Raw genomic sequence first — 57,164 nt, forward strand, 5'->3', positions numbered from 1 at the left:
GCATCCACCCGCGCTACATGAGCTGGCCGCTGATCTCCACCGCGATCAAGTTCGGTGGCCCGTCGGTGGCCCTCGCGCTCGACAACCTGGAGCCGAACGCCTGGAAGTCCGACGCGATGAAGGCCGCCGCCGACGCGTGGCACCAGATCGTCAAGGACAAGTACATCCTGGAGGGCTCGCCCGGCCTGGACCACAAGCAGTCGCAGACGGCCTGGTGCCAGGGCAAGGCCGCCTTCATCTCCTGCGGTTCCTGGCTGGAGAGCGAGCAGAAGGACGTCACCCCGGCCGGGTTCAACATGACCATCGCGCCGACGCCGAGCCTGGGCAGCGGCGACAAGCTGCCGTTCGAGGCGATCCGGGGCACCGCCGGTGAGCCGTTCATGGTGCCGGCCAAGGCCCGCAACGTCGCCGGCGGCTTGGAGTACTTCCGCACGATGCTGTCGAAGAAGGGCGCCCAGGACTTCACCCGGAAGGTCGCCAGCCTCACCGTGGTCGCTGGCGCGACCGAGGGCGTCGAGTTGCCGTACGGGCTGACCAGCGTGGTCAAGGCCCTCGACGCGTCCGGCCAACGGGTTCAACTGGGGTGTACAACAACTACTACCGCAAGCTGGAGCGCAACCTCGTCGACGCCGCGTGTGGCGAGTTCTTCAGCGGGCGGATCGGCCCGGCGGACTTCCTCGACCAGTGCCAGAAGGGCGCCGACTCGATCGCCCAGGACACCTCGGTCAAGAAGTACAAGCGGGGCTGCGTGACACCCCGGCCGGTGGGGGCGGACCGTCCCCACCGGCCGCACCACGGGAAGTAGGTCCTCATCGTGAGACATGGCAAGTGGCCGCTGATCGTCACCTTCCTGGTGCCGCCGGTGCTGCTGTACGTCGTCTTCGTCGTGTCGCCGTACCTGCAGGCGTTTCCAGATCTCCACCACCGACTGGCTCGGCTACTCGGCCGACGCCAACTCGGTGGGCCTGGCGAACTTCAAGGCCCTGTGGCACGACGGGTACGTCTGGAACGCGTTGCAGAACAACGCGGTCCTGCTGGCCCTGGTGCCCGTGCTGACCATCGTGCTCGGGCTCTTCTTCGCCACCATGCTCGCCATGGGCGGGCGCAAGGGCCGCGCCGGGGTGACCGGGGTACGCGGCGGCGCGCTCTACCGCACGGTGTACTTCTTCCCGCAGGTGCTCTCCGTGGTGATCATCGCGCTGCTCTGGAAGGAGGTCTACCACCCGAACCAGGGCCTGCTCACCAGCGCCCTGCACGCCCTCGGCCTACCCGCGCCGACCTGGCTCGGCGACCGGCGACCGCCTTCTGGTGTGTGCTGGCGGTGCATGGTCTGGAGCAACGTCGGTTTCTACGTGGTGCTGTTCGGCGCGGCGATGTCGGCGGTGCCGAAGGAGATCTACGAGGCGGTGCTGCTCGACGGCGCGTCCCGGTTCACCACGCTGCGCCGGGTCACGCTGCCGCTGCTCTGGGACACCGTCCAGGTCGCCTGGGTCTACCTGGCCATCTTCGCCCTGGACGGGTTCATCCTCGTGCAGCTGATGACCAACGGCGGGCCGAACTTCTCCACGGACGTGATCGGCGTACGGATGTACGACACCGCCTTCGGCAGCGAGACCAAATTCGGCTATGCCTCGGCCATCGGCGTGGTGATGTTCTTCCTGACCCTCTCGGTGGCGGTGCTGTCGCTGCGGGTCGGCCGGCGCGAACGGATCGAGTTCTCGTGACCACACTGGACAAGCCCGCCCCCGCCGCCACCTCACCGACGCCGGTCGCCGGTCGGGACCGCCCCCTGCGCCGGGAACTCGGCGTGGCCAACGTCTTCTCGCACGGTTTCCTGCTGCTCTGGGGCCTGCTCACCGTTCTGCCGCTGCTGTGGATGTTCATCAGCTCGTTCAAGACCAACGGCGAGATCCTGGCCGACCCGTGGGGGCTGCCCGGGGCGCTGCACTGGGACAACTGGGAGCGGGCCTGGACCGGCGCGCACATCGGCGGTACTTCCTCAACAGCATGGTCGTGGTGGCCGGCTCGGTCAGCCTCACCATGCTGATGGGATCCACCGCCGCCTACGTCTTCGCCCGGTACGAGTTCCGCGGCCGGCAGTTCGCCTACTACCTCTTCGTCGGCGGCCTGATGTTCCCGGTGTTCCTCGCCCTGGTGCCGCTCTTCTTCGTGGTCCGCAACGCCGGCCTCTTCGGCACCTGGACCGGGTTGATCCTGGTGTACTCGGCCTACTCGCTGCCATTCACGGTGTTCTTCCTGACCGCGTTCTTCCGGACCCTGCCGACCTCGGTGGCCGAGGCCGCGATGGTCGACGGCTGCGGTCACTTCCGGCTGTTCTTTCGGGTGATGCTGCCGATGGCGCGTCCGGGACTGATCAGTGTGGCGATCTTCAACTTCCTCAGCCACTGGAACCAGTTCCTGTTACCGCAGGTGTTGATGCAGGGCGACGAGTCCAAGTGGGTGCTCGCCCAGGGGCTGTTCGCCCTCTCGGTCAGCCAGGGCTACGCCGGCGACTACGCCCGGCTCTTCGCCGGGCTGAGCATCGCCGTGCTGCCGGTGCTGGCCGTGTACGTGGGCTTCCAGCGGCAGGTGCAGACCGGGCTGACCGCGGGCCAGCTCAAGTAGGTCGCGCCGTTCTGGTCCGGCTTGACCGGTAGGAAATCTCCTACCTATTGTGGTCGGCATGACCGTGACCCACGTGCAACTCGTCTCCGTACCGGTCGCCGACCAGGACCGGGCCCGCGACTTCTACGTCGACGTTCTCGGGTTCGACCTGATCTGGGACAACCCGATGGGCCCCGACGGCGGGCGCTGGGTGCAGGTCGCGCCCCCCGGCGCCGCCACCGCCCTCACCCTGGTCACCTGGTTCCCGACCATGGCGCCCGGGTCGCTCAAGGGCCTGGTGCTGGAGACCGACGACCTGGACGCGGACGTCGCCCGACTCCGGGAACGAGGGGTGGACTTCGCCGACGGGGGCATCCGGTCCGCCCCCTGGGGCCGGTACGCCACCTTCGACGACCCGGACGGCAACGGCATCGTCCTCCAGGCGACCCGTGTCTGAGTCGGACGTCTTCGCGGCGCTGGCTAACCCGACCCGCCGCGAGCTGCTGCGGCTACTGCGCGACGGCGGCCAGCAGCCGGTGCAGCGACTCGCGGACCACTTCGACATGCGTCGGCCGAGCCTGTCCGAGCACCTCAAGGTGCTCAAGGAGGCCGGCCTCGTGGTCGAGCGGCCGGTCGGCCGGCAGCGGCTGTACGCACTGCGGCCGGAGCCGTTGCGCGAGGTCGCCGACTGGCTCAGCCCGTACGAGGCGTACTGGCGCGGTCGACTCGGTGCGCTGCGCGACGTCCTGGACGAGCTCGACGATGAGTGAGCGCGGCACCATCCGGGTGGATCAGTTCCTGCCCCACCCGCCAGCAAAGGTCTGGCGGGCGCTGACCGATCCTGATCTCATCGCGCGCTGGCTGATGCAGACCGACTTCGTGCCGGTCGTCGGCCACCGGTTCACCTTCCGCACCGACCCGCGCCCCGGATTCGACGGCATCGTGCGCTGCGAGGTGCTCGACCTGGACCCGCAACGCCTGCTGCGCTGGTCCTGGCGGGGCGGATCGCTGGACACGGTGGTGACCTGGACCCTCGCCGCCGAGGGCCGGGGCACCCGGCTCTTCCTGGAACACTCCGGCTTCGACCCGGACGACCCGCTCCAACAGCGCACCTATGCCCTGCTCGACGGCGGCTGGCGCTCGCACGTCTGGCGCCGCCTGACCAGGGTCCTCGGCGCCATCGAGTCCTAGCGCACCGCGCCTTCGCGCCGCGCGCTGCCACGGCGTCGCGTCTTGCAACCCCATGATCGTGCTCGATCCTGGAAAGAGTCCCCTCCTTGCGGCGGGAGGGGCATACATCCTGGTTCGAGCGCGATCATGCGCGGCGCCAGCGGCGCCTCGCGGCGGCGGGTGCCGCGGCGGGGCGCGGTGAAGGGGGCGCGGTGAAGGGCGGGGTCAGGGCGTGGTGGGGAAGAGGCGGGCGTGCAGGGCCGTCGGGTCGGTGACCTCGGGCAGTTCGCGGGCGGCGAGCCAGGCCGCGGCGGCGGCCCCGTCGCCGGCGGTACGCAGCGGCGCGGCCGGCCAGTGCCGGCCGACCTCGGCCCGGACGGCGGCGGCCAGCGGGGTGTCCCCGGTGAGCAGCCCGCCGCCGAGCACGACCGGTGTGACCGCCCCGGCCGGGCGGATCCGGCCCACGCTGTCGACCAGGTGCGCGGCGGCCTCGGCGACCAGCGCGGTGGCGACCGGTTCGCCGTCGGCAGCGGCGGTGACGACCAGCGGCGCCAGCCGGGCCAGCTCGATCGGGGGGCGGCGGGTCACCGTCTGGATCGTGGCGTCCACGGTGTCCCGTGGGCGGGCGGCGATCTCGGCGCTGCCCATCAGTTCGGTGAGCACCGCCGTGGCCAGCGCACCGGGGGTGCGGCCGGCGTCCAGGTCGGCGAGCAGCCGGCGGACCGACTCGCGGCCCAGCCAGAAGCCGGACCCGGCGTCGCCGAGCAGCCAGCCGTGTCCGTCGGCGACCCGGTCCAGCCGCAGGTCGCGGACCTGCGCCGTGATCGCCCCGGTGCCGGCGATGAGCACCGTGCCGTCCGGGGCGGCGGTGCCGGAGGCGTAGGCCACCAGGGCGTCGCCGTGCACGGCGTACGGGCAGCGCAGCCCGGCGTCCCGCCAGGCCCGGTCGAAGGCGGCCCGGCCGGCCGGGTCGGCGAGCAGCCGGGCCGCCCCGGCCAGCCCGATGGTGCCGGCCGCCACCCGGGTCGGGTCGACGTTGGCGAGCGCACCGCGCAGGGCCCTCAGCAGTTCTGCGGCGGCCCGTTCGGCGCCGTGGCTGGTGGGGTTGCCACCGCCGGCACGGCCGGTGCCGAGGCGCTCGCCGGTGAGGGTCAGGGCGGTCGCCCGGGTGGACGTACCCCCGACGTCGAGACCAACCACGACGGTGTCGGACATCGGCACGGCCTCCTTGCGCTGCGCGGCGATCGGGCCTGTTCATGCTGGGCGGCGCCGTCGCGCGGAGCAAGATGTGGCCGGCGCGGCGGGCTGTGCGCCAGGTAACAGTTTGAAAACTTCGCCCACAGTCTTGACATGGAGGGGCGTTCAGTAAGAAATTTTACCACTAACAGTTAACAAGCTTTTCGGAAAGGTCAGGCGTCGCATGGTTGATCACGAGGTGGACACCTCCGCGGGGACCGCGGTGGTCGACGCCGACGCGTTCGACCGGCGGGGCGCGCTCGGGTCCGCCTCCGACGGGGTGCTGGCCCGGGTCCGCAACGGGCTCGGTGAGCTGACCGGTGCGCTGCGCCGGGTCGCCGAGCACGTGCTGAGCGACCCGGAGGCCGCCGCCCGATCCACCATAGTGGAGCTGGCCGAGCGCAGCGGGACGTCCCCGGCGACCATCACCCGTTTCTGCCGGGCGATGGGCTTCGAGGGCTACGCCGACCTGCGGCTGGGCATCGCCTCCGAGACCGGCCGGGCACGCTCGGCCGGCTGGACCGTCGACATCGGTCGGGAGATCCAGCCCAGCGACCCGCTGGCCCGGGTGCTCGACCAGATCATGGCCGCCGACACCCGGGCCATGCACGACACCGCCGCGCTGCTCGACCTCGCCGAGGTGGAGCGGGCCGCGGTGGCGATCGCCGGTGCCAGCAGGGTGAACATCTTCGGCGCCAGCGGCAGCGCGCTGGTCGGCGAGGAGATGCAGTTCAGCCTGCACCGCATCGGGGTGGCCGCGTGGGCCTGGAACGACGTGCACGAGGGGCTGGCCAGCGCCGCGCTGCTGCGTACCGGAGACGTGGCGCTGGGCATCTCGCACACCGGCCAGACCCGGGAGACGATCGAGATGCTCGCCGAGGCGGGCAGCCGGGGCGCCACCACGATCGCCCTCACCGGCTTCCCCCGCTCACCTTTGGCCGAGCTGGCCGACATCGTGCTGCTCACCGCCAGCCAGGCGACCACCTTCCGGCCGGACGCGCTCTCTGCCCGCCACCCCCAGCTGGTGGTGCTCGACCTGCTCTACATCGCCGTCGCCCAGCGCACCCACGACCGCGCCCACGCGGCCTTCCGGCGTACCGCGCAGGCCGTCGACGGGCACAAGGCCGCGAAGGGAGCCCTCGCATGATCAGCGCCCAGGGGTACGCGGACGCGGTCCGCCCGGTGCTCGACCGGCTGCTCGACACCGAGGCCGACGGCATCACCCGGGCCGCCGACCTGATCGCCGGGAGCCTGCGCGCCGGCGGTGTGCTCCAGGCGTTCGGCGCCGGGCACTCCGAGGCGTTCGCCGCCGAACTGGTCGCCCGGGCCGGCGGGTTGGTCCCCACCAACCGGCTTTCGGTGCGTGACCTGGTGGTGCACGGCGACGCCCCGCCGGACGTGCTCGCCGACCCCAAGCTGGAACGCGACCCCTCCATCGCCCACCAGATCTACGCGCTCGCGGCGCCCCAGCCGCGCGACGTGTTCGTGGTGGCGTCCCAATCCGGCATCAACGGCTCGGTGGTCGAGCTGGCGGCGCTGGTCACCGAGCGCGGTCATCCGTTGATCGCGGTCACCTCGGTCGAGCACACTGCACGGGTCGCCCCGCGGCACCCGTCCGGTCGACGGCTCGCCGACCTCGCCGACGTCGTGCTGGACAACGGCGCGCCGTACGGTGATGCACTGCTGCCGCTCGAGGGCGGCGGCGCGGTCTGTGCGGTCTCCTCGGTCACCACTGCGCTGCTGGCGCAGCTGCTGACCGCGGAGGTCGTACGACGGTTCCATCAGGCCGGAGAGGTGCCCCCTATCTACCTCTCGGCCAACGTCCCCGGCGGGGACGAGCACAACATCGCCCTCGAGTCGCGGTACGCCGGGCGTCTCCGGCGCACCGCCTGACCCGAATTCCACAAGGAGAGACGACGATGTCGATTACCCCCGAGCACCCGGCCGAACTCGACCGCCGCACGGTGCTGCGTCGCGCCGCCGCCGTGGGCATGCTCGCCACGCCGGCCATCGGCCTGCTCAGCGCCTGCGCCACCAGCAGCGGTGACGAGAAGAACGAGCAGGTCTCCGGCGGCACGAAGAGCGCGGCCAACCCGCTGGGCGCCAAGGAGGACGCCCCGATCGAGGTGGTCATCTTCAACGGCGGTTACGGCGAGAAGTACGCCACCGACGTGCACGAGCCGCTCTACAAGAAGGCGTTCCCCAAGTCCGAGGTGAAGCACCAGGCGACCCAGGCGGTCTCCACGGTGCTGCAGCCGCGGTTCGCCGGCGGCAACCCGCCGGAGTTCGTCAACAACTCGGGCGAGAAGTTCCTCGACTTCGGTGCGCTCGTCAACGACGGCCAGCTGCAGGACCTCACCGAGCTGTGGGACGCGCCTTCGGTCGACGACCCGAGCAAGAAGGTCCGCGACACCGTCATCCCGGGCGTTGTCGAGCAGGGCATGTTCAACACCGCCGACGGGGGGCGCAAGCCGTTCGTCCTGTACTACGTCTCGACGGTCTACGGGATCTGGTACTCGGGCAAGCTCTTCAAGGACAACGGTTGGACCGCGCCCACCAACTGGGAGCAGTTCAAGGCGCTCTGCGAGCAGATCAAGGCCAAGGGCATCACCCCGTACGGCTACGCCGGGGCGAACGCGGCCTACTACCAGTGGAACGTGATCCTCACCCAGGCCGCGAAGATCGGCGGCACCGACGTTCTGAAGAACATCGACAACCTGGAGGACGGCGCCTGGAAGCAGGACGCTGTCAAGCAGGCCGCGGAGGCGTGGGCCGAGATCGGCGCGAAGTACTCGGACAAGAGCTTCGAGGGGCTCAAGCACACCGACGTGCAGCTGCGGCAGAACCAGGGCAAGGTCGCCTTCTACCCGTCCGGCGACTGGCTGGAGAACGAGCAGAAGAAGGACACGCCGGCGGGCTTCACCTACCAGCTCATGCCGGTGCCCAGCCTCACGGCGTCGGACAAGCTGCCGGCGGCCGCTATCCGGGCGGCCGGTGGCGAGGGATACTTCGTCTCGTCCAAGAGCAAGAACCCGCGTGGTGGCATGGAGTACATGCGCCAGATGCTCTCCAAGGCGGGCGCCCGGGGCTTCACCGAGACCGTCGGTGCGGCCACGGTCGTGCCGGCCGGCAGCGAGGGCTTCCAGTTCCCGCCGGGTGTGGCCAGCGCTCAGGCCGCGCTGAAGGCAGCCGGCAAGGACGTGTTCAACATGCTCTTCGACAACTGGTACAAGGAGCTCGACACGGAGGCGCGGACCGCCACCAACGAGCTGATGTTCGGTCGGATCAAGGCGGACGCGTTCGTGGAGCGGATCCAGAAGCGCGCCGACGCGATCAAGAAGGATTCCTCCGTCACCAAGTTCAAGCGCTGATCGGAGCGTAGGGGTCATGCGGCACGGCAAGTATCCGTTCGTGATCGGGTTCCTGTTCGCCCCGGTCACGCTGTACGTGGTCTTCGTCATCGCGCCGTACGCGCAGGCGTTCCAGATCTCGATGACCAACTGGCGGGGGCTGTCGGCCCCGCAGTGGGTGGGCTTCGACAACTACCGGAGGCTGTTCGACGACGGCAGCTTCTGGAAGGCGGTCCAGCACCACGGCGTACTGCTGCTTGCCCTGCCGCTGATCACCATCGCCATCGCCCTGTTCTTCTCGTTCCTGCTCAACGTGGGCGGCAAGAGCAGCGGCGGGCAACGCCAGGGGGTCTGGGGGGCGAAGTTCTACCGGGTGGTGTTCTTCTTCCCCCAGGTCCTGGCGGTGGCCATCATCGCGGTGCTGTTCCAGATGGTCTACCGGCCCAACGAGTCCGGTCTGATCAACGGCGTGCTGATGAAGCTCGGCTTCGATCCGGTGCTCTTCCTGATCCGGCCGAACCTGGCCCTCTGGTCGATCATCGCGGTGCTGGTCTGGCAGGCGGTCGGCTTCTACGTGGTGCTCTTCTCGGCGGGGATGGCCTCCATCCCGGGTGAGATCTACGAGGCCGCCGAGATGGACGGGGCGACCAAGGTGACGCTCTTCTTCCGGGTCACCCTGCCGCTGCTCTGGGACACCCTCCAGGTCGCCTGGGTCTACCTGGGCATCGCGGCGTTCGACGCGTTCGCCATCGTCGCGGTGCTCTCGGTGGACGGTGGCGGCCCGGACGGCGCCACGACGGTCCTGGCCATGGAGATCTACCGCAACGCCTTCGTCTACTCGAAGTACGGCTACGCCTCCGCGATGGGTGTGGCGCTCTTCTTCCTGACCCTCACGTTCGCGGCGCTGACGCTGCGGCTCACCAAGCGGGAAAGCGTGGAGTACTGATGACGCAGTCGACGCTGCCGCCGACGCCGGCGGCGCTACCGCCGAAGACCGGCGACCCGGGTGCCTCCGGCGGGCGGGGGCGGAAGAGCCCCCACTCGGAGGCGCGGCTCTTCGCCGGCCTGGGGCACATCGCGCTCGCCGTGTGGGCGGTGATCGTGATCGTGCCGATCCTCTGGACCTTCCTCGCCGCGTTCAAGAACACCACCGAGATCTTCAGCAGCCCGTGGACGCTCCCCGCGGAGCTGCGCTGGGAGAACTTCAGCCGGGCCTGGACCACCGCGCACGTCGGCCGGTACTTCATCAACAGCGTCATCGTGGTCGGATGCAGCACCTTCGGCACCATGCTGCTCGGCTCGATGGCGGCGTACGTGCTGGCCCGATACAAGTTCTGGGGCAACCGGGCGATCTACTACCTCTTCGTCTCCGGACTGGCCTTCCCGGTCTTCCTGGCCCTGGTGCCGCTCTTCTTCGTGGTGAAGAACCTGGGCCTGCTGGACACCCACACCGGGGTGGTGCTGGTCTACATCGCGTACTCGCTGCCGTTCACGATCTTCTTCCTGGCCGCGTTCTTCAAGACGCTGCCGTCGTCGGTGGCCGAGGCGGGGTTGATCGACGGCTGTGGGCACACCCGGCTGTTCTTCCAGGTCATGATGCCGATGGCGAAGCCGGGCCTGATCAGCGTCGCGATCTTCAACATCATCGGTCAGTGGGCGCAGTACCAACTTCCCCTGGTGCTGCTCAGCAACGCGAAGGACAAGTGGGTGCTCACCCAGGGCATCGCGGACATCTCAGTGAACGCCGGCTACGAGGCGGACTGGTCGGGCTTGTTCGCCGCGCTGACCATCGCCATCCTCCCGATGATCATCGTGTACGCGATCTTCCAGCGCCAGATCCAGGCCGGCCTCACCTCCGGCGCCGTGAAGTAAGGAAGGGCACCTTTAACAAGGTGCCCTTCCTTTCATCTCGGGCGCTCGTCAGCGTGGGCATGCCAGGAGTGCCACAGAGCGGCGTACGCCCCGTCAGCCGCCACGAGGTCGTCGTGGCTGCCGATCTCGGTGATCCGGCCGTCCACCAGGACGGCGACCCGGTCGGCGTCGTGGGCGGTGTTGAGCCGGTGCGCGATGGCGATGACGGTCCGCCCGACGAGCACGGCGGCCAGGGCCCGCTCGGTACGCCGGGCGGTCGTCGGATCGAGCGCGGCGGTCGCCTCGTCCAGGATCAGCGTGTGCGGGTCGGCGAGCACCAACCGGGCCAGCGCCAGTTGCTGCGCCTCGGCCGCGCCGAGCTGCCGGGCCCCGTCCCCGAGCGCGGTGTCCAGGCCGTCGGGCAGGTCGGCGTACCAGTCGGCGCCCACCGTGACCAGTGCGGAGCGCATCTGCTCGTCGGACGCGTCCGGGGCGGCGAAGGCGAGATTGTCGCGTAGCGAGCCGATGAAGACGTGGTGTTCCTGGGTGACCAGGGCGATCCGGCGACGACGCTCGGCCGGGTCGAGGTCGGTCACCGGGCAGCCACCGATGCTGACGACGCCGCGGCGCGGTGCGTCGATCCCGGCCAGCAGCCGGGCCAGGGTGGACTTGCCGGCCCCCGACGGGCCGACGACCGCCAGTCGCTCCCCGGGCCGTACCTCCAGGTCGATGCCGTGCAGCACGTCGCGCCCCCCGGCGTACGAGAACCGCGCCCCGCGCACGACGAGCCGCTCACCCCGGGAGGTGGCCACCGTGCCGGGCGGCTCCGGCGGGACCAGGCCGACGCCGAGCACCCGGGCGAACGACGCGAACCCGCGCTGCGCCTGCTCCGTCCACTGCAGCAGCCGGTCCAGCGGCTCGATCGCCTGCTGGAGGTAGAGCGCGGCGGCGACCACCGCGCCGAGCGACACCATGTCCTCAGCGAGCAGATATCCGCCGACGAGCAGGACCACGGCGACCGGCAGCGGATAGCTCGCCTCCACCACGCTGAAGAACACGGTGCGCAGCGCGAGGGTTGCCCGCCGGGCCCGCCACAGCCGGGTGATGCGGGTGGTGCCGTGCTGGATCCGGTCGTCGGCCAGCCGCAGCGCCTCGACGGTGCGGGCGCCCTCGGCGGTGGTGGTCAGCGTCTCGGTCAGCTCCGCGGCCGCCGCACCCTCGACGAGGTACGCGGAACTGGCTCGCCGCAGGTACCACCGGGTCACCGCCCAGATCGACGGCAGCCCGGCCAGCGCCGCCAGCCCGAGCAGCGGATGCAGCAGGAAGACCGCCCCGAACAGCAGCGCCAACTGCACCGCGGCGATGACGATGGTGGGCACCACGTCCCGGACCGTGGTGCCGACCGTCGACACGTCCACGGAGCTGCGGGTGGCCAGGTCCCCGGAACCGGCCCGCTCGACGACCGAGACGGGCAGCCCGAGCGTCCTGTTCACGAACTCCTCGCGCAGGTCGGCGACGGCCCGCTCCCCGAACCGGTGACCGGCGTACTGCGCGTAGCGGGAGAGCAACGCGCTCACCAGGACGCATCCGCCGATCGCCAGCGCCAGCCGGTCCACGGTGGCCACGTCCGCACCCGCGGCGACCCGGTCAACGATGGTGCCCAGCAGCCACGGCGGGGCGAGCCCGGCGACCGCGGCGGCGCCGTGCAGCGCCAGCACGACGCCGACCGCTCGGCGGTGCCGGCCGATCAGGTCCTCCAGCGCCCGGCGTACGGTCCTGCGGTCCGCCACCGGCAGTCGGCTCACGGATAGGCCCCCTCGGCGTCGGCGGGTCGATCGAGGTCGGGATCGGCGCTGTCCCGGGCCACCAGGTGCCGGTAGCCGGGGTCCTGGTCGAGCAGGTCGGTGTGGGTTCCGGTGGCGACGATCCGGCCCGCACGCAGGTGGGCGACCAGGTCGGTCCGGCTCAGCAGCAGCGGCGAGGTGGCGAGTACGACGGTCGTCCGTCCGGCCCGCGCGACACGTAGCCGTTCGGCGATCCGCGCCTCGGTGTGCGCGTCCACCGCCGACGTCGGGTCGACGAGAATCAGCACCTCCGGCTCGGCGAGCAGCGCCCGGGCCAGGCGTACCCGTTGCCGCTGGCCGCCGGAGAGACTACGGGCCCGGGCGTCGATCACGGTGTCCAGCCCGGCTGGCAGCGCATCGACGATGTCCTCGGCCGACGCGGCCCGCAGAGCCACGGTGATCCGGTCCTCGTCGGCTCTCGGCCGGTCGTCGTCGTCCCACCGGGCGTCGTCGGACTCGGTCCGGGAGAGCAGGATGTCCCGCAGCGTGCCGGGGAACAGATACGAGTCGTGATCGGCGACCAGGATGCGTGCGCGGACCTCGTCCAGGGCGATCCCGGTCAGCGGCACGCCACCCCAGGTGGACTCGCTGGGCACGTACCGGCCGAGCCGGTCGGCCAGGGCCAGCGCCGCCGAAGGATCGTCGGCGGCCACGCCGGTCAGCCACCCGTTGGGGACGGTCAGCCCGGTCACCGGATCGTGCAGGTCCGCGGGGTGCTCCGGCGCGGCTACGACGTCCGGGCGGCGCCGGTCGGGAACCCCGCCCCGCCGATCCGGTGCGCTGCGCGGGCCGCCGACGTCGTCCGGGGCCAGTTTGAGCAGGGCGACGATCCGCCGGGCGGCGACCCGGCCGCGGATCAGTTGGTGGCTGCCTTCGAGCAGGAACCAGACCGGCACGATCAGGGTCGCCACGTAGCCGTAGACGGCGACCAGCTCACCGATCGTGACGTCACCGGTCACCGCCATCCGGGCCGTCAACCACACCACCACCGCCAGGAACAGCCCGGGGATGGCGACGGTCGCGGCGTCGATCCAGCTGTTGACCGCGCCGACCCGGTAGCCCTCGGCGAGCAGGTCGCGGGATCTGGCCGCGTACCGTCGGGCGAACAGGTCCCGGCCACCCACCCCGGCGAGCACCCGCAGCCCGGCCACGATGTCGCCGGATCGGGCGGTGAGCGCGCCCTGCTGCTTCCGGTAGACCGATTCGGCCCGCTCCAGGCGGCGTAGCAGCGGGCCGACGACCAGCCCGACCGCGGGCACTCCCACCAGGATGCAGAGCGCGAGCATCGGGGAGATCGACCAGAGCACCACGGCGATGACCGCGTACGCGACGACCGCGCCGACCCCCGGCCCGGTCAGCGTGAGCACCTGCGCCGTCCAGTCGATGTCGGAGCCGCCGATGGTGGCGACCTCGCCGGCGGCGACCCGGCGCGGCAGCACCGCGCCGATCCGGGACAGCTGCCGCAGTACGACGGCGGCCGAGCGGGCCTTCGCGTCCTCCCGGATGAAGGTCATCGTGCGGTGCCGCATGATGCCCAGGTACGACAGCCCCACACCAGCGACGACGATCGCCACCACCCAGAGCGCCAGGGCCTGGGTGTCGCCGGCGCGCAGCCCGTCGTCGACGGCGCGGGCGATCAGGTAGGGCCGGACCGACAGCCCGATCATCCAGGCCGTCCCGAGCAGACTGCCGCGCAGCACCCGCCAGGGCTGGCGGCGGACCAGCCACCAGAGGTACCGCATCGGACCGCCGGTATCGGGAGTGCCAGGGTCGGGATGCGGAATCTGCGGGGGCACCCGGCCACGCTACCGACCCCTCCAACGCCCCACCGACCCGTTTTCGGCGGGAGTAAGGAAGGGCACTTTATTAACGCCTGGTGCAGAGAAAGGGCCCCTTGTTAACAGCTCCACCCGATCGCGCCGACCAGCCACGCGCGGGCGTGTGCTGCCGCCACGCGTGTTAAGAAGGGGCCACTCCTCTACCTGAGGCGTTAACGAGGTGCCCTTCCTTTCATGTCAGGGGGGCGGGGGAGAATTGCGGTTGTGCTGGTGGCGGTGGTGGCGGACGACCGGGGTGGGGGAGAGCTGCGCTCGCTGGATGCCGCCGGCCGCCCCGCTGGTCCGACCGAGATCGTCACCGACCTGGCCGTCGCGGTGGCCGCGCGGGAGGTCGCCGAGCATCCGCGCTGGGTCTGGCCGACCGCCGGCGCGGTCTATCCCGCGTTGCTGAGAGCCGGGGTGCGCGTCGAGCGCTGCCACGACGTGGAGTTGACCGAGGCGCTGCTGCTCGGCCACGCCGGCCGCTGGGGTGAGCCGCGCTCGTTCGCCGCCGCCTGGGCCCGGCTCAGCGGTGCTCCGGTGCCACCCGACCCGCCGCCGCGCCCGGTCGCGCCGCCCGGGCACGGGCAGGGGGCGCTCTTCGACGCGCTGCCCGGCCCGGCGGGCCCGGGGATCGACGCCCTGACCCGGGTATACGCCGACCAGGTCGCCCGGATCGCCACCACCGAGCATCCGGGTCGGTTCCGGTTGCTGGTGGCCGCCGAGTCGGCCGGCGCGCTGATCGCGGTGGAGATGGGCGTCGCCGGGCTGCCGTGGCGGGCCGAGGTGCACGACGCCATCCTCGCCGAGTTGCTGGGCGAGCCGTCCCCGGTCGGCGGGCCGCCGCGTCGGCTGGCCGAGCTGGCCGCCCGGATCGCCGACGCGCTCGGTGTTCGCCGGCTGCACGCCGACTCCCCGGCGGAGCTGCTGAAGGCGTTCGCCCGGGTCGGGGTGGAGCTGCCCAACACCCGGGCCTGGGTGCTGCGCGGGGTGGACCATCCGGCGGTGCCGCTGGTGCTGGAGTACAAGGAGCTCTACCGGATCTGGACGGCGCACGGCTGGTCCTGGCGCGAGCAGTGGGTTCGCGACGGGCGGTTCCAGCCGGAGTACGTGCCTGGAGGGGTGGTCTCGGGCCGCTGGGCCACCCGGGGCGGTGGCGCCTTGCAGATCCCGAAGGTGATTCGCCGGGCGGTGGTGGCCGACCCGGGCCGGCGGCTGGTGGTCGCCGACGCCGGCCAGTTGGAGCCTCGGGTGCTGGCGGCGGTGTCCGGCGACGCCCGGTTGGCGGCGGCGGGCGGGGCCGGTGACCTGTACGCCGCCCTGGCCCGGGACGCCTTCTCCGGTGATCGGGCCCGGGCCAAGGTGGCCCTGCTCGGCGCGATGTACGGGCAGACCGGCGGGGCGGCGGTGCCCGCGCTGGCGGTGTTGAAGCGCAGCTACCCGACGGCGTTCGGCTACGTCGAGGCGGCGGCGCGCACGGGTGAGGCGGGCGGGCTGGTGCGCTCGTGGCTGGGGCGCACCTGCCCGCCCGGGTCAGCCGCGTTCGCTGACCCGGATGGCGCGGCGGTCGACCCGGACGGCGCGGCCGACCCGCAGAGTCCGCGGGCCCGTGCGGCACGGTCCCGGGGGCGCTTCACCCGCAATTTCGTCATCCAGGCCACCGCCGCTGAGTGGGCCTCGACGCTGCTGGCCACGCTGCGCACCGAGCTGGCCGGCACCGATGCCGAGCTGGTCTTCTTTCAGCACGACGAGGTGGTCGTGCACTGTCCGGCGGCGCAGGCCGAGGCGGTGGCGGAGGTGGTCGGTCGCAGCGGTGAGCGGGCCACCGCGCTGCTGTTCGGCGACACTCCGGTGCGTTTTCCGCTGGATCTGTCCATCGTCGACTGCTACGCCGACGCGGCATAGCGGACGATTTTCCTATTTGCCCCGCTACCCGAGGCCTGTCGCACTCGTTGCATCCGGTGTCCGTAGGACGGGACGGACCGGGCACCGCCGTGCCCGGTCCGCTCCACGGTGGAGGGGGCGCAGCTGAACCGGATCGCAGGAATGATCATCGCCGCGGGCGGGGGACGCCGCATCGGTGGTCCCGAGGCGCTGTTGCACCAGGGGGAGAAGCCCCTGGTGAACCGGATGATCGACACGATGACCGAGGCGGGCTGCGAGCAGATCGTGGTCGTACTGGGTGCCGCCGCAGATCAGGTCCGGGAGACCGCCGACCTGGGCAGGGCCACGGTGGTCATCAACAAGGCGTGGGGCACCGGGGTCGGCTCGTCCATCCGCGCCGGCCTGGCCGCCATGGACGACGAGGGGATCGAGGCGGTGGTGGTGGTCCCGGTCGACATGCCGGGCCTGACCGCCGCCGCGGTCCGGCGAGTGGCCGCACTGCCGTACCCGGACGTGCTGGTCTGCGCCACCTACGACGGGCTGCGCGGCTACCCGATGCTCTTCGGGCGCCGGCACTGGCCCGGCATCGCCACCCTGGCCAGCGCCGACGTTGGTGCCCGGCCGTACCTGCTGGCGCACAAGGACCAGATCGTCGACATCGCGTGCGACTCGGTCGCGGACGGCAGCCGGGTCGACACCCCGGAACTGATGGCGCTCTACGGCCTGACCGTCCCGCCGCAGCGGGTCGGGGTCTAGCTTGATCTTTAACCCGTGTGCCGTGGACGGGTTGAAGATCAAGCTAGGGGGTCGGTGGCCGCCAGGTCACTGCGGCACTCTGGCCGCGCTCTCGTACGCCGCCGCTCGTGCGATCACCTCGGGGGTCGCGCGGGAGGGGTGGCCGCTGTCGAATGGCGGTTGTGGGTCGTACTCCATCCAGAGTTGGACGGCCTCCGCGGTCGTCCGGTCGGTGAGGAGTTCGACGAGTCGCAGTCCCATGTCGATGCCACTGGACACACCGGCGGCCGTGATGATGCGTGCGTCCGGTTCTTCGACGACCCGTTGGTCCGTCGGCTCGGCGCCGAAGCGGATCAGCTCCGGCGCTGCGCGGTAGTGGCTGGTGCCCCGTCGTCCCCGAAGCAGGCCGGCGGCCCCCAGGAGGATCGAGCCGGAGCACACGGAGGTCGTCCACGTCGTCGTGTCGTGGATCCGCCTGATCCAGGCTGGCAGAGGCCCGGTGAGAGCCTGAATGGTCCCGGGTCCGCCCGGGACGACGAGAACGTCGGTCGCTTCGACGCCCTCGAGCGCGGACTCGGCCACGAAGGAGACCATCCCGCAGTCGTCCCGGACGGGACCGGGGCGTTCGGCGACCAGGACCACGTCAATGCCTGGGGTGAGGGCCAGTGGCTGGTAGACGCCGATGACGTCCAACGCGGTGAAACGCTCGTAGAGCGGGATGACGACATGGGTCATGAGAGGTCCTTCCGGTGGGCGTGCTGGGCAGTTGTCCGCGGTCAGAGGGTCGAGAAGCGGGCGCGAAATGCGCCCGGGGTCGTGCCGAGTCGTTCGCCGAACACACGTCGGAGCGACTCGGCGGATCCGAACCCCGCCTTGGCCGCCACCGTGTCGAGGGCGAGGTCGGACTGCACCAGCAGACGTTTGGCGGTCTCCAGGCGAAGCTCGGTGAGGTAACGCCCGACGGTGAGTCCCGTCTCACGGGCGAACAGACGCTGGAAGTGCCGGGGCGACATGGCGAGCTGCGCGGCAAGGTCGTCGACCCGGTGTGTCGCGGCCGGATCGGCGTCGATGGCCCGCTGGGCGGCGGCCACCCGCTTCTCGGTGGCGCGCTCCAACCACACCGGGCCGGAGAACTGGGCCTGGTGTCCAGGGCGGTGCAGAAACATCACGAGCCAGCGGGCGATCTCCTGGGCGACCGGTGCTCCGTGATCGGCGGCCACGACGGCCAGTGCCAGGTCGATTCCCGACGTGACACCACCGGAGGTCCACACCGGGCCGTCGTGTACGTAGAGGGCGTCGTGGTCGACGGTGATGTCGGAGAATCGCCGACCGAGATCCCGGGACACGGACCAGTGGGTGGCCACCCTGCGACCACTGACCAACCCGGCCCGCGCGCACAGGAACGCCCCGGAGCAGATCGACAACAACCGCGTGGGGCGGCACGCTTCCAACCAGGCAACGAGGTCGGCGTGCTGATCCTCGGCCGCCGCCGTGCGGCCACCGGGCACGACGAGGGTGCCGGCCCTGACGGGTTCTCCGAGCGCATCGGCCACCATGACGAGGCCGCTCTCGGTCGCGACCTCGGGCTCCGTGCCCGCCAGCCTCAGGTCATACGCGGGGCGCTTACCGCGTGCCGTCCGGTACCGATTCGCTCCCGCCAGGACCTCCCATGGACCGGTGACATCGAGGGACTGCACGCCCGGAAAGGTGACGACGGTGACGCGCTCAGCCATGAGCCCAGTCTGCAGGCGGGACCGCCGTGGCGCCATGACGTCATACCCATGGAAAGTGACACCACGGCCGTGCTGGACGCCGGCGTCAGTCGAGGCGACCGGTGACGGCGAGCCGGCGGTACCAGTGCGCGCTGTCCTTCCAGGTGCGCTCCTGGGTGTCGTAGTCGACCCGGATGATCCCGAACCGCCGGTCGTAGCCGTAGCCCCACTCGAAGTTGTCCAGCAGCGACCAGACGAAGTAGCCCCGGACGTCCGCGCCCTGCTCGCGGGCATCCGCCACGGCGGCGATGTGCCGGCGCAGGTAGTCGACCCGCCGCTCGTCGTGCACGCGGCCGTCGGCCGACACGACGTCGTCGAACGCCGCGCCGTTCTCGGTGATCATCAAGGGCTGGGCCGGATACTCCTGGTTCAGTCGCAGCAGCAGCCCGGTCAGCGCGGCCGGGTCGATGTTCCAGCCCATCGCCGTGTGCGGGCCCGGCTGAGGCAGGAAGTCGACATCGCCGGCGCCGACCCACGGTGAGTGCGCCGAGGCGCCGTGACCGTCGGCGTCCGAGCGGGTCGAATGTCCGTCCCAGGCCCGGACCAGGGTGCTGGAGTAGTAGTTGACCCCGAGCACGTCCAGCGGCACGCCGGCCACCTTCTCGTCACCGTCACGGACGAACGACCAGTCGGTGACGCTCGCCGTGTCGGCCAGTAGATCCGCCGGGTACGCCCCGTTGAGCATCGGCCCGAGGAACGACCGGTTGGCCAGCGCGTCGATGCGCCGCACCGCGTCGGCGTCCGCCGGCGAGTCCGACTCCGGCCGGATCACGTGCAGGTTCAGCGTCACCGAGAGCTCCGCCGTCGGCGCCAGCTCCCGGACCACCCGGCCGGCCAGGCCGTGCGCCAGGTTGAGGTGGTGCACCGCGGCCAGTGCCGCCGCCGGTTCGGTACGCCCCGGCGCGTGCACGCCGGAGGCGTAGCCCAGGTACGCCGAGCACCACGGCTCGTTCAGCGTGGTCCAGGTGTGCACCCGGTCGCCGAGCGCGGCGACGATGCCGGCCGCGTACTCCTCGAAGCGCAGCGCGGTCTCCCGCACCGGCCATCCGCCGGCGTCCTCCAGCTCCTGCGGCAGGTCCCAGTGGTACATCGTGGCGACCGGGCGAACCCCGCGCTCCAGCAGGCCGTCCACCAGCCGGGAGTAGAAGTCCAGGCCGGCCTGGTTGAAGCGGCCGGCGCCGCCCGGCTGCACGCGCGGCCAGGAGATGGAGAACCGGTACGCGCCCAGGCCCAGCTCGGCGATGTGGTCCAGGTCCTGCTGCCAGCGGTGGTAGTGGTCGGCGGCCACGTCACCGGTGTCGCCGTTGTAGGTCCGGCCGGGGGTGTGGCTGTAGGTGTCCCAGATGGACGGTCCGCGGCCATCCTCGGTGGCCGCGCCCTCGATCTGGTACGCCGCCGTGGCCGAGCCCCAGACGAAGCCCTCCGGGAAGGTGTGTGACGTCATCGCGCCGTCACCTCCGTCCCGGCCACCACGCAGTGGTACGCCGACGAGGCGCCCGCCACCAGTTCTGCGGTGGCGACCCCGTCGCGGAAGCTCACCTCGAACTCCGCGCCGGGCCCGTCCCCGGGCGCCGGTATCCGTACCCGTTGGCGTTGCCCCTCGGCCGGTGTGTAGAGCCGCAGCTGCACGCCGTCGGCCCAGTCGTAGTCGGGCCGGTCCGAGCGCGCCCCGAACGGGATGATCGCGCCCGGCCGGGCGAGCACCGGCACGCTGTCGAACTCGTGCTTCTCGGTGACCCACGCCGGGCCGGTGAGCTGCGCGCCGGTGACCAGGTGCGTCCAGGTGCCGGCGGGCACGTAGAAGGTGACCTCCCCGTCGGCGCTGAGCACGGGCGCGACCAGCACGTCGGAGCCGAGCATGTACTGCCGGTCAAGGTGTGCGGCGGCCGGGTCGTCCGGGAACTCCAGGATCATCGGCCGCATCATCGGGATGCCGTCGCGGTGCGCCTCCTGCGCCGCGGCCGCCAGGTACGGCATCAGGCTGAGCTTGAGCCGGGTGAAGTGCCGCAGCACGTCGACCGCCTCGTCGTCGTACGCCCACGGCACCCGGTACGAGCCGGAGCCGTGCAGCCGCGAGTGCGAGGAGAGCAGCCCGAAGGCGATCCACCGCTTGAACACGGCCGGGTCGGGGGTGCCCTCGAAGCCGCCGATGTCGTGGCTCCAGTAGCCGAAGCCGGACGCCGCCAGGGACAGCCCGCCGCGCAGCGACTCGGCCATCGCGACGAACGTGGACTCGCAGTCGCCGCCCCAGTGCACCGGGAACTGCTGCCCTCCGGTGGTGGCCGAGCGGGCGAACAGCACCGCCTCGCCCTCCCCGCGTTCGGCCTCCAGCAGCTCGAAGACCGCCTTGTTGTAGAGGTACGAGTAGTAGTTGTGCATCCGCTGCGGGTCCGAGCCGTCGTGCCACACCACGTCGGTCGGGATGCGCTCACCGAAGTCGGTCTTGAAGCAGTCGACGCCCATGTCCAGCAGCGCCTTGAGCTTGCCGGTGAACCAGCGGACCGCGTCCGGGTTGGTGAAGTCGACCAGCGCCATGCCGGCCTGCCACTTGTCCCACTGCCAGACCGACCCGTCCGGGTTGCGCACCAGGTAGCCGGCCTGCCGGCCCTCCTCGAACAGGTACGAGCGCTGCGCGATGTACGGGTTGATCCAGACGCACACCTTCAGGTCACGCTCGTGCAGCCGGCGCAGCATCCCCTCCGGGTCCGGGAAGGTCGCCGGGTCCCAGACGAAGTCGACCCAGTGGAACTGGCGCATCCAGAAGCAGTCGAAGTGGAACACCGACAGCGGCAGGTCCCGCTCGGCCATCCCGTCGACGAACTCGGTCACCGTCTTCTCGTCGTACGAGGTGGTGAACGACGTGGACAGCCACAGCCCGTAGGACCAGGCGGGGACCCGGGCCGGGCGGCCGGTCAGCGCGGTGTAGCGGCGCAGCACGTCCTTCGGGGTGGGCCCGTCGATGACGTAGTAGGTGAGGGACTGCCCCTCGACGCTGAACTGGGTCTGCGTGACGACCTCCGAGCCGACCTCGAACGACACGTGCTCCGGGTGGTCCACGAACACCCCGTAGCCGGCGCTGCTGAGGTAGAACGGCACGTTCTTGTACGCCTGCTCGCTGGCGGTGCCCCCGTCGGCGTTCCAGATGTCCACGGTCTGGCCGTTCTTCACGAACGGGCCGAACCGCTCGCCCAGCCCGTACACCGTCTCGCCGACGCCGAGGGCGAGCCGCTCGTGCACGTGCCGGCGGCCCTCGCCGTCGGTGACGACGCCGACGCTGCGCCCGGTGGACGCGGTGACCACCCGATCGCCGTGCAGGAAGTCGACCCGCCACCCGTCGATGAGCGCGACCCGGGCGGTCAACTCGCCGGTGGTCAGCGACGCGCTGATCCCGGTGATGTCGACGGTGACCGGATGCTCGTCGTCGGTGGCCAGCCCGAAGTGGGGCTCGCGGGGCAGCCCGCCGCTGTGGTGGTTGATGGTCACGCCGACGACGCCCGGAGCGGGGGAGAAGAACCGGACGGTGACGACGGGCCGGTTGAGGGTGTCGCCCCGCCCGGTGATGTGGCCGGCCGGCGCGAAGACGGTGAAGCCGCGCTCGTCCGGCTCGACCGATTCGACTGTGCCGGGGCGCAGCACGCTGACGCCGGGGCGCAGTTGCCAGTACCCGTCGGTGAACTTCACTTCTCGGCTCCTGCCGTGATGCCACGCGCGAGAGTGCGCTGGAAGATGAGGAAGAAGATGATGGCCGGCACCAGGCTGATCAGCGCGCCGGCGTTGGTGGTCGGCGCGTCCATCAGGCGGTCGCCCTGCAACGACGCGAGCGCGACCGGGATGGTCTGCGTCTGGTTGTCGATCAGCATGACCAGCGGGATCAGGAACTCGTTCCAGGTCCAGATGAAGAAGAAGATGAGCAGCACCGCGAGGGTGGGCCGCAGGTTGGGGAAGACCACCCGCCACAGCACCGTCCACTTGCCGGCGCCGTCCAGCGAGGCGGCCTCGAGCAGCGAGCGCGGGAACGTGCTCAGCACCGAGGCGAGCAGGTAGGTGCCGAACGCGCTCTGGATCACGGTGAAGATGATGATCACCGAGAGTCGGGTGTTGTAGAGGCCGATCTCCTTGGCCACGTAGTAGAGCGGGTAGATCAGCGCTTCCTGCGGCAGCATGTTGGCCAGCAGGAAGAGCCCGACGATCCAGAGCCGGCCGCGGACCCGGCCGATGCCGAGCGCGTACGCGTTGAGCAGCGAGACGACGACGCCGAGCACCGCCACGGAGCCGGCGATGAGCGCCGAGTTCCACAGCTTCAACGGGAAGTTCACCGTGGTCCAGTACGTCCGCAGACCCTTGGTGTAGAACTCCGTCGGCCAGCTCAACGGCCCGCCCGAGGAGTAGTCGGTCGGCGACTTGAACGCGTTGAGCAGCATGAACGCGAACGGCACCAGCATGGCGAGCGCGGCGAGCGTGACCAGGGCGAGCACCACCCAGCGGGCGGCGCCGCGGCGGTGCCGGTCGCGGTTCGGCCTGTTCCGGCGCGGAGTCACCACCGCGCTCTCGGTCGGGATGAGCGTGACGGCCATCTCAGAACCCCCGGTCCCGGCGCTCGCTGCGGGCCTGCATCCAGATGAAGACCACCGCCACCACGACGATGATCAGTGTGAGCACCGTGGAGATCGCGGAGCCGTAGCCGACCTGGAGCTTCTTGAAGAACGTGTAGTACGCGAAGTACGACGGAACGTTGGTGGCGTTCTCCGGGCCGCCCCGGGTGAGGGCGAAGATCGGCCCGAACACCTTCAGAGCGGCGATGGTGCAGGTCAGGGCCACCACGAAGGTCTCCGGCCGGATCTGCGGGAGGGTGATCGCCCGGAACCGGTGGACCCAGTTCGCGCCGTCGACCTCGGCCGCCTCGTACAACTCCGGGTCGACCCGTTGCAGCGCCGCCATGAAGACGACCACCGGGTAGCCGATCTGCACCCAGATCATCACCGCCATCACGCTGGGCAGGGCGGTGCCCGGGTCGCCGAGCCAGTCGTGGCGTAGCGCGCCGAGACCGACCGCGTCGAGCAGGCTGTTGAACGCCCCGTCGGGGCGCAGGATCCAGCCCCAGACGATGCCGGCCACCACGACGGGCAGCACCTGCGGGAGGTAGAACGCGGCCCGCAGCGCGGCGGCGGTGCGCGGCCGGAAGCGGCGGCCGATGACGTCGAAGAGCACCGAGGCGAGCACCAGCCCGAGCAGGGTGGGTGCCACCACCATCGCGACGAGCATCGCCACGGTGTTCCGGAACGACGCCCAGAACACCTCGTCGTGCAGCAACTGCCGGTAGTTGTCCAGGCCGACCCAGGTGGGATCGCCGACCCCGGACCACTTGGTCAGCGACAGGTATCCGGTGCCGACCAGCGGCGCGCCGATGACCAGGATGAAGAGCACCGATCCGGGGAGCAGATAGAGCCAGTACGCCGCGTTGCGGCCGCGACGACGTCCACGGCCGGGTGGAGGCTGGGTCGGGGTCGCCGCCGGGGCGGCGACGGTCTCGGAGACTGCCATGGAAGATCCTTCCCGGTGGAGCGGGCGGGCGCCCCGGTCGTGCCGGTCGCGCCCGCCGCTCGCCGTGTCACTTGCCGGTGATCTCCTTGACGCCGTCGGCATACGGCTTGGCGATCGAGTCGAGTACCTGGTCGGGCGACTTGGATCCGTTGATCAGGCCCTGGAAGCCGGAGACCAGCACGTCGTAGTAGCCGGGAACCGGCCAGTCCGGGTAGAAGGCCAGGCCGTCCTGCTTGCTGACCGTGTTGAAGTCCTCGATCAGCTTCCGGTCCTTCGGGTCACTGATCTTCGCCGGGTCACCGGCGACCGGGACGCCGCCGTTGTTGCCGATCAGGTCCTGGATCTCCGGACGCAGGGTGATGTCGATGAAGTCGTACGCCAGGCCCTTGGCCTTGCTGGTTTCCGGGACCACCCACAGGTTGCCGGACGAGCCGGCCTGCAGGGTGTTGCCGGGGAAGAGGAAGGTGTCCCAGTTGGCCTTCATCTCGGCCTTGAACCGGCCGTACCACCAGCTACCGGAGACGATCATGGGGGTCTTGCCGCCGATGAACGCAGTGCCCATGTCCTCGGCCTTCAGGCTCGCCGAGTTCTTCGCGACGTAGCCCTTCTTCACCCAGTCGGCGAAGGTGTCCGCGCCGTACTTCAGCGGGTCGGCCGTGAAGTCCACCGGGTTCTTGTAGAGCTGGTAGTTGTCGACGAACTGCCGGTCCGCCTTGGCCAGCGCCAGCTGGTAGAAGAGCTGACCGGCCGGGTACTCGGCGCCGGCCATGCCCAGTGGGGCGACGCCCTTACCGACGAAGGTGTCCATCGCGGCGGTCATCTCCGCCATGCTGGTCGGCACCTTCACGCCGTACTTGGCGAAGAGGTCCTTGTTGTAGTAGACCGTGACGTACTCGCCGTAGTTCGGTACGCCGAACCAGTTGCCCGAGCCCATCACGCCCTTGTCGCTGTAGCGGGCAGTGGTCTGCAGGCTGGGGCTGAGCTTGCCGGCCCAGCCGCGCTTGTCGGCCTCGGCGCTCAGGTCGGTGAGCAGGCCCTGGGAGGAGAGCAGGCCCGCGGTCGCGTTGCCCTTGTTGTACTCCATGATGTCCGGGCCTTCGGACGAGTTGATGATCATGCCGGCGTTCTGCTGGATCTGCTCGAACGCCTTGCGCTCGAAGCGCACCTCGACGCCGGGGTGCTCGGCCTTGAAGATCTCGATCGCCCGGTCCCAGGCGACCCCCATGGCGCTGTTGGCGCTCTCGTAGTGCCAGAGCTTGAGCGTCTTGGCCCCGCTGTCGTCCCCGCTGTCACCACCGCCGCACGCGGCCACGGTGGTCGTCGCGGTCGCCGCCAGGGCGATCGCGGCGACGATCCGGCGGAATCGCTGCATTGCTATCCTCCTCGTTGAGTATCTAGCCGGTACTGCACTGGGCCCGTCGTCGCGTTGCAGCGCGGCGGCGGGCCGTTTTCGCTGGTCAGCCCCCGTCGGTCGGCGGCCGCCCGGGTGTGTCCGGTGCTGGCCGTCGTGGCACGGCGGTCGATCCCCGGGTCTCCAGAGCGCAGGGCAGCAGTTGCTGATGGCGCTCGTCGCCCGGACCGTCCAGGTGGCGCAGCAGCGCCTCGATCGCGATCCGCCCCATGGCCGAACCGGGCGAGGTCATCGCGGTCAGCGCCGGGGTGGCCAGCTCGGCGACCTGCGGCGAGGTGACCATCGAGACGACCGAGACGTCGTCGGGCACCGAGAGCCCCCGGCCGGTCAGCTCGCCGAGGATGCCGAAGATCGCGGTCTCGTTCATGGCCAGCACGGCGGTCAGCTCCGGGGCCTGCGCGAACGCGGCGGCCAGGGCGGCCCGCCCACCGGCGGCGCTGTCCTCGGCGGGGATCATCACCGGCTCCAGGCCGTGTCCGGCCATCGCCGCGACGAAGGCGTCCCGGGTGCGCAGCGCGGGTCCGTAGCCGCTGGCCAGGGTGGCGGCCGAGTGGTTGACGTAGACGATGCTCCGGTGGCCCAGGCCGACCAGGTGGGCGACGGCCTCCCGCACGGTCTGCTCGAAGTCGATGTCGACGTAGGAGAGCCCGCTGGTGTCGCCGGTGCGGCCGATCAACACCAGCGGGACGCCCGCGTCCCGCAGGACGGTGACCCGCTCGTCGGCGAGCTGCACCTCCATCAGCACGACGCCGTCGAGCATCCGTTGGCTGGCCAGTCGCCGCAGGTCGTCGAGGTCGCCGCCACCGACGGGGGAGAGCACCAGGTGGTAGCCGGCGGCGCTGGCCGCGGCGGCGGCGCCGGTGACGAAGGCGGTCTCGGTCGCGCCCAGGCCGCGCTCGTCCATCGGCATCAGCAGGCCCAGGATCCGGCTGCGCCGGCTGGCCAGGCCACGGGCCATCGCGTTGGGCTGGTAGTCGAGCTCGGCCATGGCGGCGAGCACCTTGTCCCGGGTGGCCTGGGAGATCGGCCGCGTGCCGGTGAGCACGTACGACACGGTGCTGACCGAGACCCGGGCGAGGCGGGCGACGTCGTGCATGGTGGCCACCGCGCACCTCCTCCGGCCCGGCGTGGGATCGCTCCCGGATGATCGTCGAAGCGTTTCGACGAAGCGTTTCGACAGACGCTAGGCCACCTGTTACGGCGACGTCAATAGCCGATGTCGAAAGACGTCGGGGCTCCGCGGGCCCTCCTCGGCGGCCTGCACCCGGCCCGCCGCGTGCCTGCACCTGGCTCGCTGCGGCCCGGTCGCCGCGCGTCCCGAGTCCTGCTCTGCGGTGTCCCGTGCCCGGCGGTCTTGTGGGTTTGGCCGCCGGCCTGCTTGACGTGGCGCCGCTGGTGTGCGGTGGGTTCCGGCTCCCGGTCGCGGTCGCGGTCCCGGCTCCGGCCCGGCTCCGGCCCGGCTCCGGCTCCGGCCCGGCCAACCGGTGGTCTGCGGCCGCCTTTGCTCTGCTTCACCCCACGCAACATCCGCCGTCCGGTATCCGGACAGTGGGTGTTGCGCTCGTTGAAGCAGAGCAAAGGCGGCGGAGGGGGACCTCGGCCGGCCAGCAGGATCGCGCAACATCCCGAGGAATCCAGCCGGGAGCCGGGCGCCGGGAGCGGGCGGCGGGGATCAGGGCAGGTCGAACAGGGTGGCGGCGCTGTCCCAGCACACCGCGCGCAGCCAGTCGTCGCCGAGGTCCAGCCGGACCAGCCCGGTCAACTGGTCGGCGTAGGGGTAGGGGATGTTCGGGAAGTCGCTGCCCAGCAGCACCTTGCCGGCCAGCCCCAGCTCGCGCAGCCGGGGCAGCTCGTCGGCCGGGAAGGGCACGAACCGGTCGAAGAACGGGGTGAACGCCATCGTGGTGTCCAGCCGGACCTGCTCGTACGCGTCGGCGAGGTCGAGGAAGGCCCGGTAGTCGGGTGCGCCGAGATGCGCCACCACGGCGGTCAGTCGGGGGTGGCGGGCGAGCAGGGCGGCGAACGGGTCCGGCCCGGTGTGTGTGGTCCCCACCGGGGCGTGCCCGGCGTGCACGACCACCGGCACGCCCGCGTCGGCCAGCATCCCCCAGACCCGGTCCAGCGCCGGGTCGGTCGGCGCGAACCCGCCGACCTGCACGTGGACCTTGAACAGCCGGGCCCCGCCGGTCAGCGCCTCCTCGACGTACCCGGGGGCGTCCGGCTCGGGAAAGAAGGTGGCCGAGGGCAGGCAGCCCGGGGTGGCGCGGGCGAACTCCAGCGTCCAGCGGTTCAGCTCCGCCGCCATGCCCGGCCGGTGCGGGTACGCCAGCGCGCTGAACGCCCGCACGCCGAGCCGGCGCAGGTGCGCCACCCGGTCCGCGTCGCTCCAGCGGTAGCGGATCGGCCACTGCGTGCCGACCAGCGGCCCGGCCGCGTCGAAGTACGCCCACACCCGGCGCAGCAGCCGCGGCGGCAGGAAGTGCACGTGCACGTCGGCCAGCCCGGGCAGCCCGAGCGCGCGCCAGAATTCCGGCACCCGCTCGTCGGCCGCCGGCGGCGACTGCGGCACCGGGTCGGTCATACGTCGATGTTGAACCGTTGCAGCACCGACGGGGCGATCAGGCCGGCGGTGGCCAGCACCGAGACCACGGTCAGGACGGCGCGCACGACCACCTCGGTCTTGCTGCCAGTGCGCAGGGCGATGCTGTTCGGCAGGCCGATCATCGTCCACATGCGCCGGCGGATCGGGATCGGCCACAGGATCGGCACCCCGGCTCGGGTGATCATGTCACCGAGGATGTGCACGAAGCAGCCCACCCCCACGGCCACGCCGATCAGGGGGTACCCGCGCCCGCCCGGAAGGTTGACGAACGTGAACCACGCCGCTCCGGCCGACGCCAGGGTCACGATCACCCAGCCGGCCCGCTCCGCCCACTCGTCGAACAACCCCCGCAGGGCCAGACCGAACATGAAGAAGAGGATGGTGATCACCGCCCACTTGCCGTACGCGGTGCAGAGCGCGGTCGTGCCCCAGCCGACCAGCAGCGTGAACGGGATGGTGTGGGTCAGCGTGCGGTGCCCGTTGTTGCGCCGGGGGTCCTTGCTGAGCTTCGTCGCGTAGTAGACCCCGAGTGAGATCTTCTCCATCACCTCGGCGACGAAGAGCGAGAAGACCCCGAAGGTGCGGGCCACCGTGGCACCACCCTGGTTGCGGGTCACCTTGCCCGACAGGTCGAGGTCGGGAAAGAGCGCGCCACCCGCGCACACCGCGGTGCCCACCGCCAACGCGAGTGGTGACTGCTGGTAGTCGGCGAACTGGTTCAGCGCCCAGGACCCGGCCAGCCATACCGCCGCGCCGGACAGCGCGTGCGACGGTCCCATCATCTCGGCTCACCCTCCCCAGGGATCTTGAGCGCCAAAACTACGCCACTGTAGTCAGCGCCGGTGCCGCAGGGGCATCACCGGAACGGTCCACAACGGACGGTGTCAGAGTGCGGGGGTGAAGCTCTGCCGGATCATCGGCAAGTATGTCGCGTTGACCTGCCAGTCGAACTCTTTTGTCAACCACGAGACGGTGAAGGCGCGCCCGGCCGAGGTGTTGGCCAGCAGCCGGAAACTGTGCACCCGCTCGCCGGCGGCGTTCTCCCAGGCGCACTCCCAGATCGCGCCGCCCTCGAAGAAGTCCAGCGCCGAGATGTCCACCTTGCGGTAGCCCGGCAGCGCCTCGCCGCCGGTGAGCCGGGCCTCCTCGGCCTTCCAGTACGCCACCGGATCGGGCCGGTCCGGGCCGGCCTCGACGCTGAGCACCCGGGGCCCGTCGGACTCCCGGAAGCAGGTCGCCGCACCCTCGGTCCAGCGCAGCCAGCCCACCGGCGCGGCGATCCGGAACCCGGCCGGGTCGTCGTGCCACGTCCAGCCCTTCACCAGCCGGTACCGCGCGTCGGCCGGTGGCGGCACCGACGGCACCGGGATGGCCGTCGCCGGCGGGGGAGCCGCGCAGGCGAACGCGGCCGGCCGGGCGGTGGTCTCGCCGCCCCCGACGCCGGATGGGGGCGTCCGCCCGTCGTTGCGGTTGACCAGCGCCAACGCGACACCGCTGGCGGCGAGCAGCGCGGTGACCGCGCCGCCCAGGGCGAGCAGCCGCCGACGCCGGCGGCCGGATCGGGTCGCCGGCCCGTCGGTGGGCGCCGCCGGGTCGCCGGGCGGAGCCGGCCAACCGGTCGGAACGGCGGGTACGGCCGCCCGACTCGCGTTGAGAACCGCCGCCACCGCCGCGGAGCGGGCCGGCTCGCTGGGCTGGCCGCCGTCCGCCGCCGCGCTCCGCAGCAGCGGCTCCGCCTCGGCGGCGGTCAACCGCCGCCAGGGATCGCGCTGCAACAAGCCGGTCAGCACGGGGCGCAGCGCCCCGGCCCGGCGCATCGGGTCCGGCGGTTCGGTGGCCAGCGCGCTGAGCGTCGCCATCGCGCTGGAGCGGGCGTACGGCGCACGCCCCTCGACCATCGCGTAGAGCGTCGCGCCCAGCGACCACAGATCGGTACGCGGGTTCGACACCCCTTCGCGGGCGCGCTCCGGGGCGACGAACTGCGGCGAGCCGAGCACCGAGCCCGGCCCGGTCATCGCCCCGTCGCCACCGTCGAACGTGGCCAGCCCGAAATCGGTGAGCACCACCCGCCCGTCGTCGGCGACCAGCACGTTGTGCGGCTTCACATCGCGGTGCAGCACACCGGCGGTGTGCGCGGCCCGCAGCGCCGCGAGCACGGCCAGCCCGATCCGGGCGGTGCGCTGCGGGCTCAGCGTCCCTTCCGCGCCGATGATTTGCTGCACCGACCGGGACGGCACGTACTCCATCACGATCCAGGGCCTCTCCCGGTCGTGTACCACGTCATAGATGCGGACCACGTTGGGGTGGTTGAGGCGAGCCGCCGTACGCGCCTCGCGCAGGGTCCGCAGTCGCAGCTCGGCCCGCTCAGTCTCGGCCAGCCAGGACGGTGGCACGATCTCCTTCACCGCGACGTCGCGGTGCAGCATCTCGTCGCGGGCCAGCCACACCCGGCCCATGCCGCCGGTGCCGACCAGGTCGAGCAGCCGGTACCGACCCGCGATCAGCAACTGCTGCACAGTCGCTCCCCCTCGGTCACCCCGTGTTACACGATAGCCACCGGCGCGGTATTTCTCATCCACTGAGCGGCCTAGATCCACGCCGGACGGCGGGCCGAACCGGACCACCGGTGCAGGTCAGCGGGGTGGTCGGAAACTCGTTCGCACCGCTGTCCAGTCCGCGGTGGCGGCGGCCCAGTCCCGGTCGTCGGTGATCCAGCCCAGCGTCCACCGGTCGCTCCCGGCGGGTGTGCCGGCGACGTGTTGCCGGGCGTGCAGTCGGGCGCCGTAGGGCGCCGTCCACCGGGACTCCCACTCCGCCCCGCCGCCGCCCGCGGCCAGCCGGATTTCGTCGTACCCCGGCAGCGCGCCGGACCCGGCCGCCACGTCGCGGAGCGACTTCAGCCGAACCAGCGGATCGGTGGCGCCGCCCTCGGCGACGCTGAACGCCCTTCCGGTCGCCGGGTCCTGGAAGCAGGCCACCGTGCCGTCGCGGGAGTAATGCCAGGTCGCGGGCACGGAAACCCGGAAGCCCGTGGTGTCGGCGTGCCAGACCCAGCCGGTCGGCGGCCGGAACCGTTCGCCGGGCGCTGGCGACGCGGCCGGCACGGGCGCACCGACGGCGTCCGGGCGGACACACGGAAACGGCGGCGGGGGGAAGGCGCCGCCGCCCGGCGGCGGTCCCGGCCGGTCGGGGCGGTGGCCGAACGGCCCGCCGGGGCCGCGATCGTCGGGCGGACGGTCGGGCGGCGGCGCGGTGGTCGACCGCCCGGCGGTGCCCGTCGGCTCGTCGTCGGTGACGGCCAGCGCGGTGCCGACGCCGGCGGCGGCCGCCACCAGCAACGCCGTGACGACCAGCGCCGCCCGGCGCGCTGTCCGCCCGGCCGGTCGCCCCACTGTTCGAGCGGGCGCGTCGGGGGCGACCTCGCCGGTCGCCTGCCTAGCAGGGGCGTCGGCCCGCCCGGCGGTGCCGTCTCCGGCGGGCGGATCACCCGGGACGCCGGCCCGCTCGGCGGTGGGTTGGTCGGGCCCGGGCAGCGGGGTGGTGAAAGCCTGATCGGACAGTTCGGTGGGCGCGTCGGGACGGTCGGCCACCTCCGCTGCCGGCTCTGCCCGGTGGGGCGCCGGGGGCGGGCTGGTGCGGCCGGTCGCGGCGGCGGTGAGCAGCCGGCGGGCCGCCTCGTGGTCGAGACGGTCGCGCGGGTCGCGGCGCAGCAACCCGGCGAGCACCGGCGCGAGCGGCCCGGCGTGCGGGGCCGGGTCCGGCGGCCCGGCCGCCAGCGCGCTCAGCGTCGCCATCGCGGTGCCGCGGGCGTACGGGGAGCGGCCCTCCACGGTGGTGTGCAGGGTGGCCCCGAGCGACCACAGGTCGGCGGCCACGGTGGACGCTCCCTCGGCGGCCCGCTCGGGGGCGACGTACTGCGGGGAGCCGAGAACCATGCCGGGGCGGGTCATCGCACCGTCGCCGCCGTCGAACGTGGCCAGCCCGAAGTCGGTGAGCATCACCCGCCCGTCATGTGCCACGAGCACGTTCTGCGGTTTGACGTCGCGGTGCAGCACTCCGGCCGTGTGCGCGGCCCGCAGCGCGCCGAGCAGGGCCAGACCGATCCGGGCCGACTCGGCGGGCGCGAGGGGCCCCTCGGTGTCCAGCACGTCCTGCAGGGTGCGGGACGGGACGTACTCCATCACGATCCACGGGCTGCCCTCGACCGGGACGACGTCGTAGAGCCGGACCACGGCCGGGTGGTTGAGCCGGGCGGCGGCGCGGGCCTCCCGCAGGGTACGCGAGCGCAGCTCGGCCCGCTCGTGGTCGGCCAGCCAGCTCGGCGGCACGACCTCCTTGACCGCGACCTCGCGGTGCAGCATCTCGTCGCGGGCCCGCCACACCCGGCCCATGCCCCCGCGACCCACCAGGTCGAGCAGCCGGTACCGACCGGCGATCAGCACCTGCGCACGCTCCTTCTCGGCGGCTGTCCGGGATACACCCTAGCCAGCGGATCGGGAGCCACCTATCGGTCGTCCGCCTCGGCTCAGCAGGCGGCGTGGTCGGCCGCGGCGAGCAGATTGCCGTCCGGGATGGCGATCCGGGTACGTCCGCCCGCCCGTTGGGCGGCGGCCCGGCGGGCCTGGAGCGGGCCGTGCTCGCGTCGGGCGGTGGTGTAGCTGGCGGCGGTGCGGGCCGCGATGGCGGCCCAGCCGTACCGCTCGCCGACCATGGTGCGTGCCCGCCGGGCCACCCGGCGGGCGAAGACCTCGTCGCCGAGGAGTTGGCCCACCGCGCCGGCGAGCGCGTCCGGGTCGCTGTGCGGGAACGTCACGCCGGTCACGCCGGTCTCGACGATCTCGGCGAGCCCGCCGGTGCGGGCCACCGCGAGCGGCGCGCCGGCGGCGGCCGCCTCCAGCGCCACCATGCCGAACGGCTCGTAGAGGCTGGGCACCACGGTGGCGTCGGTGGCGCCGAGCACCGCCGGCAGTTGGGTGGCGTCGAGGAAGCCGGTGAAGCGGACGGTCGAGCAGAGCGCCAGCCGGCGGGCCTCCTCCTCCAGTTCGGCGCGGTACGGGCCGTCGCCGGCGATCACCACGCGCAGCCCGGGGTGCCGTTCGCGCAGCCGGGGCACCGCGTGCACCAGGTGCTGGACGCCCTTCTCGTAGACCAGCCGGCCGGCGTACCCGACCAGCGGGCCGTCCGCGGCGAACCGGGCCCGGGCCGAGGCGACCGCGCGCGGCCGGGCCCGCCAGGCCCGGTCGTCGACCCCGTTGGGCACCACGTCGACCTGGCTGGTCGGAAGGTCGAACAGTGCGGTCACCTGCTCGCGCATGTATCCGGAGCAGGTGATCACGCGGGTGGACTCGTTGCTGAGCCAGTGTTCGACGCCGTGGATGGTGCGGTTCATCTCTTCGGGCAGCCAGCCCTGGTGGCGGCCGGCTTCGGTGGCGTGGATGGTGCTGACCAGTGGGATGTCCAGGTGCTCGCGCAGTGTCATGGCGGTGTGGGCGACGAGCCAGTCGTGGGCGTGGATGACGTCGTAGGTGCCGGCTTCGGTGGCGCGCAGGGCGGTGCGGGTGAGGGTGTGGTTGAAGGCCATGGTCCAGGCCAGCAGGGAGTTGGTGGCCAGGGGGAAGGTGACGGGGTCTTCGGGGGCGCGCAGGATGCGCACGCCGTCGGCGTACTCCTCCAGGGGTGCGCCCGCGGCGTGGCGGGTGACGACGGTGACCTCGTGGCCGGCGGCGGCGAGGGCGACGGACAGTGCGTGGACGTGTCGGCCGAGGCCGCCGACGAGCACCGGCGGGTACTCCCAGGAGAGCATCAGCACCCGCAGCTGCCGGGCGGGGTGGATGTCGATCACGTGGGCGTCGGGTGACATGCGGCCCCCTTCGAGTTGTCCCCGGGCGCGCGCCGATCGCACCGGAGCGGTGCCTGCCGTCGCGTCTGGATCTCGGGCCCATCCTGCCGGGGTCGAGATAACCAGCGGAGACACCGCCGTTGCGGTCGTGTAAAGCGCTACTGGCCCTTTCGGCGCACCCGCAGCAGCTCGGCCACCGACCATGCCTGGAACGGGCAGCCGGTCGCGGCGTGCGGCGCGAGGCCGTCGGCCGTCTCGCTCACTGAGCCTAGCCCAAACTCGGTCAGATGAGACTCAATACCGACGAACACGTCATCGACCGACATCTTGCCTCGGCGGCAGGCGTCCACGTACGGGCCGAGCAGCCACGGCCAGACGGTGCCCTGGTGGTAGCCGCCGTCCCGCTCGGCCGGGCCGCCCCGGTGCCGGCCCACGAACTCCGGCGAATCCGGGGCGAGGCTGCGCGGCCCGAGCGGGGTCAGCAGCCCGGCCGCGACCCGGCGCAGCGTCGCCTCGTCCGGCTCCAGCGGCGCGAACGGCAGTGACCAGGCCAGCAGCTGGTTGGGTCGCAGCGAGTCGTCGTCGTGCAGGGCGGCCCCGCCCAACGGGTACGCCGGTGCGGGCGCGTCCAGCACGTCGTGCAGCCAGCCACTCGGCGCCGGGAAGCGGTCCCGGAACGAAGCGGTGGCCTGCCCGTGCCGTCGCCGCAGCTCGGCCGTGTCCTGACCGGCCAGCTCGGTCAGCTCGGCGAGCCCGGCCAGCCCGTTGATCCACAGCGCGTTGACCTCGACCGGCTTGCCGGTACGCGGGGTGACCGGCACCCCGTACACGCGGGCGTCCATCCAGGTCAGCGCGGTGCCCGGGGCGCCCTGGGTGAGCAGCCCGTCGGCCGGGTCGACGGCGATGCCGTAGCGGGTGCCGGCCAGGTGCGCGTCGATGACCGAGCGCAGCGCGGGCAGCAGCTCGTCGCCGAGGTCGGTGTCACCGGTGACGGTCACGTGCCGGCTCACCGCGTGCAGGAACCACAGCGTGCCATCGACGGTGTTGTACTCCACCCGCCCGGTGTCGGCCGTGTTGGCCAGCATCCCCTCGGACAGCGTCGCCGCGTACGCCCGCAGCAGTTCCCGGCCCTCGTCCGCGCGGCCGGTGCAGAGGAACAACCCCTCGTACGAGATCATCGTGTCCCGCGACCAGGCGCCGAACCACGGGTACCCGGCGACCACGTCGACCGCCGTGCCGCCGGTGCGCACCACGAACGCGTCCGCGGCCAGCGCGAGCGTCGCCTCCACCGGGTCCGCCGGCTTCGCCGTCGCCACCACCCGGCGGTTGCGCCGCCGGGCGGCCGCCACGATCTCCGCGGCGGGCGGCGGCTCGTCGTCGAGTCGACCGGCCCAGGCGCGCACCGACACGGTGTCGCCGGGGCGCTCCAACTCGCCGGCGAAGCGGCCCGCGTACCAGAGGTCCTCGTCGGGGTGCAGGCCCCGGTTGGCCTCCTCGCGGTGGTGCACGCCCAGCCACCACTGCCCCTCCGGCGTCCAGCCCGGGCCGGCCAGCCGGTACGCCCCCTCGACCACCGCTCCGTCGGCCACCGCCTCGACCTGCGGCGTCGGACCGTCGGCCCGCCGCTCGCCGTGCGCGTCGCGCCAGGTGCAGGCGGCGGAGAGCTCCAGCCGGACCGGCCCGCCGGCCACCAGCCGGTGCACCACCGCCACGCAGGAGCGGCCGGGCAGCATCGCCAGCTCCCGCTCGATCACCACCGCGCCGATCCGCCACCGCCACCGGGGCAGCCCGTCGACCAGGTCGAAGCGCTCCAGCAGCTCGAAGCCGCGCGGGTCCACGTCGCCGGAGGACCACTGGTGCGCGCCGAGCCGGACCCGCGCGCCGGAGGGCAGGGTGACCGCCGGGTCGAGGCTGACCAGTCCCACCCGGCGGGACGCCGGCGTCTCGCCGGGCACCACCAGCAGACCGTGGTAGCGCCGGGTCCGCAGCCCGGCGACGGTGCCCATCGCGTACCCGCCGACGCCGTCGGGCACCAGCCACTCCCGGCTGGCCGCGCTGGTCAGCTCGCCGCAGACCTGCGGGCCGAAGTGAATGTCGATCAACTTTCCTCCACCGGCGGCGGGGTGTAACACGCCACGACGAGAATGGCCGCTGTGGTCAAGTACCGCGGCGACGTCAAAGATGTGCACGTGATCACTGACCGTTCGTCCTCCGACGCCTCGCCACCCGACGCCGAGCGGCTCCGGCTCGCCCAGGCCGACTCCGGGGAGCAGGACTGGCGCGCATGGGGTCCCTATCTGTCCGAACGGGCGTGGGGGACGGTGCGGGAGGACTACAGCGAGCACGGTACGGCCTGGGACTACTTCCCGCACGACCACGCGCGGTCCAGAGCCTACCGCTGGAATGAAGACGGGATGGCCGGCGTCTGCGACGACCGGCAGACATTCGCCTTCGCCCTGGCGCTGTGGAACGGCAGGGACCCGATCCTCAAGGAGCGGATGTTCGGCCTCGGCGGTGACGGCGGCAACCACGGCGAGGACGTCAAGGAGTACTGGTGGTACGAGGACTCCACGCCCACCCACTCCTGGATGCGCTGGCGGTACCACTACCCGCAGGCCGCCTTCCCGTACGACGAGCTGGTCGCGGTGAACGCGCTGCGCGGTCGGGACGACACCGAGTACGAGCTGGTGGACACCGGGATCTTCGACGACGACCGGTACTGGGCGGTGAGCGTCGACTACGCCAAGGCGTCCCCGACCGACCTGTGCATGGTGGTGACGGTGGCGAATCGGGGCGACCGGGCCGCCACCCTGCACGTGCTGCCCAGCCTGTGGTTCCGCAACACCTGGGCCTGGGGCCTGCCCGGCGGTGACCGGATTCCCCGGCTGACCGGCGAGGGCGCGCGGCTGGTCGGCGAGCATCGGGTGCTCGGCCAACTGCTGCTGGAGGGCGACGGAGACCCGGTGCCGCTGCTCTGCGACAACGACACCAACGCCGAGCGGCTCTGGGGCCTGCCCGGCCGGTCCCGCTACCCGAAGGACGGCATCAACGACCACGTGGTCAACGGCGCCGACACGGTGAACCCGGCGGGGGAGGGCACCAAGGGGGCACTGCACTACGTGCTCGACGTGCCGGCCGGCGGGCAGCGCCAGATCCGGCTGCGGCTGACCCGCACCGCGTCGCCGCCGGCGGCCGCTCCGCCGCCCCGGGCGGATCTCGGCGACGGCTTCGAGGCGGTGGTGTGGGCGCGGCGTGCCGAGGCGAACCGCTTCTTCGCCGGGGTGATCCCGGAGGCCGCCACGCCCGACGAGGCGCTGGTGGCCCGGCAGGCCATCGCCGGGTTGATGTGGAGCAAGCAGTTCTACCACTTCGACGTCAAGCGTTGGCTGGACGGCGACCCGGCTTCGACGCCGCCGGCCGGGCGTCGCCACGGGCGCAACAGCGCGTGGTGGCACATGACGAGCTTCGACGTCATCTCCATGCCCGACCCCTGGGAGTACCCCTGGTACGCGGCCTGGGACCTGGCCTTCCACTGCGTGAGCATCGCCCGGGTCGACCCGGGCTTCGCCAAGGCGCAACTGCTGCTCCTGCTGCGTGAGTGGTACCTGCATCCCAACGGGCAGATTCCGGCGTACGAGTGGGCGTTCGGTGACGTGAACCCGCCGGTGCACGCGTGGGCGGCGCTCAAGGTGTTCGAGATCGACGGCGGGCGGGACTACGAGTTCCTGGCCCGGGTGATGCACAAGCTGCTGCTCAACTTCACCTGGTGGGTCAACCGGAAGGACACCGGCGGCAACAACGTCTTCGAGGGCGGCTTCCTCGGGCTGGACAACGTCGGGCCGTTCGACCGGTCGGCGGCGCTTCCGGTGGCCGGTGTGCTGGAGCAGTCCGACGGCACCGGCTGGATGGCCATGTACGCGCTGAACATGCTGGACATGGCGATCGTGCTGGCCGAGCACGACCGCACCTGGGTGGACACCGCCACCAAGTTCTTCGAGCACTTCGCGTACATCGCCGCCGCCGCGTACGAGCAGGGGTTGTGGGACGACGAGGACGCCTTCTTCTACGACGTGCTGCGGCTCGCCGACGGCACGAAGGTGCCGCTGAAGGTCCGGTCGGTGGTCGGGTTGCTGCCACTGGCCGCCACTACCCGGCTCACGGCCCGGACCCTGCACCAACTGCCGGAGCTGGGTGCCCGGCTGCGCTGGTTCCTCACCAACCGCCCCGAGTACGCCCAGGTGATCGGCACTCGCCGGCTGGGCCCGGACGGCCGCCAGCAGCGGCTGTTGTCCATGGTTGGCCCGGAGCAGGTGGTGCGGCTGCTCGCCCGGATGCTGGACAGCGACGAGTTCCTCTCCGATTTTGGCCTTCGTACGCTGTCCCGCGCACACCTGGACAAGCCGTTCTCGGTCACCCTCGGCGGGCAGGAGTTCTCGGTCGGATACGAGCCGGCGGAGTCGACCAGCGGGTTGTTCGGCGGCAACTCGAACTGGCGTGGGCCGATCTGGATGCCGACGAATTTCCTGCTGATCAGCGCGCTGCGTGACTACGCGTCGTTCTTCGGCGACGACCTCCAGGTGGAGTACCCGACCCGCTCCGGGGTGAAGCGCACGCTGGACGAGATCGCCGACGACCTCTCGGCCCGGCTGATCTCGCTCTTCACGCAGGACGACTGGGGCCGGCGGCCGATCTACGGCGCGTGCCGGATCTTCCAGATCCACCCGGACTGGCGGGACCTGATCGCCTTCCCCGAGTACTTCCACGGCGACAACGGGGCCGGGCTGGGCGCCTGGCACCAGACCGGCTGGACGGCGCTGGTGGCCGACCTGATCCTCACCCTGCGCCGCTGACCCGGCCGCCGCCCGCGCGCCGCCCGGCGGCGGCGTACCACCCAACATGCAACCAAAGGTTGCGCGTCGCGGTCTGGTCGTTGTAGCGTTACGCAACCAAAGGTTGCGAAAGGTTGGGTGGCATGGAACAGGGATCGATCGAGCGCGACATCCATGTCGACGCTTCACCCGAGGTGGTCTTCGAGGTGATCAGTCGGCCGGAGCACATGCGGGAATGGTGGCCTGACGACGCACGGTTCGAGCCGGTCGCGGGTGCGCCCGGCGAGCTCGTGTGGCGTGACGGCGACACCGGCGAGAAAACGACCGTCGCGCTCGCCGTCGTCGAGGTCGACCCTCCGAAGCGATTCTCCTTCCGGTGGTGCTACTCGGACCCGGCCCGGACCGGACCCTCGCTGCTGGTCACCTTCGAGCTGGTCCCGACCGGTGCGGGGACCCGGATCCGCATGACCGAGACCGGCTTCCGCGAGATGGGATGGGAGGTCGCTCTCCTCGAGCAGCAGTACCAGGACCACGTGAGCGGGTGGGACCACTACATCCCCGCGCTGGGCAGGTACGTCGCGCGGCTGGTCTCCACCTCATGAGCACGGCGATCGACGACGACCTGTGGTCGGCGATCGGCGACCCGATCCGGCGCACGATGATCGACCTTCTGCTCACCGGGGGGCCCGGCACCGCCACGTCACTGAGCGAGCGACTACCCGTCACCCGCCAGGCCGTCTCGAAGCACCTCGCGGTCCTGGACCGGGTCGGTCTGGTGCACGCCGCGCCGGCCGGTCGGGAGCGTCACTACCAGGTCGACGAGGCGCAGCTCGCCCGAGCGGTCGCCCAGTTGTCAGCGGTCGGCTCCACCTGGGACGCCCGACTCCGCCGGATCAAGCGGATCGCCGAGGCGATCGAACGCGACCGCCACAACAACGAAGGTGGATGACATGGTTGACATCCTGCACCGGGTCGGCGTCGTCGCCCCGATCGACGACGTCTACCGAGCAGTGGCAACGCCAGAAGGCATCGCCGCTTGGTGGACGACCGACACGGTCGGCAAGAGCGAGGTTGGCGGGCACCTGGCTTTCCGGTTCGGCGACGTCGGTGGCTTCGACATGGAGGTCCTGGAACTCGATCCCTCCGGCCGCGTTCGGTGGCGGGTCACCGACGGCCCCGAGGAATGGATCGGAACCGAGATCGGCTGGCGCCTCGACCAGCGTGGCGAGCACACGATCGTCCAGTTCACGCACGAGGGCTGGCGTGAGCCGGTCGAGTTCATGCACCACTGCAGCACCAAATGGGCGACGTTCCTCATGAGTCTCAAGGAGCTTGTGGAGACCGGGCGTGGCAGGCCGGCGCCGGACGACGTCAGGATCGGCGACTGGCACTGAGCCTCCGGCTAGACCGGTGGTGCGGGCTGTTCCGCTGGTTGGCGGTGTGAGCGTCGCGTGTCCGCGCCGGCGACACCGCGGAGCACCACGGCGGCGGCCGCGCCGGTGGCGATGGGTGGCAGGTGGAGCGTCGCCGGTGCCAGCAGGCCGAGGGCCAGCAGGCCGGCTGCCCGGGATCGGGAAACCCGGCCGAAGGCCTGGAACTCGAGGGCCGACCGCCCGGCGAGGAAGAGCGCCGGCCCGCCGAGGACGGCGATGAGCCAGGGCGGCGCGAGGTTTTCCAGTGGTTCGGTGATGAACAGTTCGAAGCCCACGCCGGTCAGCACGATCCCGGCGATCATGACCAGGTGGGCGAACGCCATGTCGGTTGCCAGGCGGGAGGCGTTCCGGGAGCGGCTGATGGCCGTACCCAGCACGCCTCCCGCCAGGTGGAAGTAGATCCGCCAGAGCAGGACGGTGGTCGCCAACGCCAGGGCGAAGCCGCCGATCTGCGCGGGGTGGAACTCGCTACCGCTGAAGGCCAACCCGATGACGAAGATCGCCTCGCCGAGCGCGATGAGGAGAAACTGTTGGTACCGCTCGGCCAGGTGCTCGGCCCCTATCGCCTGCCCGCCGATCGGTTGAGCGCCCAACCGGGGCGTCGGCCACCCGAGGAACAACCCGACGTAGTCGACCAGCACGGCGGCGGTCCAGAGTGACCCACGAACAACGCCTTCCTCGACCAGCCCACCGACGATCCAGAGCGGCGCGCTCGAGCCGAGCCAGATCAGGACCCGGACCGTTTGCCGCTGATCCGGCTGGCCGTGTCCGGCGATGTGGAAATACACCACCCGGCCGATCTGGAGGGTCACGTAGGTGACGGCGAAGAGCGACGCCCGCGCGCCGAAGCCGTCGGGCACCGCGACGGCCATCACCATGGCACCGGTCAGCGTCATGATGATGACGGTCTGGACTATCGGCGCCTCCGGATTCAGCCAACTCGTCGACCAGACCGTCAACGACCACACGGCCCACAGGGCCAGGAACAGCAGCAGGGCCTGACCGAGACCCGCGAGCACGCCACGCTGGCCACCGGTGAAGTCCGTGATCAGTCGGGCCGAGATCCGGGTGAGCGCGAAGACTAAGACCAGGTCGAGAGAGAGTTCCAGAAAGGTGGCCCGCTGAAGGCCGGTCTCGCTGCGTAGCAGCCGCGCGTCGCCCCCTTCGCTCATCCATCCGCCGTGCCCCGCGCGGCCTGCTGCGGCGAGACGACCACGTACCCTCCCGTCTCGGTGATCTCATCACCTAACGATGAGACGACCGGTGCGGCACTGCGCGGACGATCGCCAGCACCGGGTCTCGCCCCTGATCGTCCGGCACGGCCAGTCACCAATCTGTCATGGTGCGACTGCGGGCCGTGTCTTCGACTTACGCTCGTGGGCGTGTCCGGACCTGCCGAGGGAGCCACCGAAGAGGACCGGCGTGACCTCATCGTCACGGTCGCGCGGGAGTTGGCCGAGGTCGAGGGCTGGACGGGGGTGAGCCCTCGGCGGCTGGCCGAGCGGGCCGAGGTCGACGTCGGCGACCTCTACCGGCACTTCGCGGATCAGGAGGCGCTGCTCGCCGCCGTGGCGGTGTGCGCCTTCGCCGACCTGGCCGCCGACCTGGCCGAGGCGCACGCGGAGGCGACCGGCGGTCCGGAACGGGTCTGGCCGGCGGTGGCGAGCGCGTACCTCGACTTCGCGTACGCGAATCCGGAGGTCTACGACGCGATGCTCGCGCTGACCCCGGACCTGGCCCTCGGCGTCGACGGCGTGCCGGCCGCGCCCCGGGGCGTGTTCACCGAGTTGCGGTCGGCCCTGACCCCGCTGGCCGAGGGGCGTGACCCGGACACCCTGGCCGAGGTGGGCTGGAGCCTGTTGCACGGCATGGTGATGCTCACCCGGGGTGGCCGGCTTCGCCCCGAGGCGCAGGAGGGTCGGGAGACGATGATCGCGGAACGGCTGTTGCGGTGGCCGTGCCCCGCGGGCAGCCGAGCCGGACGGAAACCCGTTGGGTGGACCGCGCACCATGCCCTAGGGTCCCGGACCGTCAGGGGCGTTGATCACGAAGGGGGCGGCATGACGGTGGACCAGGCGGCGCGCCGACAGGCGCAGGTGCTGATCTTCGACGCGGACGACACGTTGTGGGAGAACAACGTCGTGTTCGAGCGGGTGATCGACGATTTCCTGGCCTGGCTCGACCACCCCACCCTGGACCGGGTCGAGCTGCGGGCCGTCCTCGACGACATCGAGCGGGCCAACACGGTGGCGCACGGCTACGGCAGCAAGGTCTTCCTGCGCAGCCTGGCGGACTGCCTGGAGCGGCTGCGTGAGCGACCGGCGACCGACGCCGAGCGCCAGGAGATCGACCGGCTGGCGGTGGCCCTGGTCGAGCACCGGGTGGAGCTGATGCCCGGGGTGGCCGACGCGCTCGACGAACTGGCCGGCCGGCACGAGTTGCTGTTGCTGACCAAGGGGGACCAGGTCGAGCAGCAGCGCAAGTTGGACGCCTGCGGGCTGCTGCACCACTTCCGGGCCGCACACATCGTCGCGGAGAAGGATGTCGACACCTACCGGTGGCTGGTCCGGGAGCACGGGTTCGACCCGGCCGGCGCCTGGATGATCGGCAACTCTCCGAAATCGGACATCCTGCCGGCCCGGGCGGCCGGGCTGAACGCGGTGTTCATTCCTAATGAAAACACCTGGGTGCTGGAGGACGACGAGCTGGACCCGACCGATGCCCGCGTGCTGCGGCTGGCCGCGTTCCGCGATCTGCTGCGGCACTTCTGACCGCTCCGAGCCCGAACAGCGTCAGCGATCATGGTCGCGTTACGCGGAGATGCCGGTTTTTCCCCTTGAGATCAGTCCTGCCACCGACGGTCCTGCCCGGCTTGTCCGGCCCGTCGTGACCCGCCTAGCCTGGCCCGGCGCTCACGGCCTTTCGGGGTGTGCCGGGGGCGCACGGGCGTCCGGCGGGTGGGCACCGTGGAGCTGAGTGCAGGGCGGCCGGCTTACCTGTCGAGCCGCGTGGGCGTCGAGCCGCGCCCCGCGCGGCGGGGGCCGGAGCTGCCCGATCCCATGCCGGACGACCGGGGGTCAGGGCCGGGTAGTTGCGGACCCGGTCCTGGCCCGGCCACCGAATCGACCACACCCGACGGGCGGGACAGCCGCGCGTCGGGCCGACTGTCAGAATGACGGCATGAAGCGCAGATCTCTTCTGTTGGGCGCCGCCGCGGGCCTGGCGGCGCCGGCCGTGCTCACTCCGGCGGCGCCCGCGCTCGGTGCGACCAGGGCGCCGGCGCCGGCCCGGGGCACCGCGACGGTTCCCCGATCCAGCCGGCCGACGGTGCCGCACCACAACCTGGCCGCCGGTTTGACGACCGTGCCGCCAACGGCGAAGCAGCTCCTCATCGTCAGCGGCACCAGCTACTCCATCAGCCACGCCACTCTCGAGGCTTACGTGCGGGTCAACGACGGGGCGCAGTGGCACCATGCCTCGGGGGTGCTGCCCGCCCGGATCGGCTCCAAGGGGTTCAGCGACAACCACGTCGAGGGGGTGCCGACCACGCCCACCGGGACCTACTCCATCGGCCCGACCATGTACGGCATCGCCGCGAACCCGGGGGTGCGATACCCATACCACCGCCTGGTCAGTGACGACTGGTGGAACGAGAACCCGACGTCGTCGCGCTACAACTCGTTCCAGCACAGCTCCACCAACCCCGGTGGCAACAGCGAGGCGTTGTGGACGGAGGTGCCCGCCTACACGCACTTCGCGGTGATCACGTACAACATGCCACCCACGGTGAGCACGCCGGTGCCGTACGCGGGCAGCGGGATCTTCCTGCACGAGTTCAGCACCAGCGGCGGCAACGCCACCGCCGGCTGCGTCGCCCTCGCCCACGAGGATCTCGTCCCCGTGCTGCGGTGGCTGGACCCGGTGCTCTCGCCGCACATCGTGCTCAACCCTCCGACCAGCTCGACCGCCACACCCATCCGCCGGTAGCGGGCCTCCGGCTCAGGAGACCGCGCCGCCGCGGACGATCGCCACCGCCACCCGGCAGAACTCGTCCATGTCCGGGTTGAACCCGGCCGCGATGTCGGGATGCAGCCCGGAGCGGGTCTCGTCCAGCAGCCGCTGGCAGACCTGCTCGACCGGCTCACCGGCGTAGCCGGCGCGGACCCGGTGGATGGCCGCCTGGAGCGCCGAGGTCAGCTGGTCCTCCAGCGGGCCGCGCAGCTTCTGCTGCACAGGGTCGAGCCCGCGCGGGTCGAGCGTGACATGTGGCTCCGACATGGTGCTCCCTTCGTCGGCGTCGGCGGTACCCCACCGCGTCCGTCGGTCAAACCTGAGCCGGTACGGCGGCGACCCGCACCTGGTACGAGAAGTCCTCCGCCGGCTCCTCGTGGTACGACAACCGGCGGATCTGCCGGTCGTCGTCGAAGAGAGCGACGTCCACCAGGACGCCGAGGTGGGCCAGGCCGATGCTGGTCACCCGCTTCTTGTCCTGCAGCACCGCGCAGACGCCGCCGAGCAGGGTGCTGGCGTCGGCCGTACGGTGCCCGGGCGGGCAGCGCAGGACCAGGTCGACCTCGATCGGCCCGGGCAACGGCGTCCAGCCGGTGCGCTGGGCCGCCGCCAGGGCGGCCTGGAGCAGGGTGCGGACCCTCGTCGCCTGCCGGTGCCCGGCGGCGAAGATGGACAACGCTTCGGTCTTGACCGGTGGCAGGCCGCTCACCTCGAACGTCAGGGCGAGAGCGCGGGTGTCCTGCACGACGGCACCTCCTCGTTGGGACGATCCTGCCGAACCGGGGGAATGGCGGTGGGACTTCCCGCGATTACCAACCGAACGGGCAGGCCGGGGTCGGCCGGAGGCGTATCGACGTCGGCGGCGAACGCGCTGGCTGTGGCGCTAGGAAGACGCTAGTCGACGGTGCCCGCGCTGGGTAGTCGGTCGCTCACCCGATGGGACGGGGTGCGAAAGCGCAGAACTCGTTGCCCTCCGGGTCGGCCAGGACCCACCAACGGCTCTCGTCCTCCGGCTCGTGCAGCAGCGTCGCGCCCGCCGCGATCAGCGCCGTGGGCTCCGGGGCGATCAGGTCGACGTCCCAGTGCAGCCGGTTCTTGACCGTCTTGGGCTCGGGCACCGCGTCGAACACCCAGTGGTCCCAGGGGAACCCGGCGGCGTCGACCACCGACGCGGTACCGGAGCCGTACTCGGCGGTGCCGCCGACCACGCCGGCCCACCAGGCCGCCTGGGCCGCCGGGTCGGCAGAGTCCACGACCAGCTCGAACGGGCCCGGCCGGGTGCCCTCGCGGGCCGGAAACGCGCAGAACGGGTTGCCCTCCGGGTCGGCGAGCACCCACCAGCTCACGTCCCCGGACGGTCCGCGGACCAGCCGGGCGCCGGCCGCGAGCAGCGCCGCCGGCTCCGCGCCGGCCAGCCGCAGATCCAGGTGTACGCGGGTCTTGCCGGTACGCGGCTCGGGTACCTGGTTCACCCAGATCGACTCGGTGTCCGAGCGGGCGGCACGGGGATTCACGCGGGTGTCGTCGCCACCGGCGTCGGCCACGTCCCCGTCGAGGATCCGACCCCAAAAAGCACCCAGCAGGCGCGCGTCCGAGGCGTCCAGGCAGAGGTCCGTCAGCTTCTCGACCCTGAAGGGCCGAGCTTGCGGATCGTGACGGCTCGTGGTGATGAGCACGAGGTCACGCCGCGTTCGGCAGGCTGACGGCTGCCCAGCCCGTAACACCGCGTGCGGCGATGTTGCGGGCTGCGTTCCGGTCGGCGTGTTCAGCGAAGCCGCACGACCGGCAGTGGAAGGTGGATTGGTTGGGCCGGTTGGCCTTGGCGACGTGTCCGCAGGTGGAGCATCCCTGCGAGGTGTACGCCGGGTCGACGTGCACGACCGCCACTGCGGACCGCTTTGCCTTGTAGGCGATGTACTGGCCGAGTTGGTGGAACGCCCACGAGTGCAGCGTGACCCGCTGGGGCCGTCGGAGCCGTACCCGGTCGCGGATGCCGCCCAGGTCTTCCAGGGCGATTCCGCGGCCGGTGCGTTCGGCCTCGGTCACGATGCTCTTGGCGATGCGGTGGTTGGTGTCGGCGGCGAACCGGGATTCCTTGCGGCGGCGTTTCTTCAGCAGCCGCTTGGCGGACTTGGTGCCGATGGCCTGGAGTTTCGCGCGCAGGCGCTGGTTGCGGTGCCGGACCCGGTTTGTGGCCTTGCCGCAGTAGTGGCGGCCGTCGGAGTCGGTGGCGAGGTTGGCGATGCCGAGCTCGACGCCGAGGAACCCGTCCGGTTCCTTGGTGGGTGCGTCGGGGATGTCGCAGGTGGCGTACAGGAACCACTTGCCGTCCCGGCGGACCAGGTCCGACTCGCCGCGGCGGTGCGCGAGCAGGAGGGCGTGCTGCTGGTCGGAGCAGCCGAGGCGGATCGGCCCGGATCGGCCAGCGACCGTCCAGATCGACACGGTGCGGGCAGCCAGTTGCCAGGACAGGCAACGGTCGTCGAACGGCTGCGCCGCGTCGCGACGGAACCGGATCGGTTTGCCCTCGGCCCCCTGGCGCTTCTTCGACCCTGGCTTGCCGAGGTTGCCGGCCTGGATGCTGGCCGTCAGGGTGGCGTACGCCCCGGCGACCTTACGGGCGACGTGGATGGCGGGCTGCGCGGACAGACCCATGTCCTTCAATTGGCCGTAGGTGAGCCGCTGCAACGACTGCTTGGCGAACACCCGCCGCTGGTACGCCAGCCCGGAGGCGACGTTCGCGGCGTCGTTGCACGGGTCCAGAGTGGCCCGCAACGCCGCCTGCTGAGCGGCGTCCGGGAACAGCCGGACCTGCACGACAATCTTCACCAGGCGTCTTCGTCGTCCGCGTAGTCCTCTTCGGCTGCCATCGACTTCCGCCACCGCCGCCAGGCAGCCCGGTCCGCTTCGTCTTCGGAGCAGCGAGTCACGGTCGTCAGGTGGGTCAGGGCGCCGTCGATGTAGAGCGCAGCCTGATCAACCGTGCCGAGGTCCGGGGCGTCGTAGCCGAGCCGCGCCAGTTCCGCGTCCAGCTCTGCGGCCCGAGACTCGTTCGCCTGCTGCACGCGGGTCGCGTGCCGACGGCGCGCCTCGGTCAGCCAGCCGGGCCTGCTGTCACGCAGCGACCGGACGTCCCTCTTCGTCCAGGGGCGGTCGAGTTTCGGCAGGTCCGCGTAGTCGATGCCGAGGACCTTGGCCGCCCATCTCGGCTTCACGACCTTGTCCAGTTTCGCAGGCACGCCCACACCGTCTCATCTTATCTATGTCACCACGATGGACCCCGGACCCGAATATTCGCAGCGGTAGAAGCGTTGTCTACAACCTGCACGTACATCTTGTCTTCATCACCAAGTATCGGCGGGACGTCCTCAACGACGCGATGCTCACCCACTGCGAACAGATCATGCGGCAGGTCTGCGCCGACCTGGGCGCCGAGCTGCGCGAGTTCAACGGCGAGGACGACCACGTCCACCTGCTCGTGCACTACCCGCCCAAGCTGCCGATCTCCACGCTGGCCAACCGACTCAAGGGCGTCTCGGCGCACTACCTACGCAAGGAGTTCACCGGCCGGATCAACCGGCACATCATGCACGGGCACCTGCGGTCCCCTTCGTACTTCGCCGCGTCCTGCGGCGGCACCCCACTGGAAGTGATCAAGGACTACATCAAAGAACAGAAACGTCCCGGTCCGTGACGCGATTCCTCCCGGCCCTGAAGGGCCAGGATTCCTCGCTAATCCAGTTGAAGCGTGCGATCACCGACACAGCATGCCGGATCCCCAGCCGCCGAGCGCGCCGGGCTGTCGGAGTGACGGTGCGCACACCGGGTCAGGTTGGCGGTGTCCCACCGGCGTCAGGTTTCGCGGCTTCCCAGCTCGGGCAGTGTGAAGGCCACGAAACGTCCGGGGTGCCGCGCCGCTGGTCCTGCGCCCCGATCGTCTCGCCGTGCGCCGGGGCACGGTGCCTTCCCCCGGCTGCTGGCCGACAAGAGGGGAGGGGTGATGAGCGACCCTGACGAGGCCCGACGTCGACGGCGACCACGGGTGCGCGCGGTGGCGGCAGCCGCCGCGCTGACGCTGGTGGCGCCCATGGCCGCCTGCGGTTCCGGTGACGCTGGTGGCCCACCGACGATCAACCTGTACTACCCGCCGGAGCAGAATCTGCAGAAGGTCGTCGACGACTGCAACGCGCAGGCCCAGGGACGGTACGAGATCGCCTACCAGGTCCTGCCCCGGCAGGCCGACGAACAGCGGGTGCAGATGGTGCGCCGGCTGGCCGCCGAGGACACCGGGATGGACGTGCTCGGCCTGGACGTCACCTGGACCCAGGAGTTCGCCAGCGCCGACTGGATCCGCGAGTGGACCGGCCAGGACAAGGCCGAGGTCGAGCAGGGCACCCTCACCGGGCCGCTGGACACCGCCCGCTACGAGGGCAAGCTCTACGCCGCGCCAAAGAACACCAACGTCCAGCTGCTCTGGTACCGCAAGGACCTGGTGCCGCAGCCGCCGAAGACCTGGGACCAGATGATCACCGCGGCCCAGCAGCTCAAGGACCAGGGTAAGCCGTACCAGGTGCTCACCATGGGCGCCCAGTACGAGGGCCTGGTCGTCCTCTACAACACCCTGGCCGAGAGCGCCGGCGGAAAGATCCTCAACGACGACGGCACGCAGGCCGTGATGGACGCCGGCACGGTCCGGGCGCTGGAGCAGTTGCAGCGTTTCGCCACGTCGGGCGTGACCTCGCCGTCGTTCACCAACGCCATCGAGGACCCGGTCCGGCTGGAGTTCCAGTCCGGTGCGGGCGCCTTCCAGGTGAACTGGCCGTTCGTCTATCCCGCCCTGCAGGAGGCGAACCCCGAGCTGGCCAAGCAGGTCGGCTGGGCCCGGATCCCGGGCGTCGACGAGAACACCCCCAGCAAGGTCACCATCGGCGGGGTGAACCTGGCGGTCAGCTCCTACTCCAGGCACCCGGAGCTGTCCTTTGAGGCCGCCCGGTGCATCCGCGACGCCGAGCACCAGAAGTTCTCCGCCATCAACGACGGCGTCCCGCCGACCATCGAGGCCGTCTACGACGAGCCGGAGATGACCGAGGCGTACCCGATGAAGGACACCATCCTGGAGGAGTTGAAGGAGCCGGCGACCCGCCCGCTGACCCCGGCCTACCAGAGCATCTCCACCGTGATGTCGGCGATCCTGTCGCCGCCGTCGGCGATCCGTCCGCAGCAGACCGCGGACGAGCTGCGCGGCGCCATCGCCGACGCCCTCCAGTCCAAGGGGGTCCTCCCGTGAGCATCAATGCCACGCCGACCGGTGCGGACGTGACCGCCGAGGAGACCACCCGCTCCACCGGCCGGCACGCCACCGTCCCCACCCAGCGCGCCGGCCGTCGCAAGCCGCCGCCGCTGAGCGAGAACAAGAAGGCCGAACGCAAGCTCGGCTGGCTGCTCTGCGCGCCCGCCGCGCTCGTCATGGTCGCGGTGACCGCGTACCCGATCATCTACTCGGTCTGGTTGTCGCTCCAGCGCTTCGACCTGCGCTTCCCCGACGAGCGCCAGTTCATCGGGCTGGAGAACTACGTCACCGTGCTCAGCAACGAGTTCTGGTGGACCGCGTTCGGGGTGACCATGCTGATCACGGTGGTCACCGTGGCCGTCGAGCTGGTGCTCGGCATGGGGCTCGCGCTGATCATGCACCGCACGCTGGTCGGGCGGGGCATCGTGCGGACCTCGGCGCTGATCCCGTACGGCATCGTCACCGTCGTCGCCGCGTTCTCCTGGCGGTACGCCTGGACGCCCGGCACCGGCTACCTGGCCAACCTGTTCAGCGACGGGGCGCCGCTCACCGAGCGCGCCAGCTCGCTGGCGATCATCATGCTCGCCGAGATCTGGAAGACCACCCCGTTCATGGCGCTGCTGCTGATGGCCGGGCTGGCGCTGGTCCCGGAGGACCTGCTCAAGGCCGCCTCCACCGACGGCGCCACCGCGTGGCAGCGGTTCACCAAGGTCATGCTGCCGGTGATGAAGCCGGCGATCCTGGTCGCGCTGCTGTTCCGCACTCTGGACGCGTTCCGGGTCTTCGACAACATCTTCGTGCTGACCGCCGGTGGCAACGAGACCTCCTCGGTCTCGATGCTCGCCTACAACAACCTGATCCGGGGCCTGAACCTCGGCATCGGGTCGACGATGTCGGTGCTGATCTTCATCACTGTGGCGATCATCGCCTTCGTCTTCGTGAAGCTGTTCGGCACCGCTGCCCCGGGCAGCGACGACGGGGAGAGGCGCTGACATGGCAACCGGTACCGAAACCACCACCCGAGCCCGGGTGCGTTGGGGTCTCCTGGACGTCCTCGTGGTCGTCTTCGCGCTGGTCCCGGTGCTGTGGATCGCGTCGCTGTCGTTCAAGACGCCGGCCACCCTCACCGACGGGAAGTTCATCCCCCGGGAGTGGACGCTGGACAACTACCGGACGATCTTCGACACCGACCAGTTCGTCCGGGCACTGATCAACTCGATCGGCATCGCGTTGATCGCCACGCTGGTCGCGGTGGTGCTCGGCGCGATGGCCGCGTACGCGATCAGCCGGCTGGACTTTCCCGGCAAGGGGCTGCTGGTTGGCGTGTCCCTGCTGATCGCGATGTTCCCGCAGGTGTCGCTGGTGTCGCCGCTGTTCGAGATCGAGCGTCAGCTCGGCCTCTTCGACACCTGGCCCGGGTTGATCCTGCCGTACATCACCTTCGCGCTGCCGCTGGCGATCTACACGCTGTCGGCGTTCTTCAAGCAGATCCCGTGGGACCTGGAGAAGGCGGCGAAGATGGACGGCGCCACCCAGGGGCAGGCGTTTCGGCGGGTGATCGCCCCACTGGCCGCGCCCGGGCTGTTCACCACGGCGATCCTGGTCTTCATCTTCTGCTGGAACGACTTCCTGTTCGCCATCACGCTGACCTCCACCGAGCGCGCCCGCACGGTGCCGGTCGCCCTGTCGTTCTTCACCGGCGAGTCGCAGTTCGAGGACCCCACCGGGGCGATCTGCGCCGCCGCCGTCGTGATCACCGTTCCGATCATCCTGTTCGTCCTCTTCTTCCAGCGCCGCATCGTGTCCGGCCTGACCTCCGGCGCAGTCAAGGGATAGGTGAGTAGTCGTGGCTGACATCGTGCTCGACAAGGTGAGCAAGAAGTTCCCGGACGGGACCGTCGCCGTGCAGGACGTCGACCTGGAGATCGCCGACGGCGAGTTCGTCATCCTGGTCGGACCCTCGGGCTGCGGCAAGTCCACCACCCTCAACATGATCGCGGGGCTGGAGGACATCAGCTCCGGCGAGCTGCGCATCGGTGGCCAGCGGGTCAACGACAAGGCCTCCCGGGACCGGGACATCGCCATGGTGTTCCAGTCGTACGCGCTGTACCCGAACATGACCGTGCGGGAGAACATGGCGTTCCCGTTGCGGCTGGCGAAGCTGGACAAGGAGACCATCAACCAGAAGGTCGACGAGGCGGCGAAGGTGCTGGAGCTGACCTCGCTGCTGGACCGCAGGCCGGCGAACCTCTCCGGCGGGCAGCGCCAGCGGGTGGCGATGGGCCGGGCGATCGTCCGGCAGCCGAAGGCGTTCCTGATGGACGAGCCGCTGTCCAATCTGGACGCGAAGCTGCGGGTGCAGATGCGCACCGTGGTGTCCCGGTTGCAGAAGCAGCTCGGCACCACCACCGTCTACGTCACGCACGACCAGACCGAGGCGATGACCCTCGGCGACCGGGTGGTCATCATGCGCGGCGGTGCGGTCCAGCAGGTCGGCCCGCCGCAGGAGCTGTACGACCACCCGCGCAACCTCTTCGTGGCCGGCTTCATCGGCTCGCCGTCGATGAACTTCCTGCACGCCGCCGTGCAGGACGGCGGGCTGCGTACCGCGCTGGGCGACGTGCCGCTCGGCGACCGGGTCCGCCGCGAGCTGGAGGCGGCCGACGCGCCACGCGAGCTGATCCTCGGCATCCGTCCCGAGCATTTCGAGGATGCCGAACTCGTCGACGAGGACACCCGCCGCCGGGGCCTGGAGTTCGAGGCGCCGGTGGAGATCGTCGAGTCGATGGGCTCGGACAAGTACGTCTACTTCACCGTGGAGGGGGAGCGGGCCAGCGCCGCCGAGCTGGAGGAGTTGGCCGCCGACGCCGGCGCGGCCGACTTCAGCGGCGCCGGCAGCAACCTGGTCACCCGGCTGTCGGCCGAGTCGCCGGTGGCCGAGGGGCAGTCGCGCCGGGTCTGGTTCAACCTGGAAAAGATCCACCTGTTCGACCCGACCAACGGCCGTAACCTCACGCTGCACGAGGGCCGGGCGGCCGGCGCGCTCGCCGACTGAACGGGCGTCCATCGTGGTGGGCCGGCGGGTTCGCCCGCCGGCCCCGTCATGTCCTGCGCCGCGCGCACGGCCGTGGCAAGGTGGTCGCAGGTCGCGTCGTGAAGCGGGGTACGGATGAACCGACGACTGGCCGCGCTGGCCAACGCGCACGGCGTGTCCACCTGGTACGAGGACTGGCGGCACCGCCGAGTCGAGGTCGCGCCGGAGACCGTCGTCGGCGTGCTCGGGCTGCTCGGCGTCGACGCCACCAGCCCGGCGGCCGTCGCCGACGCGCTCACCGCCGCCCGCGCGGTCGACCGGGCCGCCCTGCCGGCGACGGTGGTGCTCACCCACGGCACCGGTCGGGCGCTGCCCGGCCCGGGCGCGGTGACCCTGGAGGACGGCGGTCGTCGCGCGGTCGACGGCGAGCTACCGGCGGACCTGCCGCTGGGCTGGCACCGGCTGGCCTGCGCCGACCGGGAGGCGACGCTGGTGGTGGTGCCCCGTCGGCTGCCCGTGCCGCCGCGCACCTGGGGGTGGATGCTCCAGCTCTACGCGCTCACCTCGGAACGCTCCTGGGGCATGGGCGATCTCGGCGACCTCGCCGATTTCACCGGCTGGGCCGGTGCCACCGGTGCCGGGCTGGTGCTCCTCAACCCGCTGCACGCGGTCGGGCCGGCGCACCCGGTGGCCGCGTCGCCGTACTCGCCGGCCAGCCGACGCTTCGTCAACCCGCTCTACCTGCGGGTCAGCGACACCGCCGCGTACCGGGCGGCGGATCCGGCGACCCGGGCGGTGGTCGACGCGCTGCGCCCCGACCGCGGCGACCTGATCGACTACGACGAGGTGTGGGCCGCCAAGCGGCACGCGCTGGAGCTGCTGCACCCGTACGCCCACCCGGTGGACCTTGCCGCGGACCCGGCGCTGACCACGTTCGCCACCTGGTGCGCGCTGGCCGAGCGGCACGGCAACGACTGGCGGGCCTGGCCCGCGGAGCTGCACCAGCCGGACGCCCCGGCGGTCGCCGAGCAGCGCCGTCAGCTCGCCGATCGGGTGGTGTTCCATGCCTGGCTGCAACACCTCTGCGACGAGCAGCTCGACGCGGTCACGGCGGCGGCCCGGGCGGCCGGGATGCCGGTCGGGGTGGTGCACGACCTGGCCGTCGGCATCGACCCGGGCGGTGCGGACGGCTGGCAGCTCGCCGACGTGCTGGCCCAGGGCGTGCGGGTCGGTGCCCCGCCGGACGACTTCAACCAGCTCGGCCAGGACTGGGGCCTCGCCGCGTGGCGGCCGGACCGGCTCGCCGACACCGGGTACGCGGCCTACCGGGACATGCTGCGGCGGACCCTGCGGCACGCCGGTGGGCTGCGGGTCGACCACGTCGCGGGGCTGTGGCGGCTGTGGTGGGTGCCGCCGGGCGCCGGGGCGGCCGAGGGCACCTACGTCCGCTACGACGCCGAAGCGATGCTCGGCATCCTCGCGCTGGAGGCGCACCGGGCCGGAGCGGTGGTGGTCGGCGAGGACCTCGGTACCGTCCAGCCGGCGGTCACCCGGGGGCTTCGCGGGCGCAACATCCTCGGTTCGACCGTGCTGTGGTTCGCCCGGGACGACGACGGCGGCTTCGTCCCGCCGGCGCGCTGGCCGCGCAACGCGCTTGCCACGATCTCCACCCACGACCTGCCGACCGCGCCCGGGTTCCTGACCGGTGAACACGTCCGGGTACGCGACGAGCTGAAACTGCTCAGCACCGACGTGGCGGTGGAGCGGGCACGCGCCGTCGCGGAGCGGGAGCAGCTGCTGGCGATGCTGCGCGCCGAGGCGCTGCTGCCCGATGCGGGAGGTCCGGCCGGCGCGGTGCCGCAGGCCGGCGCCGGCGCGCACGACCCGGCGGCGCAGGGGTCCGCCCCGCTCAGCGACGGCGCGGGGGAGCCGGCCCGGCCGGATGACGGCGAGGTGGTGGTGGCGATGCACGCCGCGCTCGCGGCCAGCCCGACCCGGCTGCTCGGCGTCTCCCTCTACGACGTGCTGGGCGAGGTGCGCCAGCCGAACATGCCGGGCACGGTGGACGAGTATCCGAACTGGCGGCTGCCGCTGCCGGCGACCGTGGCGCAGATCCGCGCGGATCCGCGGGTGGCCCGGGTCGTCGAGCTGCTCACCGCGGCCCGGCCGCGATCGCCCCGCCCGGCCGAGGACTGACGCCGGGCGCGCCCCGGTCAGGCCGGCCAGTCGACCCGGGGCGGCAGGCCGAGGAAGTCGGCGTACCGCCCCAGGGCTCGCTCCACCCGGCCACGTTCACCGGCGTCCACCGGTGTCAGCGGCTGGATCGTCACAGTGACCGCGGCCCGGGTGATGCGCCGCTTCCACAGGCCCACCACCCGGCCGGCCCGCACCACGGTGGCCTGGAAGATGCCGTTGTTGCCCGGCACGACGGCCGCCTGGTGGGCGGGATCGAGCATCAGCGCGCGATCCCGGTAGCCGAGCAGGTACTCGTCGAAGCCGGGCAGCACCAGCACGTCGTCGACCGGCGTGCGCGGCGCGTCGGCCAACGCCACGTCGGCGTACATCTCCTCGCCGTCGACCCGCACCACGGTCAGCGCGTCGCCGGCGGCGGCCAGCCCGCGCCGCGCGTCGGTCAGGGTGAGGCCGGTCCAGCCGGCGAACTCGCGGGCGGTGACCGGCCCGTGCCCGCGCACGTAGCGGTGGGCGAGCAGGGCGAGGGCCTCCTCCCGATCCAGGCGGCGCGGCCCGGGCGCCCACTCGTCGAGCAGCGCGAAGGTCTGGTCGGTGCCGACGTTCGGCGCCAGGCAGGTCACCCCGCGCACACTGACGTACCACAGCAGGTGGTAGCCGCGCTGGCTGTCGGTGTCCAGGCCGGCCGCGCGGAGGGTGGCCAGACACTGCGCCCGGGTGAGCCGGCCGCCGCCGGCCAGCGCGGTGCCGAGCACGTCCACCGCCCGGTCCGCGTCAGCGTCGGTGAGCCCGAGCTGCGCCCGGCGGGTCGCCGCGCCGGCCAGCGACCGGACGCCGGTCACCTCCAGCATCCAGCGCGCGTCGGCGGGCGGAACGAGGTGCACGGTGCCCCGCATCGGCCACGTGCGCAGCGCCTCCCGCCGTTCCAGGGCCGCCTGCACGTCGGCCACGGTCCGCCCGGGCAACCGGGCGCCTAGCGACCACAGCCCGCTGGCCAGGTCCTGCGCCTGCATGGCGCCGAACCACTCGACCACCTCGGCGACGCTGTCGGGTCGCGTGGTCGGATGCGGGCGCAGCAGCAGACTGGTCATCCGCAGCGCCAACGCGTCGGCCGCGCTGAGGTCGACGGGCATGGACGCGCTCCTTCCGGTTGCCGGGCCGCCAGCCTAGGGCCACCCACCGACGCCCGGGTCGACACGACACCCCGCATGCCCGCAGCCCGGGTCACAGCCGGGGGCATAACGGCCGGCGCAGTGGGGAATCGGCCGACCGGAAGTGCGCGCGCCGCGCGCAGAAGGGAGTGTCATGACTGCCGCAAGCGAACCGGCCCGGGGTACTGGCGCACCAGCCCGGTCCCGGCAGGGCACCGGCGCCAAGACCAGCGCGGCCGCCACCTTCGCTCTGGTCTTCGGGGTGTCCGGGCTGATCAGCGTGTTGACCGCGATCCTGGCCTGGGTCGGCCTGGTGCTCGGGATCATCGGGATCATCCTGGGCATCGTCGGGCTGAAGATGGCGCGTCGACCAGGGGTGACCGGCCGGGGTGTGGCCATCGGCGGCCTGGTGCTCAGCATCCTGGCGGTGCTGATCGGCCTGGGCCTCGCCGCGGGCATCACCACCTTCCTCAACAACGAGGGCGCGGTGAACCGCCTCCAGCAGCAGGTCGACGACCTGCGGGACAGGCTGGACTGAGCCAGAGGCTTCGTTCACCGAGCGTGGGCGACGACTCTCCGGCCCACGCTCGGTGAACGTGGTCGCGCGCGACACTGTCGGCGGGCGCGGCCGGCGATCACAGTAGGGTGGGCGACGTGCTCCGCCAGGTCACCGCTATCCGCTACGTCACCCCGCTCCGCGAGGGTGGCTCGCTGCCCGGCGTGGTGGAGGCCGACGACCTCGGCACGTACGTGGCGAAGTTCCGAGGCGCTGGGCAGGGGCCCAAGGCGCTGGTGGCCGAGGTGATCTGCGGTGAGCTGGCCCGCCGGCTGGAGCTGCGGGTGCCGCCGCTGGTGGTGCTCGACATCGACCCGGTGATCGGGCGGGCCGAGCCCGACCAGGAGGTGCAGGAACTGCTGCGCAACAGCGGCGGCGCCAACCTGGGCATGGACTTCCTGCCGGGGGCGCTGGGCTTCGACCCGGTCGCGCACCCCGTCGACCCGATGCTGGCCTCGCGCGTGCTCTGGTTCGACGCGTACGTGGAGAACGTGGACCGGAGCTGGCGCAACCCGAACCTGCTGGTCTGGCACCGGGAGCTGTGGCTGATCGACCACGGTGCCTCCCTGTACTTCCACCACAACTGGCCGCGCGCCGCCGCAGCGGTGCACCGGGCCTACCGGGGCGAGGACCACGTGCTGGCGCCGCACGCCTCCCGACTGGCCGAGGCCGACGCCGAGCTGGCACCACGGGTCACCCCGGAGCTGCTCACCGAGGTGCTGGCGTTGGTGCCGGAGGAGTGGCTGACCGCCGCCGACTTCGACTCGGCCGACGTGGCGCGGGAGGCGTACCTGGCGCACCTGTCCGCCCGGGTCGCCCGCACCGCCGACTGGCTGCCGCAGGGGAACGCGGCATGAGGCGACCATTCGAGTACGCCGTCATCCGGCTGGTGCCCCGCATCGAGCGCGGCGAGCAGATCAACGTCGGGGTGCTGCTCTACTGCCAGCAGCTCGACTTCCTGTCCGCGCGGACGCACCTGGACGTCGACCGGGTCCGCGCGCTGGCGCCGGACCT

General features: G+C 71.6%; 50 protein-coding genes and 3 pseudogenes (1 of these 53 running past the window's edge). 29 read left to right on the plus strand and 24 right to left on the minus strand.

The genetic code is table 11. The features are described 5' to 3' along the window. The 6 genes and pseudogenes from BUS84_RS00005 to BUS84_RS00030 all read left to right on the plus strand — a co-directional run. Window positions 1–752, plus strand: a pseudogene (locus BUS84_RS00005) (hypothetical protein); the annotation flags it as partial. A gap of 207 nt (window positions 753–959) precedes the next feature. Further along, window positions 960–1,724 (plus strand): carbohydrate ABC transporter permease, encoded by a 765-nt coding sequence (locus tag BUS84_RS00010; RefSeq protein WP_244298281.1) that lies wholly within the window; start codon window positions 960–962, stop codon window positions 1,722–1,724. 152 nt (window positions 1,725–1,876) lie between these two features. Further along, window positions 1,877–2,625: pseudogene (locus BUS84_RS00015) on the plus strand (carbohydrate ABC transporter permease). A 58-nt stretch (window positions 2,626–2,683) separates the two neighbouring features. Then, window positions 2,684–3,061, plus strand: a complete 378-nt coding sequence (locus tag BUS84_RS00020) for a glyoxalase superfamily protein (protein WP_074307660.1) — start codon at window positions 2,684–2,686, stop codon at window positions 3,059–3,061. Beyond that, window positions 3,054–3,374, plus strand: coding sequence for an ArsR/SmtB family transcription factor (locus tag BUS84_RS00025; RefSeq protein ID WP_074307661.1), 321 nt, complete (start codon window positions 3,054–3,056; stop codon window positions 3,372–3,374). Before BUS84_RS00020 ends, BUS84_RS00025 begins: the two co-directional genes overlap by 8 nt. Further along, a complete protein-coding gene (locus BUS84_RS00030) occupies window positions 3,367–3,795 on the plus strand; it encodes an SRPBCC family protein (RefSeq protein WP_074307663.1) in 429 nt (142 codons plus the stop codon). The genes BUS84_RS00025 and BUS84_RS00030 overlap by 8 nt, the downstream gene beginning before the upstream one ends. A gap of 204 nt (window positions 3,796–3,999) precedes the next feature. Here the strand turns inward: BUS84_RS00030 and BUS84_RS00035 are convergent, their stop codons facing one another. Beyond that, window positions 4,000–4,989 (minus strand): N-acetylglucosamine kinase, encoded by a 990-nt coding sequence (locus tag BUS84_RS00035; protein ID WP_074307664.1) that lies wholly within the window; start codon window positions 4,987–4,989, stop codon window positions 4,000–4,002. Between the two features lie 205 nt (window positions 4,990–5,194). On the opposite strand from BUS84_RS00035, the gene BUS84_RS00040 reads away from it, so the two are divergent. Genes BUS84_RS00040 through BUS84_RS00060 form a run of 5 tightly spaced genes read left to right on the plus strand, consistent with a single transcriptional unit; the run spans window position 5,195 to window position 10,232 of the window. Continuing rightward, window positions 5,195–6,157: a MurR/RpiR family transcriptional regulator gene (locus BUS84_RS00040; RefSeq protein WP_074307666.1), complete on the plus strand. Its 963-nt coding sequence runs from the start codon at window positions 5,195–5,197 to the stop codon at window positions 6,155–6,157. After that, complete coding sequence (locus BUS84_RS00045; protein WP_074307667.1) at window positions 6,154–6,903, plus strand: sugar isomerase domain-containing protein; 750 nt, start codon at window positions 6,154–6,156, stop codon at window positions 6,901–6,903. The genes BUS84_RS00040 and BUS84_RS00045 overlap by 4 nt, the downstream gene beginning before the upstream one ends. Window positions 6,904–6,929: 26 nt before the next feature. Next, window positions 6,930–8,381, plus strand: coding sequence for an N-acetylglucosamine/diacetylchitobiose ABC transporter substrate-binding protein (gene ngcE / locus BUS84_RS00050; RefSeq protein WP_074307673.1), 1,452 nt, complete (start codon window positions 6,930–6,932; stop codon window positions 8,379–8,381). A 16-nt stretch (window positions 8,382–8,397) separates the two neighbouring features. Beyond that, complete coding sequence (locus BUS84_RS00055; RefSeq protein WP_074307675.1) at window positions 8,398–9,306, plus strand: carbohydrate ABC transporter permease; 909 nt, start codon at window positions 8,398–8,400, stop codon at window positions 9,304–9,306. Beyond that, entirely contained in the window at window positions 9,306–10,232 is a 927-nt protein-coding gene (locus BUS84_RS00060; protein ID WP_074307677.1) for a carbohydrate ABC transporter permease, read from the plus strand. The genes BUS84_RS00055 and BUS84_RS00060 overlap by 1 nt, the downstream gene beginning before the upstream one ends. Window positions 10,233–10,264: 32 nt before the next feature. Here BUS84_RS00060 and BUS84_RS00065 read toward each other — a convergent pair whose 3' ends face one another. Both BUS84_RS00065 and BUS84_RS00070 read right to left on the minus strand, forming a co-directional pair. Then, a complete protein-coding gene (locus BUS84_RS00065; protein WP_074307679.1) occupies window positions 10,265–12,016 on the minus strand; it encodes an ABC transporter ATP-binding protein in 1,752 nt (583 codons plus the stop codon). Then, window positions 12,013–13,797, minus strand: coding sequence for an ABC transporter transmembrane domain-containing protein (locus BUS84_RS00070; protein ID WP_244298282.1), 1,785 nt, complete (start codon window positions 13,795–13,797; stop codon window positions 12,013–12,015). Before BUS84_RS00070 ends, BUS84_RS00065 begins: the two co-directional genes overlap by 4 nt. A gap of 270 nt (window positions 13,798–14,067) precedes the next feature. Here BUS84_RS00070 and BUS84_RS00075 point away from each other — a divergent pair, with 270 nt between their 5' ends. Together BUS84_RS00075 and BUS84_RS00080 are read left to right on the plus strand one after the other, a co-directional pair. Next, the gene (locus BUS84_RS00075; RefSeq protein WP_074307682.1) at window positions 14,068–15,777 is read left to right on the plus strand and encodes a bifunctional 3'-5' exonuclease/DNA polymerase; all 1,710 of its coding nucleotides are present in this window, start codon (window positions 14,068–14,070) and stop codon (window positions 15,775–15,777) included. A 141-nt stretch (window positions 15,778–15,918) separates the two neighbouring features. Then, the gene (locus tag BUS84_RS00080) at window positions 15,919–16,512 is read left to right on the plus strand and encodes a nucleotidyltransferase family protein (protein ID WP_074307684.1); all 594 of its coding nucleotides are present in this window, start codon (window positions 15,919–15,921) and stop codon (window positions 16,510–16,512) included. Window positions 16,513–16,578: 66 nt separating this feature from the next. Here BUS84_RS00080 and BUS84_RS00085 read toward each other — a convergent pair whose 3' ends face one another. From BUS84_RS00085 to BUS84_RS00150, 14 genes are all read right to left on the minus strand, one after another. Continuing rightward, on the minus strand, window positions 16,579–17,226 hold the full coding sequence (locus BUS84_RS00085; RefSeq protein ID WP_074307686.1) for a DJ-1/PfpI family protein: 648 nt from the start codon (window positions 17,224–17,226) through the stop codon (window positions 16,579–16,581). A gap of 41 nt (window positions 17,227–17,267) precedes the next feature. Next, entirely contained in the window at window positions 17,268–18,224 is a 957-nt protein-coding gene (locus BUS84_RS00090; RefSeq protein ID WP_074311801.1) for a GlxA family transcriptional regulator, read from the minus strand. Between the two features lie 85 nt (window positions 18,225–18,309). Continuing rightward, window positions 18,310–19,707: a GH1 family beta-glucosidase gene (locus tag BUS84_RS00095; RefSeq protein ID WP_074307688.1), complete on the minus strand. Its 1,398-nt coding sequence runs from the start codon at window positions 19,705–19,707 to the stop codon at window positions 18,310–18,312. Next, complete coding sequence (yicI, locus tag BUS84_RS00100; RefSeq protein WP_074307689.1) at window positions 19,704–21,944, minus strand: alpha-xylosidase; 2,241 nt, start codon at window positions 21,942–21,944, stop codon at window positions 19,704–19,706. Before yicI ends, BUS84_RS00095 begins: the two co-directional genes overlap by 4 nt. After that, window positions 21,941–22,837, minus strand: a complete 897-nt coding sequence (locus BUS84_RS00105) for a carbohydrate ABC transporter permease (protein ID WP_074307691.1) — start codon at window positions 22,835–22,837, stop codon at window positions 21,941–21,943. The genes yicI and BUS84_RS00105 overlap by 4 nt, the downstream gene beginning before the upstream one ends. Before the next feature lies 1 nt (window position 22,838). Then, a complete protein-coding gene (locus tag BUS84_RS00110; RefSeq protein WP_074307693.1) occupies window positions 22,839–23,804 on the minus strand; it encodes a carbohydrate ABC transporter permease in 966 nt (321 codons plus the stop codon). A 67-nt stretch (window positions 23,805–23,871) separates the two neighbouring features. Continuing rightward, on the minus strand, window positions 23,872–25,176 hold the full coding sequence (locus BUS84_RS00115) for an ABC transporter substrate-binding protein (protein WP_074307695.1): 1,305 nt from the start codon (window positions 25,174–25,176) through the stop codon (window positions 23,872–23,874). An 85-nt stretch (window positions 25,177–25,261) separates the two neighbouring features. Further along, window positions 25,262–26,311: a LacI family DNA-binding transcriptional regulator gene (locus BUS84_RS00120; RefSeq protein WP_244298518.1), complete on the minus strand. Its 1,050-nt coding sequence runs from the start codon at window positions 26,309–26,311 to the stop codon at window positions 25,262–25,264. Between the two features lie 576 nt (window positions 26,312–26,887). Further along, window positions 26,888–27,796 (minus strand): amidohydrolase family protein, encoded by a 909-nt coding sequence (locus tag BUS84_RS00125; RefSeq protein WP_074307698.1) that lies wholly within the window; start codon window positions 27,794–27,796, stop codon window positions 26,888–26,890. Next, a complete protein-coding gene (locus tag BUS84_RS00130) occupies window positions 27,793–28,599 on the minus strand; it encodes a metal-dependent hydrolase (RefSeq protein WP_074307700.1) in 807 nt (268 codons plus the stop codon). The genes BUS84_RS00125 and BUS84_RS00130 overlap by 4 nt, the downstream gene beginning before the upstream one ends. A gap of 102 nt (window positions 28,600–28,701) precedes the next feature. Next, window positions 28,702–30,333: a serine/threonine-protein kinase gene (locus tag BUS84_RS00135; RefSeq protein ID WP_244298283.1), complete on the minus strand. Its 1,632-nt coding sequence runs from the start codon at window positions 30,331–30,333 to the stop codon at window positions 28,702–28,704. A gap of 117 nt (window positions 30,334–30,450) precedes the next feature. Then, window positions 30,451–32,259 (minus strand): serine/threonine-protein kinase, encoded by a 1,809-nt coding sequence (locus BUS84_RS00140; RefSeq protein WP_074307701.1) that lies wholly within the window; start codon window positions 32,257–32,259, stop codon window positions 30,451–30,453. Between the two features lie 83 nt (window positions 32,260–32,342). Then, window positions 32,343–33,677: a glycosyltransferase family 4 protein gene (locus BUS84_RS00145; RefSeq protein WP_208869461.1), complete on the minus strand. Its 1,335-nt coding sequence runs from the start codon at window positions 33,675–33,677 to the stop codon at window positions 32,343–32,345. A gap of 137 nt (window positions 33,678–33,814) precedes the next feature. After that, the gene (locus BUS84_RS00150) at window positions 33,815–35,758 is read right to left on the minus strand and encodes an amylo-alpha-1,6-glucosidase (RefSeq protein ID WP_074307705.1); all 1,944 of its coding nucleotides are present in this window, start codon (window positions 35,756–35,758) and stop codon (window positions 33,815–33,817) included. Window positions 35,759–35,800: 42 nt separating this feature from the next. Here BUS84_RS00150 and BUS84_RS00155 point away from each other — a divergent pair, with 42 nt between their 5' ends. From BUS84_RS00155 to BUS84_RS00170, 4 genes are all read left to right on the plus strand, one after another. Then, window positions 35,801–38,506 (plus strand): MGH1-like glycoside hydrolase domain-containing protein, encoded by a 2,706-nt coding sequence (locus BUS84_RS00155; RefSeq protein WP_074307707.1) that lies wholly within the window; start codon window positions 35,801–35,803, stop codon window positions 38,504–38,506. Window positions 38,507–38,628: 122 nt separating this feature from the next. Continuing rightward, on the plus strand, window positions 38,629–39,087 hold the full coding sequence (locus BUS84_RS00160) for an SRPBCC domain-containing protein (protein WP_074307710.1): 459 nt from the start codon (window positions 38,629–38,631) through the stop codon (window positions 39,085–39,087). Further along, entirely contained in the window at window positions 39,084–39,434 is a 351-nt protein-coding gene (locus tag BUS84_RS00165; protein ID WP_074307712.1) for an ArsR/SmtB family transcription factor, read from the plus strand. Before BUS84_RS00160 ends, BUS84_RS00165 begins: the two co-directional genes overlap by 4 nt. 1 nt (window position 39,435) lies before the next feature. Further along, entirely contained in the window at window positions 39,436–39,879 is a 444-nt protein-coding gene (locus BUS84_RS00170) for an SRPBCC family protein (protein ID WP_074307714.1), read from the plus strand. A gap of 8 nt (window positions 39,880–39,887) precedes the next feature. On the opposite strand, the gene BUS84_RS00175 is transcribed toward BUS84_RS00170, so the two are convergent. Continuing rightward, window positions 39,888–41,090, minus strand: a complete 1,203-nt coding sequence (locus BUS84_RS00175; protein ID WP_074307716.1) for a low temperature requirement protein A — start codon at window positions 41,088–41,090, stop codon at window positions 39,888–39,890. A 210-nt stretch (window positions 41,091–41,300) separates the two neighbouring features. Here BUS84_RS00175 and BUS84_RS39240 point away from each other — a divergent pair. From BUS84_RS39240 to BUS84_RS00195, 3 genes and pseudogenes are all read left to right on the plus strand, one after another. Beyond that, window positions 41,301–41,819, plus strand: a pseudogene (locus BUS84_RS39240) (TetR/AcrR family transcriptional regulator); the annotation flags it as partial. 159 nt (window positions 41,820–41,978) lie between these two features. Continuing rightward, entirely contained in the window at window positions 41,979–42,689 is a 711-nt protein-coding gene (locus BUS84_RS00190; protein ID WP_074311805.1) for an HAD family hydrolase, read from the plus strand. Between the two features lie 409 nt (window positions 42,690–43,098). Then, the gene (locus BUS84_RS00195; RefSeq protein ID WP_084756944.1) at window positions 43,099–43,905 is read left to right on the plus strand and encodes a L,D-transpeptidase family protein; all 807 of its coding nucleotides are present in this window, start codon (window positions 43,099–43,101) and stop codon (window positions 43,903–43,905) included. A gap of 12 nt (window positions 43,906–43,917) precedes the next feature. Here BUS84_RS00195 and BUS84_RS00200 read toward each other — a convergent pair whose 3' ends face one another. The 5 genes from BUS84_RS00200 to BUS84_RS00220 all read right to left on the minus strand — a co-directional run bounded on the left by BUS84_RS00200 (window position 43,918) and on the right by BUS84_RS00220 (window position 47,168). After that, window positions 43,918–44,196, minus strand: a complete 279-nt coding sequence (locus BUS84_RS00200) for a hypothetical protein (RefSeq protein ID WP_074307718.1) — start codon at window positions 44,194–44,196, stop codon at window positions 43,918–43,920. A gap of 46 nt (window positions 44,197–44,242) precedes the next feature. Next, window positions 44,243–44,674, minus strand: a complete 432-nt coding sequence (locus tag BUS84_RS00205; RefSeq protein WP_074307720.1) for a hypothetical protein — start codon at window positions 44,672–44,674, stop codon at window positions 44,243–44,245. 184 nt (window positions 44,675–44,858) lie between these two features. After that, complete coding sequence (locus tag BUS84_RS00210) at window positions 44,859–45,605, minus strand: VOC family protein (RefSeq protein WP_084756946.1); 747 nt, start codon at window positions 45,603–45,605, stop codon at window positions 44,859–44,861. A gap of 4 nt (window positions 45,606–45,609) precedes the next feature. Then, window positions 45,610–46,758 carry an RNA-guided endonuclease InsQ/TnpB family protein gene (locus BUS84_RS00215; protein ID WP_074307722.1) on the minus strand — a complete coding sequence of 383 codons (1,149 nt, stop codon included), beginning with the start codon at window positions 46,756–46,758 and terminating at the stop codon, window positions 45,610–45,612. After that, window positions 46,755–47,168 carry a hypothetical protein gene (locus BUS84_RS00220; RefSeq protein WP_143728114.1) on the minus strand — a complete coding sequence of 138 codons (414 nt, stop codon included), beginning with the start codon at window positions 47,166–47,168 and terminating at the stop codon, window positions 46,755–46,757. The genes BUS84_RS00215 and BUS84_RS00220 overlap by 4 nt, the downstream gene beginning before the upstream one ends. A gap of 23 nt (window positions 47,169–47,191) precedes the next feature. On the opposite strand from BUS84_RS00220, the gene tnpA reads away from it, so the two are divergent. The 6 genes from tnpA to malQ all read left to right on the plus strand — a co-directional run bounded on the left by tnpA (window position 47,192) and on the right by malQ (window position 54,449). After that, a complete protein-coding gene (gene tnpA / locus BUS84_RS00225; protein ID WP_074307725.1) occupies window positions 47,192–47,623 on the plus strand; it encodes an IS200/IS605 family transposase in 432 nt (143 codons plus the stop codon). Window positions 47,624–47,929: 306 nt separating this feature from the next. After that, complete coding sequence (locus BUS84_RS00230; RefSeq protein WP_143728115.1) at window positions 47,930–49,216, plus strand: ABC transporter substrate-binding protein; 1,287 nt, start codon at window positions 47,930–47,932, stop codon at window positions 49,214–49,216. Continuing rightward, window positions 49,213–50,211: a carbohydrate ABC transporter permease gene (locus tag BUS84_RS00235; protein ID WP_074307729.1), complete on the plus strand. Its 999-nt coding sequence runs from the start codon at window positions 49,213–49,215 to the stop codon at window positions 50,209–50,211. Before BUS84_RS00230 ends, BUS84_RS00235 begins: the two co-directional genes overlap by 4 nt. Window position 50,212: 1 nt before the next feature. Beyond that, complete coding sequence (locus BUS84_RS00240; protein ID WP_074307730.1) at window positions 50,213–51,055, plus strand: carbohydrate ABC transporter permease; 843 nt, start codon at window positions 50,213–50,215, stop codon at window positions 51,053–51,055. Window positions 51,056–51,065: 10 nt separating this feature from the next. Further along, window positions 51,066–52,274 carry an ABC transporter ATP-binding protein gene (locus tag BUS84_RS00245; protein ID WP_074307733.1) on the plus strand — a complete coding sequence of 403 codons (1,209 nt, stop codon included), beginning with the start codon at window positions 51,066–51,068 and terminating at the stop codon, window positions 52,272–52,274. A 114-nt stretch (window positions 52,275–52,388) separates the two neighbouring features. Next, complete coding sequence (malQ, locus tag BUS84_RS00250; protein ID WP_074307736.1) at window positions 52,389–54,449, plus strand: 4-alpha-glucanotransferase; 2,061 nt, start codon at window positions 52,389–52,391, stop codon at window positions 54,447–54,449. Window positions 54,450–54,466: 17 nt separating this feature from the next. Here malQ and BUS84_RS00255 read toward each other — a convergent pair whose 3' ends face one another. Then, window positions 54,467–55,576 carry a winged helix DNA-binding domain-containing protein gene (locus tag BUS84_RS00255; RefSeq protein WP_074307738.1) on the minus strand — a complete coding sequence of 370 codons (1,110 nt, stop codon included), beginning with the start codon at window positions 55,574–55,576 and terminating at the stop codon, window positions 54,467–54,469. A gap of 172 nt (window positions 55,577–55,748) precedes the next feature. Here BUS84_RS00255 and BUS84_RS00260 point away from each other — a divergent pair, with 172 nt between their 5' ends. The 3 genes from BUS84_RS00260 to BUS84_RS00270 all read left to right on the plus strand — a co-directional run. Then, the gene (locus tag BUS84_RS00260; protein WP_074307740.1) at window positions 55,749–56,132 is read left to right on the plus strand and encodes a hypothetical protein; all 384 of its coding nucleotides are present in this window, start codon (window positions 55,749–55,751) and stop codon (window positions 56,130–56,132) included. A 116-nt stretch (window positions 56,133–56,248) separates the two neighbouring features. Further along, window positions 56,249–57,007 carry a HipA family kinase gene (locus tag BUS84_RS00265; RefSeq protein WP_074311811.1) on the plus strand — a complete coding sequence of 253 codons (759 nt, stop codon included), beginning with the start codon at window positions 56,249–56,251 and terminating at the stop codon, window positions 57,005–57,007. Next, window positions 57,004–57,164 carry the 5' end (the start) of a DUF3037 domain-containing protein gene (locus tag BUS84_RS00270; RefSeq protein ID WP_074307742.1) on the plus strand. The gene runs 208 nt beyond the window's last position, so 161 of the gene's 369 nt are visible here — the first part of the coding sequence; the start codon lies at window positions 57,004–57,006; its stop codon lies off the right edge, out of view. The genes BUS84_RS00265 and BUS84_RS00270 overlap by 4 nt, the downstream gene beginning before the upstream one ends.

It is taken from the genome of Micromonospora cremea, assembly GCF_900143515.1.
GTDB lineage: Bacteria > Actinomycetota > Actinomycetes > Mycobacteriales > Micromonosporaceae > Micromonospora > Micromonospora cremea.

Coding starts and splice junctions, on each gene's coding strand:
- BUS84_RS00030 (WP_074307663.1), top strand. CDS start 3,367: ATGAGTGAGCGCGGCACCATCCGGGTGGATCAGTTCCTGCCCCACCCG.
- BUS84_RS00230 (WP_143728115.1), top strand. CDS start 47,930: ATGAGCGACCCTGACGAGGCCCGACGTCGACGGCGACCACGGGTGCGC.
- BUS84_RS00105 (WP_074307691.1), bottom strand. CDS start 22,837: ATGGCCGTCACGCTCATCCCGACCGAGAGCGCGGTGGTGACTCCGCGC.
- BUS84_RS00075 (WP_074307682.1), top strand. CDS start 14,068: ATGTCAGGGGGGCGGGGGAGAATTGCGGTTGTGCTGGTGGCGGTGGTG.
- BUS84_RS00240 (WP_074307730.1), top strand. CDS start 50,213: ATGGCAACCGGTACCGAAACCACCACCCGAGCCCGGGTGCGTTGGGGT.
- BUS84_RS00040 (WP_074307666.1), top strand. CDS start 5,195: ATGGTTGATCACGAGGTGGACACCTCCGCGGGGACCGCGGTGGTCGAC.
- BUS84_RS00070 (WP_244298282.1), bottom strand. CDS start 13,797: ATGCGGTACCTCTGGTGGCTGGTCCGCCGCCAGCCCTGGCGGGTGCTG.
- BUS84_RS00165 (WP_074307712.1), top strand. CDS start 39,084: ATGAGCACGGCGATCGACGACGACCTGTGGTCGGCGATCGGCGACCCG.
- ngcE (WP_074307673.1), top strand. CDS start 6,930: ATGTCGATTACCCCCGAGCACCCGGCCGAACTCGACCGCCGCACGGTG.
- BUS84_RS00060 (WP_074307677.1), top strand. CDS start 9,306: ATGACGCAGTCGACGCTGCCGCCGACGCCGGCGGCGCTACCGCCGAAG.
- BUS84_RS00095 (WP_074307688.1), bottom strand. CDS start 19,707: ATGACGTCACACACCTTCCCGGAGGGCTTCGTCTGGGGCTCGGCCACG.
- BUS84_RS00080 (WP_074307684.1), top strand. CDS start 15,919: ATGATCATCGCCGCGGGCGGGGGACGCCGCATCGGTGGTCCCGAGGCG.
- BUS84_RS00085 (WP_074307686.1), bottom strand. CDS start 17,226: ATGACCCATGTCGTCATCCCGCTCTACGAGCGTTTCACCGCGTTGGAC.
- BUS84_RS00045 (WP_074307667.1), top strand. CDS start 6,154: ATGATCAGCGCCCAGGGGTACGCGGACGCGGTCCGCCCGGTGCTCGAC.
- BUS84_RS00130 (WP_074307700.1), bottom strand. CDS start 28,599: ATGATGGGACCGTCGCACGCGCTGTCCGGCGCGGCGGTATGGCTGGCC.
- BUS84_RS00175 (WP_074307716.1), bottom strand. CDS start 41,090: ATGAGCGAAGGGGGCGACGCGCGGCTGCTACGCAGCGAGACCGGCCTT.
- BUS84_RS00195 (WP_084756944.1), top strand. CDS start 43,099: ATGAAGCGCAGATCTCTTCTGTTGGGCGCCGCCGCGGGCCTGGCGGCG.
- BUS84_RS00020 (WP_074307660.1), top strand. CDS start 2,684: ATGACCGTGACCCACGTGCAACTCGTCTCCGTACCGGTCGCCGACCAG.
- BUS84_RS00120 (WP_244298518.1), bottom strand. CDS start 26,311: ATGCACGACGTCGCCCGCCTCGCCCGGGTCTCGGTCAGCACCGTGTCG.
- BUS84_RS00260 (WP_074307740.1), top strand. CDS start 55,749: ATGACTGCCGCAAGCGAACCGGCCCGGGGTACTGGCGCACCAGCCCGG.
- BUS84_RS00155 (WP_074307707.1), top strand. CDS start 35,801: ATGGCCGCTGTGGTCAAGTACCGCGGCGACGTCAAAGATGTGCACGTG.
- BUS84_RS00190 (WP_074311805.1), top strand. CDS start 41,979: ATGACGGTGGACCAGGCGGCGCGCCGACAGGCGCAGGTGCTGATCTTC.
- BUS84_RS00055 (WP_074307675.1), top strand. CDS start 8,398: ATGCGGCACGGCAAGTATCCGTTCGTGATCGGGTTCCTGTTCGCCCCG.
- BUS84_RS00200 (WP_074307718.1), bottom strand. CDS start 44,196: ATGTCGGAGCCACATGTCACGCTCGACCCGCGCGGGCTCGACCCTGTG.
- BUS84_RS00145 (WP_208869461.1), bottom strand. CDS start 33,677: ATGTCACCCGACGCCCACGTGATCGACATCCACCCCGCCCGGCAGCTG.
- malQ (WP_074307736.1), top strand. CDS start 52,389: ATGAACCGACGACTGGCCGCGCTGGCCAACGCGCACGGCGTGTCCACC.
- BUS84_RS00170 (WP_074307714.1), top strand. CDS start 39,436: ATGGTTGACATCCTGCACCGGGTCGGCGTCGTCGCCCCGATCGACGAC.
- BUS84_RS00115 (WP_074307695.1), bottom strand. CDS start 25,176: ATGCAGCGATTCCGCCGGATCGTCGCCGCGATCGCCCTGGCGGCGACC.
- BUS84_RS00255 (WP_074307738.1), bottom strand. CDS start 55,576: ATGCCCGTCGACCTCAGCGCGGCCGACGCGTTGGCGCTGCGGATGACC.
- BUS84_RS00090 (WP_074311801.1), bottom strand. CDS start 18,224: ATGGCTGAGCGCGTCACCGTCGTCACCTTTCCGGGCGTGCAGTCCCTC.
- BUS84_RS00125 (WP_074307698.1), bottom strand. CDS start 27,796: ATGACCGACCCGGTGCCGCAGTCGCCGCCGGCGGCCGACGAGCGGGTG.
- BUS84_RS00160 (WP_074307710.1), top strand. CDS start 38,629: ATGGAACAGGGATCGATCGAGCGCGACATCCATGTCGACGCTTCACCC.
- tnpA (WP_074307725.1), top strand. CDS start 47,192: ATGTCACCACGATGGACCCCGGACCCGAATATTCGCAGCGGTAGAAGC.
- BUS84_RS00035 (WP_074307664.1), bottom strand. CDS start 4,989: ATGTCCGACACCGTCGTGGTTGGTCTCGACGTCGGGGGTACGTCCACC.
- BUS84_RS00110 (WP_074307693.1), bottom strand. CDS start 23,804: ATGGCAGTCTCCGAGACCGTCGCCGCCCCGGCGGCGACCCCGACCCAG.